This is a genomic window from Streptomyces durhamensis (assembly GCF_000725475.1).
GTDB classification, from domain to species: domain Bacteria; phylum Actinomycetota; class Actinomycetes; order Streptomycetales; family Streptomycetaceae; genus Streptomyces; species Streptomyces filipinensis.
On record NZ_JNXR01000005.1, the window covers coordinates 1 to 56,861 of the forward strand.

The following is a 56,861-nucleotide window of genomic DNA, read 5'->3' on the forward strand; positions in this document are numbered from 1 at the left end:
CTCGTCGTCCTCGTCGTTCCAGCCCGTGTTACCGATCTGCGGGGCCGTCGCGACCACGATCTGCCGGTCGTACGACGGATCCGTCAGGGTCTCCTGGTAGCCCGTCATCCCGGTGGAGAACACGGCCTCGCCGAAGGTCTCCCCCACGGCCCCGTAGGCACGGCCGCGGAAGAGGCGGCCGTCCTCCAGGACGAGTACGGCGGGAACCCTGGCAGCTCCCCTGGTGGAGGTCGTCATCGCGCGCCTTCCGTGTCGTTGATCATCTGGTTCAGGGTGTCGACCCACTCTGTGTGCTCGGCCGCGTGCTCGGAGCGGAAGCCGGAGTCGATCAGCTTGTCGCCGAGCGCCCAGGTCACCACCAGCAGGCCGCCCTCGGTGAGGACCTTGCCGGCGATGCCCTTGTCCAGCCGGGCCCCGCGCAGTGCGGCGGTGGGGACGAAGAAGTCGGTCGCTCCGGGGCGTTCGACCTCCAGACCCGCGTCCGTCAGCGTGAGCTCGGCCCGGCTGCGGGTGCCCAGGCCGTGGGCCACGATGCGGTCCAGCCACTGCCCCGCGGTGGTGGAACCGTGGTAGCGGCCGCTCATGCTCAGTTTCGCCGGGCCGGTCTCCTCCGGCGCGCTGGGCGGTGCGGGCAGGTCGCTCTGGAGCGTGCCACGCCACTTCCAGCCCTCGCGCATCAGCCAGTAGACGAGCGCGATGAAGAGCAGGAGTCCGACGAGCCAGCCGATGCGGGCCGGCCAGTCGGTGACCTCGGCCGACCTCTTGGCCTCGGCCAGCAGGATTACAGGTGTCACGTGAGCTTCCCGTCGACGAGCGTGGCCTTGCCCCGCAGCCACGTGTGCGTCACACGGCCCGGCAGCTCGCGACCCTCGTACGGGGTGTTGCGGCTGCGCGAGGCGAAGCCCGCGGGGTCCACCTGGCCACGGTATTCCGTGTCGACGAGGGTGAGGTTGGCGGGCTCACCAGCCGAGACGGGACGGCCGTGCCCGGTGGCCTGTCCGATCTGCGCGGGCTTGGAGGACATGCGGTCGGCTACGCCGGCCCAGTCCAGCAGGCCCGTGTCGACCATGGTCTCCTGGACCACTGACAACGCGGTCTCCAGGCCCACCATGCCCATGGCGGCCGCGGCCCACTCGCAGTCCTTGTCCTCGTGCGGGTGCGGGGCGTGGTCGGTGGCGACGATGTCGATCGTGCCGTCGGCCAGGGCCGCGCGCAGGGCGTGCACATCGCGCTCGGTGCGCAGCGGCGGGTTGACCTTGTAGACGGGGTTGTACGTCCGCACCAGCTCGTCGGTGAGGAGGAGGTGGTGCGGGGTGACCTCGGCGGTGACGTCGATCCCGCGGGACTTGGCCCAGCGGACGATCTCGACGCTGCCGGCGGTCGACAGATGGCAGATGTGGACGCGGGAGCCGACGTGCTCGGCGAGCAGCACGTCCCGGGCGATGATCGACTCCTCGGCGACGGCCGGCCAGCCGCCCAGGCCCAGCTCGGCAGAGACGACACCCTCGTTCATCTGGGCGCCCTCGGTGAGGCGCGGCTCCTGGGCATGCTGGGCGACGACACCGCCGAACGCCTTCACGTACTCCAGCGCGCGGCGCATGATCACCGCGTCGTCCACGCACTTGCCGTCGTCGGAGAAGACGGTGACCCCGGCGGCCGACTCGTGCATGGCGCCCAGCTCGGCGAGCTTCCTGCCCTCCAGGCCGACGGTGACGGCGCCGATGGGCTGCACGTCGCAGTAGCCGTGCTCCTGGCCGAGCCGGTAGACCTGCTCGACGACACCGGCGGTGTCGGCGACCGGGAAGGTGTTGGCCATGGCGAAGACGGCCGTGTAGCCGCCGGTGGCCGCCGCGCGGGTGCCGGTGAGGACCGTCTCGGAGTCCTCTCGGCCGGGCTCGCGCAGATGGGTGTGCAGGTCGACCAGGCCCGGCAGCAGCACCTTGCCGGCGGCCTCGACGACCTCGGCACCCTCGGCGGACAGACCGGTTCCCACCTCGGCGATGGTCTCGCCGTCGATCAGCACGTCCTGCGCCTCGCCGCCGAGCACCTTCGCACCACGGATCAGGATCTTGCTCATGGGTCTTACTTCTCCTCGGAGCCGGTGGGGCGGGTGTGGGTGACGGCGGGCTCGTTGCCGCCGAGCAGCAGGTACAGGACGGCCATCCGGATGGAGACGCCGTTGGCGACCTGCTCCACGGCGGTGCAGCGGTCGGAGTCGGCGACCTCGGCGGTGATCTCCATGCCGCGGACCATCGGGCCGGGGTGCATCACGATGGCGTGCTCGGGCAGCCTGGCCATGCGGTCGCCGTCGAGGCCGTAGCGGCGGGAGTACTCGCGCTCGGTCGGGAAGAAGGCGGCGTTCATCCGCTCGCGCTGGACGCGGAGCATCATCACCGCGTCGCACTTGGGCAGGGTGCCGTCGAGGTCGTACGCCACCTCGCACGGCCACGTCTCGACGCCGACCGGCACCAGGGTGGGCGGGGCGACCAGGGTGACCTCGGCGCCCAGGGTGTGCAGCAGGTCCACGTTCGAGCGGGCGACCCGGCTGTGCAGGACGTCGCCGACGATGGTGATCCGCCTGCCGGCCAGGTCCTGGCCGAGCCCGGCGTCCCGGCCGATCAGGCGGCGGCGCATGGTGAAGGCGTCCAGCAGGGCCTGGGTGGGGTGCTGGTGGGTCCCGTCGCCGGCGTTGATGACGGCCGCGTCGATCCAGCCGGAGTTGGCGAGGCGGTAGGGGGCTCCGGAGGCGCCGTGCCGGATGACGACGGCGTCGACGCCCATGGCCTCCAGGGTCTGCGCGGTGTCCTTCAGGGACTCGCCCTTGGAGACGCTGGAGCCCTTGGCGGAGAAGTTGATGACGTCGGCGGACAGGCGCTTCTCGGCGGCCTCGAAGGAGATCCGCGTGCGGGTGGAGTCCTCGAAGAAGAGGTTGACGATCGTGCGGCCGCGCAGGGTCGGCAGCTTCTTGATCGGCCGGTCGGCGACCCGGGCCATCTCCTCGGCGGTGTCGAGGATCAGGACGGCGTCGTCGCGGGTGAGGTCGGCGGCCGAGATGAGATGACGCTGCATCTGTCAGGCTCCGTTAGCAGTTCATTCAGGAGATTTGGGGCAAATCGGCGCATGTGCGGGCATGTGCGAGCAGCCCGGCGCCCGAGTTGCTACTGGCCGGCCTTCACACCGAGCAGCACGGTGTCGCGACCGTCCTCCTCGGCGAGCTGGACCTTGACCGTCTCCCGCAGCGACGTGGGGAGGTTCTTGCCGACGTAGTCGGCGCGGATCGGCAGTTCGCGGTGGCCGCGGTCGACCAGGACCGCGAGCTGGACCGCGCGGGGGCGCCCGATGTCGTTCAGGGCGTCGAGGGCGGCGCGGATGGTGCGGCCGGAGAAGAGCACGTCGTCGACGAGGACGACCAGCTTGCCGTCGATTCCGTCACCGGGGATCTCGGTGCGGGCCAGCGCTCGCGGCGGATGCATGCGCAGGTCGTCGCGGTACATCGTGATGTCCAGCGAGCCGACCGGCACCTTGCGGTCGGTGATCTGCTCCAGCTTGACGGCGAGCCGCTGGGCGAGGAAGACGCCCCGGGTGGGAATGCCGAGGAGGACCACGTCGTCGGCGCCCTTGGCGCGCTCGACGATCTCGTGGGCGATACGGGTCAACACCCGCGCGATGTCCGGGCCTTCGAGGACGGGCCTCGCGTCGGACGCTTGCGCGTGAGCAGAAGAGTCGTGCTTGTCCATACGAAACGGACCCCCTTCTCCGCCTCACGGGACGGATCTTAAAGGACGTCGGATTTGCGCCATCCACCGTATCAGGTCATGGAGACGGCTCGGATCACCCCCTTGGCCTAATGGGCTGCCACTACCACGGAAGAGTCGGGGTGGACCATTCGGCTTGACGCGCAAGAGTCACGCTGCGTAACCTCACAGTGAGTTACCAGCCGCGCGGCGGGAACACCCTCCGGCCGCGTCGACACAGTGTCCGGGGAGCTATATGTCCAGCGAATACGCCAAACAGCTCGGGGCCAAACTCCGGGCCATCCGCACCCAGCAGGGCCTTTCCCTCCACGGTGTCGAGGAGAAGTCCCAGGGGCGCTGGAAGGCCGTGGTGGTCGGTTCCTACGAGCGTGGCGACCGTGCGGTGACCGTCCAGCGGCTCGCCGAGCTGGCCGATTTCTATGGCGTTCCCGTGCAGGAGCTCCTGCCGGGCACCACGCCGGGCGGCGCGGCCGAGCCGCCGCCGAAGCTGGTCCTCGACCTGGAGCGGCTGGCCACCGTCCCGGCCGAGAAGGCAGGCCCGCTGCAGCGCTACGCGGCGACGATCCAGTCCCAGCGCGGTGACTACAACGGCAAGGTGCTCTCGATCCGCCAGGACGACCTGCGCACCCTCGCCGTCATCTACGACCAGTCGCCCTCGGTCCTGACCGAGCAGCTGATCAGCTGGGGCGTCCTGGACGCCGACGCGCGCCGCGCGGTGGCCACGCACGAAGACGCGTGACCGCCTGCAGCGCCTGAGCAGAAACGTGCCGCCGGGGTGGCCGGACCATCATGGTCCGGCCACCCCGGCGGCGTTTTCGCGACCGTTTTGGCGCCGTCCCGACGCCGGGCGGCGTGACATGCCAAAGGGGCGCGGGGAACTGCGCGTCCGGCCGCGGATGACCCGCGGCCGCCGTGTCGCAGTTGCCCGGCGCCCCTCTTGCGGCTGTTCCCTGCTAATCCCGGCGGAGCGAAGGCTTGAGCTCCTTCAGCCGGCCCAGCAGACCGTTCACGAACGAGGGCGACTCGTCCGTGGAGAACTCCTTGGCCAGCTGCACCATCTCGTCCAGGACGACGGCGTCCGGGGTCTCGTCGACCCAGATCAGCTCGTACGCGCCCAGCCGCAGGATGTTGCGGTCCACGACCGGCATGCGGTCGAGCGTCCAGCCGACCGCGTACTGGGCGATCAGCTCGTCGATCCGCTTCGCGTATTGCGCGTAGCCCTCGACCAGCTGCATCGTGTACTCGCTGACCGGCGGCTGCCGGGTGTCGGACCGGGAGAGCCGGATCCAGTCGGCGAGGACCGTCAGTACGTCGGCGCCGCGCTGGTCGCCCTCGAAGAGGATCTGGAAGGCGCGCTTGCGGGCCGTGTTGCGGGCAGCCACGGTTAGCTGTTCACCCGGCCGAGGTAGTCGCTCGTACGGGTGTCGACCTTGATCTTCTCACCGGTGGTGATGAAGAGCGGGACCTGGATCTGGTGGCCGGTCTCCAGGGTGGCGGGCTTGGTGCCACCGGTGGAGCGGTCGCCCTGGACGCCCGGCTCCGTCTCGGAGATGACCAGCTCGACGGCGGCGGGCAGCTCGACGAAGAGCACCTCGCCCTCGTGCTGGGCCACGACGGCGGTGAAGCCCTCGATCAGGAAGTTGGCGGCGTCACCGACAGCCTTCGGGTCGATGTGCAGCTGGTCGTACGTCTCCATGTCCATGAAGACGAAGTACTCGCCGTCCTTGTACGAGTACTGCATGTCGCGCTTGTCGACGGTGGCCGTCTCGACCTTGACGCCGGCGTTGAAGGTCTTGTCGACCACCTTGCCGGACAGCACGTTCTTCAGCTTGGTGCGCACGAAGGCCGGGCCCTTGCCGGGCTTGACGTGCTGGAACTCGACGACGGACCAGAGCTGGCCGCCTTCGAGCTTGAGCACCATGCCGTTCTTGAGGTCGTTCGTGGAAGCCACGGTTGCGGAATCTCCTGGACTGACGTACGACCCCGGGGTCACGCGCTACAGCGCGAGCAGCTCCTTGGTCGTGATGGTGAGTAGCTCGGGTCCGCCGTCCGCCTCGGGGCGTACGACGAGCGTGTCATCGATCCGGACACCGCCCCGGCCCGGGAGGTGGACCCCCGGTTCGACGGTGACCGGCACGCAAGCGTCCAGTTTACCCATGGCCGCGGGCGCCAACTGCGGGTCCTCGTCGATTTCGAGTCCGACGCCGTGTCCGGTCAGCGGTGGCAGGGCCTCCGCATAGCCGGCCGAGTCCAGGACCTGGCGTGCCGCACGATCCACGTCACGGTAACCGGCGCCTGGTGCCAGGGACTCGCGTCCGGCGCGCTGAGCGGCGAAGACGACGTCGTACAGCTCGATCTGCCAGTCGGCGGGCGAGGTGCCGATCACGAAGGTACGGCCGATCTCGCAGCGGTAGCCGCGGTAGGTCGCGCCCAGGCACACGGTGAGGAAGTCGCCCTCCTCCACGCGCCGGTCGGTGGGCCGGTGGCCGCGGCGGCCGGAGTTCGGCCCGGTGGCGACCGAGGTGGGGAAGGCGGGGCCGTCGGCGCCGTGGTCGACCAGGCGGCGCTCCAGCTCCAGCGCGAGGTGCCGTTCGGTGCGGCCGACGAGGATGGACTCCAGCAGCTCACCGAGGGCCTGGTCGGCGATCTCGGCGCCGATGCGCAGGCAGGAGATCTCCTCCTCGTCCTTGACCACCCTGAGCTGCTCGACGGCTCCGCCGAGGTCGCTGAGGCGGAGATCCGGCGCCGCCGAGGCCAGGGCTCTGTGCCGGGCCACGGTGAGGTGGTGTTCCTCCACCGCCAGCGAATCGGCGCTCTGGGCCGCGGCGAGGTCGGCCGCCGCCACGGCGGCGTCGCCGCCGGTGGGCAGGACGTGCAGGCGCAGGTTCTCGTCCGGCCGTCCGTCGTAGGGGCGGTCGTCCGGGGGGCCGGCGCACACGAGGAGGTCCTCGCGTCTGCCGAGCAGCAGGGCGGAGCCCTGCGGGGCTGCGGCGGCGAGGTAGCGCACGTTGGCCGGGCGGGTGACGAGCGCTGCCGCGGTGCCGGCCGCGGTCACATGGTCTCTCAGCCGGGATCGGCGGGTCGCGTACACCTCTGACATGAGATGAGCGTAGGAGGTTTGCGCCGGTTGTGCCGATTTGTGGGGGCCGAGTGAGGCTGCGGGGCAGGTGGGGAGTGGTACGGACGTGCGCCGGGTGCGGGTCCGTCGTGGCTTGTCGCGCCCACGCGGCGGAGCCGCACACCGATGCGGCCCCGCGCCCCCTCTCAGGGGACCGCTCGCCCTCTGATCACCAGCTCGGTGGGCTTGCTATGGCCCTCGCCAGCACCTCGTCCAGGACCCTCGCCGTGCCCGGGATGTCGAGCTGGGAGTTGTCGATGATCGGGAGGCCCGAGCCGTACCAGCCGGCCATGCGGCCGTGGATGCGGGCGACCTCCTCGTCGGTGAGGCGGCGGTTGCCCGTGCGCTCGGCGTTGCGCTCCAGGACGATGTCCAGGCCCGGCAGGAGGACGACCGGGAGCAGCCCGGGACCGACGTGCCGCTTCCAGCCGCCGAGGCCGACGACCGGGCGGTCCGGGAAGACGGCGTCGTCGAGGATGCAGGAGATGCCGTTGGCGAGGAAGTTACGGGCGGCGAAACCGCAGGTGCGGCGGGCCAGGCGGTACTGCGCCTCGGAGTTGTCGTTCCAGCCGGACTGGGGGTCGGCGAAGCCCGAGCGGACCCATTCGCGCACGTCGTCCAGGCTGATGTGAGCGGTCGGCACGCGGCGGTGGTCGGCCCAGTACTTGGCGACGCTGGTCTTGCCCGCGCCGGCCGGACCGATCAGCAGGACGGCCATCGTGGTGCCCGTGGGGTCGGGGACCGCGGCGGGGGCCGGGGGCGCCGTGGGCACGCCGACGGGACCGCCGGGCGGCAACGGGACATGACCGGTGGTGTCGGGGACCGGCGGTGCCGCGGGCTGCGGGGCCGGGGGGTGTGCGGCCGGCGGCTGGGGGGCGGGAGGCTGCGGGGGCGTCGGCGGGACCGCGCCGGCCGGGGCCGGGAAGCCCGGCGGCGGGGGCACGGGGCCGGATCCCTGGGAGGCCGCCGGGTGGGGGCCCGGCTGGTGTGCGGCCGGCGACCAGCCGGCGTGCGGCCCGTGCCCCGGCTGGTGGGGCGGCGGCAGCGGAGATCCCACTGCGTGCTGCATCCGTTGCCACTCCGTCTCGTACAGGCTGTTGGCGCTGGCAGCGGGCTTGCACCCCGCTCCCTACCGAACGGTACCGTCCCGCGCCGTCGTTTGGTGAACGGCCGGGGGCGGCCCGAAGTGCCCGCTCCGCCAGGGGAATCGGACGGAAGGAACAGCGGGGGAGGTACCGGGCCGCTCCCCCGCCGGCGGCCTACTGGCCGACTTCTCCGTAGGCCGCGAGCAGGACGGCCGGGTCCGGGCCCTCCAGGACGGTCGGCTTGGCCAGGCCGTCCAGGACGATGAAGCGCAGCAGGTCACCGCGGGACTTCTTGTCGACCTTCATCGTCTCCAGCAGCCTGGGCCACTGGTCGTAGCGGTAGTGCAGCGGCAGGCCCACCGCTTCGAGGACCGCACGGTGCCGGTCCGCCGTCGCGTCGTCCAACCGGCCAGCCAGGCGGCCCAGTTCGGCGGCGAAGTGCATGCCGACCGCGACCGCGGCGCCGTGCCGCCACTGGTAGCGCTCGTTCTTCTCGATGGCGTGGCCCAGCGTGTGGCCGTAGTTGAGGATCTCCCGCAGACCCGATTCCTTCAAGTCGCTCGACACGACCTCGGCCTTCACCCTGATCGAACGCTCGATCAGCTCGGCCGTGTGCGGGCCGGCCGGGGTCCGGGCGGCCTCCGGGTCGGACTCGATCAGGTCCAGGATCACCGGGTCGGCGATGAAACCGGCCTTGATGACCTCCGCGAGCCCGGAGACGTAGTCGTTGACCGGCAGGGAGTCCAGCGCGGCCAGGTCGCACAGCACACCGGCCGGCGGGTGGAAGGCACCGACCAGGTTCTTGCCCTCGGCGGTGTTGATGCCGGTCTTGCCGCCGACCGCCGCGTCCACCATGGCGAGGACGGTCGTCGGGATGGCGATCCAGCGGACACCACGCAGCCAGGTCGCCGCCACGAACCCGGCCAGGTCCGTCGTCGCGCCGCCGCCCACGCCCACGATCACGTCGGTGCGGGTGAAGTTCGACTGGCCCAGCGCCTTCCAGCAGTACGCGGCGACCTCGGCGGTCTTGGCCTCCTCCGCGTTCGGCACCTGGATGGCGATCGCCTCGTAGCCCTGACCGGCCAGGTCCGCGCGGAGCGCGTCACCGGTCTCGGCCAGCGCCTCCGGGTGGATCACCGCGACCCGCTTGGCCTTCGGTCCGACCAACCCGCCCAGTTCCCCGAGGAGCTGACGGCCGACCAGCACCTCGTAGGGGTCCGTGCCCGCGGTGCCGGCGACCTGGATCCGGGTGACTGACTCGCTCATGCTTCCTTCAACTCCAGTGCGTCGAGCGCCGCTTGGGTGACCTCTTCGGGTGTGCGGCCGTCCGTCGGTACGACGACGGTGGCGACCTCCTCGTACAGGTGCCGCCGGGCCTCCATCAGCTCCCGCCACTGCTTGCGCGGGTTGACCGCGAGCAGCGGCCGGGCCACGTTCAGGCCCGTGCGCCTGACGGCCTCCTCCACGTCCATCGAGAGGTAGACCACGCGGTGCCCGGCGAGCAGCGCGCGGGTGTCGGCGTCCAGGACGGCGCCGCCGCCGAGCGCGAGGACGCCCTCGTGCCCGGCGAGCGCGGCGTGCACCGCCCGCTTCTCGATCGCCCGGAACGCGGGCTCGCCCTCGTCCACGAAGATCTCGGCGATGGTGCGGCCCTCGGCGGCCACGATGTCCTCGTCGGTGTCCCGGTAACCGAGGCCGAGGCGCTCGGCCAGCAGCCGGCCGACGGTGGACTTGCCGACACCCATCGGTCCGACGAGTACGACCGCAGGCACGGCGCTCACCGGATCTGCAGGTTGTCGAGGTAGGACCGCACGTTGCGGCGGGTCTCGGGGACGGAGTCGCCGCCGAACTTCTCGGCGACCGCGTCCGCGAGCACGAGCGCGACCATGGCCTCGGCGACGATACCGGCGGCGGGCACCGCGGAGACGTCGGAGCGCTGGTGGTGGGCCTGGGTCGCCTCGCCGGTCGTGACGTCCACCGTCTGCAGGGCGCGCGGCACGGTCGCGATCGGCTTCATCGCGGCCCGCACCCGCAGCAGCTCTCCGGTGCTCAGACCGCCCTCGGTGCCACCGGCGCGGCCGGAGACACGCCGGATGCCCTCGGGCGTGTTGACGATCTCGTCGTGGGCCTTGGAGCCGGGCACCCGGGCCAGCTCGAAGCCGTCACCGATCTCGACGCCCTTGATCGCCTGGATGCCCATCAGGGCGCCGGCGAGACGGGCGTCCAGCTTGCGGTCCCAGTGGACGTGCGAACCGAGCCCGACCGGGACGCCGTACGCCAGCACCTCGACCACACCGCCGAGGGTGTCGCCGTCCTTGTGGGCCTGGTCGATCTCCGCGACCATCGCCTTCGAGGCGTCCGCGTCCAGGCAGCGCAACGGGTCGGCGTCCAGCTTCTCGACGTCGGCCGGGGTGGGGTACACGCCCTGCGGCGCCTTCACGGAGCACAGCTCGACGACGTGCGAGACGATCTCGATGCCGGCCGTCTCCTTCAGGTACGACCGGGCCACCGCGCCGAGCGCCACCCGGGCGGCGGTCTCGCGGGCGGAGGCGCGCTCCAGGATCGGGCGGGCCTCGTCGAAGCCGTACTTCTGCATGCCGGCCAGGTCGGCGTGGCCGGGGCGCGGCCGGGTCAGCGGGGCGTTGCGGGCCAGGCCGTCCAGGATCTCGCGGTCGACCGGGTCGGCCGCCATGACCTGCTCCCACTTGGGCCACTCGGTGTTGCCCACCATGATCGCGACCGGGGAGCCCAGGGTCAGGCCGTGCCGGACGCCGCCCAGGAAGGTCACCTCGTCCCGCTCGAACTTCATCCGCGCACCGCGGCCATAGCCGAGCCGCCGCCGCGCCAGGTGGTCCGCCACCATCTCCGTGGTGATCGGCACGCCGGCGGGAAGGCCCTCCAGCGTCGCGACAAGTGCCGGACCGTGGGACTCCCCCGCGGTCAGCCAACGCAGCCTGCTCAACGGTGCTCCTCAGTGTTCGCGCCCGGTACTGCCCTGGGTACGCGCGTGCTCGCGTACGGCGACGGCGCGACCGGGTGCGCGACCCCGGTCCGCCACCTCCGATCCTCCCACGACCTGGCCGTTGTCCGGCCGCCGGTCCAGCAAGCGGACGTGCCGGTGGGCGCTCAGTGGGCGGCGAGCGCCTTCTCACCGGCGTGGCGCATGGCCTCCAGGGGCGCCGGGGAGCGGCCGGTCATCCGCTCGACCTGGAGGACAGCCTGGTGGACCAGCAGGTCGAGGCCGCTGACGACGGCGCCGCCGAACATGGACCAGCGGGCCGCCAGCTCGGTGGGCCAGGGGTCGTAGAGCACGTCGAAGAGGGTGGTGGGGCGCTCGGGTACGGCGGTGGCGAGGGCGTCGGTGGTGCCGGCGGGCGTGGTGGCGACGACCAGCGGGGCGCGCAGCGCCTGCGCGGCGTCCGCCCAGTCCGCCGTACGCACCTCGACGTCGAGCCGTTCGCCCCACCGGCGCATCTCGGCGGCGCGGGCCTCGCTGCGGACGTAGGCGACGACCTCGCCGGTGCAGATCCGGGCCAGGGCGGCGAGCGCGGAGGAGGCGGTGGCGCCGGCGCCGAGAATCGCGGCGGAGTCGACCTGCTCGACGCCGTGCTCGCGCAGGGCGGCCACCATGCCCGGGATGTCGGTGTTGTCGCCGAGCCTGCGGCCGTCCTCGGTGAAGACGACCGTGTTGACGGCGTCGACGGAGGCGGCCGTCTCGCTGATCTCGTCCAGCAGCGGGATGACCGCGCGCTTCAGCGGCATGGTCAGCGACAGCCCCGCCCACTGGGGCCCGAGCTCCTCGAAGAAGCCGGGCAGGCCGGCCTCGTCCAACTCGAAGCGGTCGTACGACCAGTCCGTGAGCCCCAGCTCGGCGTACGCGGCCCGGTGCAGCACCGGGGACAGGGAGTGGGCGATGGGCTTACCGAGCACGGCGGCCCGGCGGGCGTCAGTTGCCCGAGCTGGCATTGAACTTTTCCTTGAGTTGCTGGAATTCGGCATAGGTCCGGGCGAATTCGGTATTGGTCGTCCCGTCGGTCGCCACGAAATAGATCCAGCCGTCGTGCGTCGGATTCAGGGCCGCCTTCAGCGCGTCCTCGCCGGGGTTTCCGATAGGACCGGGCGGGAGTCCCTTGTGGGTGTACGTGTTGTACGGGTTCTGGTTGCTGTTGATCTCCTTTTCGGAGATATGGATGTTGCTCGCGCCCTTGAGGTAGTTGTACGTCGAGTCGAACTGCAGCAGCCGATTGGTCTCGGTGTTCGTGGGCTTGAGGCGGTTGTAGACCACTTCGGCCATCTTGCGGAAGTCGTCGTGCGTCTTGCCCTCCGCCTGCACCAGGCTCGCGACCGTGACGAGCTGGAACGCGTTGGCCAGGCCCAGCGCACGGGCCTTCGCGGTGAGGCCGTAGGCGTCGTACTTGGACCTCGCCTGGGTGACCATCTGTTTCAGGATGGCCTCTGGCTTCATGCCCTTGGCGGCCGGATAGGTGGCCGGCAGGAGGAAGCCCTCCAGGGGGTCCTTGATGTCGCTGGTGTTCTGCGCCCAGGCCGGCACACCGAGGTTCTTGTACTGCTGCTGGGCCACCTTCTTGGTGGTGCCGTCGGCGAGTTCGAGTTTCTTGTCGATCGCCTCGTAGACGTTCGCGTTGCGCTCGCCGGGAGTCACCACGACATTGTTCTGGCTCCGTGGGTCCAGCATCAGTTTCACGCAGCTGGTGGCGGACATCTCCTTGTGCAGGACATAGGCGCCGGCCTGGATGCTGTCGCCCTCGGGATTCTGCGACAGGGCGTGCACGAACGCGTTGACCGACTTGACGACACCGGCTTCCTCCAGCCGTCGGCCCATCTCATAGCCGCCGACGCCCTTCGGGATCTCGACGGTCACCGTCTCGCCGGTGCCGTTGCCCGCGTAGTCCGGAGCCGGGGCGAAACGATTTTGGTAGAACTTGTAGCCGAAGTAACCGACCCCGCCGAGTCCCCCACCGAAGACCAGGCAGACCACCAGGCAGGCGCAGCCGGTGCGCCGCTTCTGGCCTTTTTTGACAGGTTTCTTCCCTTTGCCGCGCCGTTCGCGGCGGCTCTGGAGCTCGTGCTCCTCGCCGTCGTCGTCATCACCGCCACCGGCGAAGAAGGGGTGCTCCTCCTCGGCGGGCGCGGCCTCCGGTTCCGCGCCGGGTTCCGGGTCGGGCTGCCTGCGGCCGGGCGGCTGCGGCGGCGGGTAGGCGTCCTCGGTGCCGTAGAAGTCGGGCTGCTCACCGCCGTAGGCGACGGGCTGTTGGCCGTACGGGTCGCCGGGGTCGGCGGCGTACGGTACCTGGCCGTGGGTGCCGGTCGCGTCCCAGCTGCTCTGCTGCGGGTAGGACTGCTGGCCCGTGAACTGCTGATGCCCCTGTTCGCCGTAGAACTGGTACTGCTCGTTGCCGTACCCGGACTCCTGTCCCTGACGCCAGTCGCCGTAGTGCTGCTCCTGCGGATGGTGCTGCGGCTGGCCGCCGTAGACAGACTGCTGACCCGCGTGGGTCTGCTGCCCTTCCCATCCGCCGTCCCCGTACAACGGGTCCTGCGGATGCCACGGTTCGGAGCCTGGGCCCCGGCCATACTCAGTCATCGATCCCCTAGAGCCGCGAGGCCGACCGGTCACGCGACCGGTGGGCCCCGCTTCCGTTCCGCCTCTTGTTGTGCGCCGGCTGTTCGAACACCGGCGCATCGCGCGGAACGTTACCGTATCGCGATCAGATGACCACTTCGACGCCCTCGCCGGGTGCTTTACCTGACACCCGTTCGGATTCCAGGGCCTGCTGCAGGATGATGACGGCGGCGGCCTGGTCGATGACCGAGCGGCCCTTCTTCGACTTCACACCCGAGGCGCGGAGCCCCTGACTGGCCGTCACGGTCGTCATCCGCTCGTCCACCAGGCGCACCGGCACCGGCTTGATGCCCTTGGCCAGTTCCTGGGCGAAGGCGCGGACCTTGACGGCGGCCGGGCCCTCGCCCCCCTTGAGGGAGCGAGGGAGACCGACGACGACCTCGATCGGTTCGTACTCCTCCACCAGTTGCCGCAAGCGGCGGTGGGCTGCCGGGATGTCCCGGCCGGGGACGGTTTCCACCGGGGTGGCGAGGATGCCGTCGGGGTCGCACGACGCGACCCCGATCCGGGCGTCCCCGACGTCGATCGCTAGCCGACGCCCTCTGCGCATTTCCGACCGTTTCCTTACTGGACCGTTACTTGGCGGTCTCGGTGACGAGCCGCTCGACGGCCTCGACGGCCTCGCCGACGGCGGCCGCGTTCTGGCCGCCGCCCTGGGCGACGTCCGGCTTGCCGCCACCGCCGCCGCCGAGGGTCTTGGCGGCGGTGCGGACCAGGTCACCGGCCTTGAGGCCGCGCTCGCGGGCCGCCTCGTTGGTGGCGATGACCGTGAGCGGCTTGCCGTTGTTGACCGTGAACAGGGCGACCACGGCGGCCCGGCCGCCCTGGATGCGGCCGCGCACGTCGAGGACCAGCTTGCGCAGGTCGTCCGGGGTGGTGCCGTCCGGGACCTGACCGGTGACCAAGGCCACACCGCGCACGTCCTTGGCCGACTCGGCGAGACCTCCGGCGGCCTGCAGCACCTTCTCGGCGCGGAACTTCTCGATCTCCTTCTCGGCGTCTTTCAGCTTGCCGAGCATGGCGGAGACCTTCTCCGGCAGCTCCTCCGGGCGGCCCTTGATCAGTTCCTGGAGCTGGGCCACGACCGTGTGTTCGCGGGCGAGGAAGTGGTAGGCGTCCACGCCGACGAGGGCCTCGATACGGCGGACACCCGAGCCGATGGAGGACTCGCCGAGCAGCTTCACCAGGCCCAGCTGGGCGGTGTTGTGCACGTGCGTGCCGCCGCACAGCTCCTTGGAGAAGTCGCCGATGGTCACCACGCGGACCCGCTCGCCGTACTTCTCGCCGAACTCGGCGATGGCCCCCTGCTTCTTGGCCTCGTCGATGCCCATGACCTCGGCGTGCACGTCAAGGTCGCGGGCGAGGACCTCGTTGATCTTCTGTTCGACGTCGGTCATCACGGCCGTCGGGACGGCGGACGGGGAACCGAAGTCGAAGCGGAAGCGACCGGGCTGGTTCTCGGAACCGGCCTGGGCGGCCGTCGGGCCGAGGGCGTCGCGCAGGGCCTGGTGGGTCAGGTGCGTGGCCGAGTGGGCGCGGGCGATGGCGTGGCGGCGACGGGAGTCGATCGAGGCGTGGGCCTTGGCACCGACGGTCACCTCACCGACCTGGACGACGCCCTTGTGGACGTAGACGCCCGGGACCGGCTTCTGGCAGTCGCGGATCTCGATGACGGCACCGGTGTCGACCCTGATCCGGCCGGTGTCGCCGATCTGGCCGCCGCCCTCGGCGTAGAACGGGGTGCGGTCGAGGACGATCTCGACCTCGTCGCCCTCGGTGGCGGCCGGCGAGGAGGCGCCGTCGACGAGGATGCCGACGATCGTCGACTCGCCCTCGGTGTCGGAGTAGCCGATGAAGTCCGTCTCACCGACCTTGTCGGCGATCTCACGGTAGGCACCGGCGCCGGCGTGACCGGTCTTCTTGGCCTGGGCGTCGGCCTTGGCCCGCTCCCGCTGCTCCTTCATCAGGCGGCGGAAGCCGTCCTCGTCCACGGAGAGGCCCTGCTCGGCGGCCATCTCCAGGGTGAGGTCGATCGGGAAGCCCCAGGTGTCGTGGAGCAGGAAGGCCTTGTCGCCGGACAGGACCGTGCCGCCGGACTGCTTGGTCTCGGTGACGGCGGTGTCGAGGATGTTGGTGCCGGCCTTCAGCGTCTTGAGGAAGGCGTTCTCCTCGGCGAGGGCGACCTTCTCGATGCGCTCGCGGTCGGTGATCAGCTCGGGGTACTGCTGGCCCATCATGCCGATCACGGTGTCGATCAGGTCCTTGACGACCGGACCGGTGGCGCCGAGCAGGCGCATGTTGCGGATGGCGCGGCGCATGATGCGGCGCAGGACGTAGCCGCGGCCCTCGTTGCCGGGGGTGACGCCGTCGCCGATGAGCATCACGGACGTGCGCATGTGGTCGGTGACCACGCGGAGGGACACGTCCGAGTCGTGGGCGTCGCCGTAGCGGACGCCGGTCAGCTCGGTGGCCTTGTTGATGACGGCCATGGAGGTGTCGATCTCGTACATGTTCTGCACGCCCTGCAGAATCATCGCGAGACGCTCCAGGCCGAGGCCCGTGTCGATGTTCTTGCTGGGCAGTTCGCCGAGGATCTCGAAGTTGTCCTTGCCGATGCCCTCGCCCCGCTCGTACTGCATGAAGACGAGGTTCCAGATCTCCACGTACCGCTCGTCGTTGACGGCGGGGCCGCCCTCGACGCCGAACTCGGGGCCGCGGTCGTAGTTGATCTCGGAACAGGGGCCGCAGGGGCCGGGGACGCCCATGGACCAGTAGTTGTCCTTCATGCCGAGGCGCTGGATGCGCTCCTTCGGCACACCGACGACCTCGTGCCAGATGCGCTCGGCCTCGTCGTCGTCCTTGTAGACGGTGATCCACAGGCGCTCCGGCTCCAGGCCGTAACCACCCTTGTCCTGGGGCGTGGTGAGCAGCTCCCAGGCGTACTTGATGGCGCCTTCCTTGAAGTAGTCGCCGAAGGAGAAGTTGCCGCACATCTGGAAGAACGTGCCGTGCCGCGTGGTCTTGCCGACCTCTTCGATGTCGGGCGTGCGCACGCACTTCTGCACGCTGGTGGCGCGCTGGAACGGCGGCTTGACCTCACCCAGGAAGTAGGGCTTGAAGGGCACCATGCCGGCGGGGACGAGGAGCAGAGTCGGGTCGTCCGCGATGAGCGACGCCGAAGGGACGACGGTGTGCCCGCGCTCCTCGTAGAAGCTCAGCCAGCGGCGGCGAATCTCGGCCGACTCCATCAGTGGTCCTCATTCCGGTTGTACGAACGCTTCGCTTGCGAAGAAAACAACGTTTCGATGTGCTTCGGTGTGCTGCTGTCGCCGCGGTCGGCCTCGATGGCGGCGTACCGCCGGGGAGCGGGGAGTTCGGGGTTCTCGTGGATCCCCAGAGCGTCCTCCAGCTCGGCCTCCCGCTGGGCCATGTTGTCGCGGACGTCGAGCGCGAAGCCCACCGCGCGGTCCTTGAGCCGCTGACCGGTCTCCAGGGCCTTGTTGGCCGCAGTCGCGGCGAGGCTCTCCGGGGTCAGCTGCCTCAGCTTGCGGTTGACCTTGGTGGTGGCCCACACACCGGCGGCGACACCGGTGCTGAACCAGAACGTACGGCGGAACATCGCTCGGTCTCAGTCCTTACTTCCGCTTGCGGCGTGCGGCGGGGACCGTGCGGCCCACGATCACGGTACGCCGGGGCGCCTTCGCGGGCACGTCCTCCTTGCGGCCGCCCAGCGCCCGGCGGACGCCGTAGCCGAAGGCCGCGACCTTGACCAGCGGGCCGCCGAAGGTGGAGGCGACGGTGGTCGACAGCGCGGAGGCGTTCGACGTGACCTCCTGGACGTCGGAGGCGATCGCGTCGACGCGGTCGATCTGGGTCTGCGCGGAACGCACCGCCTGGGAGGCGTCGGCGAGCAGCGGGACGGCCTGGTCGGTCACGTCCGCCACGAGCTTGGTCGTCGCCTTGAGCGTCTGGGCCAGCCTCGCGAGGGCCACCGCGAGGAAGGAGACCAGGATCGCCCAGAAGACGGCCACCAGGATCCCGGCCACCTCTCCACCGGACACTGTGCGCACCCGCTCCCTGAAACGTGCCTCACCATCGAAAAGTCGTGTCCGAGCCTATCGCGCCGGGGCCGTGGCTCCGTACCGGATTACCGGGGCGGGGAGACGGAGTCGCGGAAGCGATTGTACGCAATGAACACACTTCAGTACGCTCCGTGTCCTATGCGAGGTCCTCAGCGCCCAGATCCCTTCGCCGACGGCGATCCGCCCCTGGAACTGACCACGTTCGTCGGGCGCTCGGCCGAACTCGCCGAGCTGACCCGCGCCCTCGGCCGGGCCCGGCTGGTGACCGTCACGGGGATCGGCGGGGTCGGCAAGTCCCGGCTGGCCGCGCGGGCCGCCGCCGACTGGGAGCCGGGTTCCGGGCGGGTGGAACTGGCACCGGTGCGCGATCCGCAGTTCGTCGAGTACGCGGTCGCGGAGGCGCTGGGGCTGACCGACCACACCGTCCGCTCCCCCCGCGAGACCTTGCTGCAGCATCTCTCCGGCCGTCCGGTCCTGTTGGTCCTGGACGGGTTCGAGCATCTGGTGGACGCCTGTGCCGAGCTGACGGCCGAGCTGCTGCGGAGGCTGCCGCGACTGCGGGTGCTGGCCGTGGGCCGGCGGCCGCTGGGGCTGGCCGGCGAGCGGTTGTTCCCGCTGGCGCCGCTCGACGAGGACGAGGCGGTGGAGCTGTTCACCGACCGGGCCCGGGAGCAGGGGCTGGAGGTGTCCGGGGGCCCCGAGGTACGCGAGCTGTGCCGGCGCCTGGAGGGGATTCCGCTGGCGCTGGAGCTGGCGGCCGGACGGCTGCGGGCGCTGTCCCCCGCACAGCTGCTGCAGCGGCTGGACGACCGGTTCCGGCTGCTGACCGCGGGCGGCCGGGACGGTGCCGTGCGCGCGGTCCCGGGCGGTCCCCCGGCCCGGCACCAGACGCTGCGCACGGCGATCGGCTGGAGCCATGAGCTGTGCACGCCCGCCGAGCGGCTGCTGTGGGCGCGGCTGTCGGCGTTCGCCCAGACCTTCGACCTGGAGGCTGCCGAGTACGTGTGCAGCGGGGACGCGCTGGCCGCCGAGGACGTCCTTGACGGGCTGTCGGAGTTAGTGGCCCAGTCGGTCGTCACCCGCGAGGAGACGCCGGCCGGCCCCCGCTACCGGATGCTGGACACCGTGCGGGCCTACGGCGCCGACTGGCTGGAGGGGACCGGGGACGCGGGGCGGCTGCGCCGGCGGCACCGGGACTGGTACCTGGGCCTGGCGACCTGGTGCGAGCTGGACTGGTTCTCGCCCCGGCAGGGCGAGGTCGCCGCGCGGGTCGAGGCGGAGCTGCCCAACCTGCGGGCGGCCCTGGAGTGCTGTCTGACGGAGCCGGAGGAGGCCCATCTCGGGCAGTACCTCGCCGGGTCCCTCTGGTTCTGCTGGGTCGGCTGCGGGCGGCTCGCGGAGGGCCGCCGCTGGCTGGCGCGCTGTGTGGAGCTGGAGTCGGGATACGAGCAGTCGCGGCTGAAGGCGCTGTGGGTGCTGGGCTACGTAGCGGTCCTCCAGGGCGACGCCGTGCCGGCCCTGCAGGCGCTGCAGGAGTGCCGGGAGCAGGCCGAGCGGGCCGCGGATCCGGTGGCGCTGGCGTACGCGGAGCACCGCACCGGTTGTCTGGCCCTGGTCACCGATGACATGGCCCGTGCAGAAACGCTGCTGCGGTCGGCGCTGCACCGCTATCAGGAGATCGGCGAACTCAACAGCAACGTGCTCATGGGCCAGGTCGAACTGGCGATGGCGCGGGCCTTCCAGGGGGACCTGCCGGACGCGGTGCGGCTGTGCGAGGACGTGCGCCGGGTGTGCGAGGACCACGGGGAGCGCTGGGCACGCTCGTACGCGCTGTACGTGCTGGCGTACGCGGCATGGCAGGAGGACGCCCAGGACAGGGCGCGGGAGCTGCTCGCGGACTGTCTGCGCAACGCCCACGCCTTCCACGATCTGCTCGGCTCGGTGCTGTCCCTGGAGCTGCTGGCGCTGGTGACCGCGACCGAGGGCGAGACGGCCGAGGCGGCGCTGCTCCAGGGCGCCGCGGGCCGGATCTGGCCGTCGGTGGGGCTGCCGCTGTTCGGCTCGGCGTACTACAACGCCCCGCACGAGCGCTGCGAGGCGATGGCACGGCAGGCGCTGGGGGACGTGCGGTACGAGGAGTGCGTGCGGGAGGGGGCCGGGCTGGACCGTGCGGCGGCCGTGGCCCGGGCGCTGGAGCGGGGCGGGGTACGACCGCTCGGCGCACTGCCCGCTCCACGCGGGCCGGCGCCACGGGGCGGCCCCGGCGAGGGCGGAGAAGGCGGTGATCCGGCCTCCGGTTCCGCGCGAGACGCTGCCACAGGGCGGCCGGGGAGTCGCCCCGGGCGCGGATGACGCGCGACGCGGCGCGGCCGTAGCGGGCCGAAGGGCCACGGAAGGGCCGGCCCCGGCGGTCGGTGACGCGTCCCGGGACGGGCGCGGGGCCGTACCGCGAAAATGCAGACCGCGACGGTCGGTGACGCGTCGCAAGAAAGGGCGCGGGACCTACCACGGAAGTGCAGGCCGCAGCGGTCGGTGACACGTCCCGAGACGGGCCCGGGACCGCACCGCGAAAATGCAGACCGCGACGGTCGGTGACGCGTCGCAAGAAAGGGCGCGGGATCTACCACGGAAGTGCAGGCCGCAGCGGTCGGTGACGCGTCCCGGGACGGGCCCGGGGCCGTACCGCGAAAATGCAGACCGCGACGGTCGGCACCGCGAAAGTGCAGACCGCGACGGTCGGTGACACGTCCCGAGAGGGGCACGGGGCCGGGCCGCCGGGCGGCTCCACCGCGGGGCGCGACCCGCCCACCGCCGGGAAACGCAAAACCCGCCGCCTCGCCCGCCCGGCAGGGCCAGGCGGGGAGACGGCGGGCCGGAGGCCTACGCCGTGACCGGGGTCAGCGGGCGTAGTACTCGACGACGAGCTGCTCGTCGCAGATCACCGGGATCTCCTTGCGGTTCGGCTCGCGGTCCAGGCGGAACGCCAGGGCCTTGAGGTTCACCTGGAGGTAGCGCGGGGTCTCACCCTCGGGGGCGAAGCCACCCTCACGGGCGATCGTGAAGAGCGTCTTCTCCTTGGAGCGGTCGCGGACCTGCACGACGTCGTCCGGGCGGACACGGAAGGACGGCTTGTCGACCTTCTGGCCGTTGACCTGGATGTGGCCGTGGACGACCATCTGACGGGCCTGGTAGATGGTGCGGGCGATGCCCGAACGCAGGACCAGGGCGTCGAGACGGCGCTCGAGCTCCACGATCAGGGCCTCACCGGTCTTGCCCTGGACCTTGGACGCGCGCTCGTAGGCGCGGACCAGCTGGCGCTCGGAGATGTCGTACTGCGCGCGCAGACGCTGCTTCTCCAGCAGACGGACCTTGTAGTCCGAGTTCTGCTTGCGGCCACGGCCGTGCTCACCCGGCGGGTAGGGGCGGGCCTCGAAGTACTTGACGGCCTTCGGGGTCAGCGCGATGCCGAGGGCACGCGACTTCTTGACCTTGGGGCGGGACTGGTTCGCCACTGTCTCAATCTCTTTCGTAGTGTTCGGCTCGTCAGGGTTAGGGAGGTCGCATCCGCAGCCGGGAAAACCCGCCGGGTCCCGAGGGGACCTGCCGGGCAGCCGCTTCCCTGGTCTGGGCACATACGTGCAGCACGCGAGTGGCCCACCGACCGCTCCCGGAGCTCCGGGTGATGGTGGGCTGCCCGCGACACCGTTCGACGGTGCGCGACGCTCCTGGAGTCCATCCGCGGAGGATGGCGCTCCGGCTGGTTGTCCCGCTCTGACGGCACGGGACTCAGCACTCCGGGGGATTCTACAGGGCGCTCAGGACCGCCTGCGACCGACGTGCTTCCTGGTCCACTCCACCGCGTCCGCGTAGCGTGCCTCGGCACCGTGCCGGCCCGGGGTGTAGTACTCGCGGTCCTTGAGGGCGTCCGGGGCGTACTGCTGCTGGGCGATGCCCTCGGGCAGGTCGTGCGGGTAGACGTATCCCTGGGCGTGGCCGAGCTTGGCGGCGCCCTTGTAGTGCCCGTCGCGCAGGTGCGGCGGGACCGGCCCGGCCAGGCCCTTGCGTACGTCCTCCATGGCGGCGCCGATCGCGGTGGTGGCCGAGTTGGACTTGGGGGCGAGCGCGAGGGCGATGGTGGCGTGGCTGAGGGTGAGGGCGGCCTCGGGGAAGCCGATCATCGCGACGGCCTGGGCCGCGGCGACCGCGATGGGCAGGGCGTTGGGATCGGCCAGGCCGATGTCCTCGCTGGCGGAGATCATCAGGCGCCGGGCGATGAACCGCGGGTCCTCACCGGCCTCGATCATGCGGGCCAGGTAGTGCAGGGCCGCGTCGACGTCGGAGCCCCGGATGGACTTGATGAGGGCGCTGGCGACGTCGTAGTGCTGGTCGCCGTCGCGGTCGTACTTCACCGCGGCACGGTCGACGGTCTGCTCCAGCGTTTCGAGACCGATCACGCTCTCACCCTGGTCCAGGGCCGCTCCGGCGGCGGCCTCCAGGGCGGTCAGGGCCCGGCGGGCGTCTCCGCCGGCGATGCGGAGCAGGTGCTCCTCGGTGTCCTCGGGGAGGGTGACGGCGTCCTTCAAGCCGCGCTCGTCGCTCAGGGCCCGCTTGAGGAGGCCTCGGATGTCGTCGTCGGTGAGGGGTTCGAGGGTGAGCAGCAGGGAGCGGGAGAGCAGCGGGGAGATCACCGAGAAGTACGGGTTCTCCGTCGTCGCCGCGATCAGGGTCACCCAGCGGTTCTCGACCGCCGGCAGCAGGGAGTCCTGCTGGGCCTTGCTGAAGCGGTGGATCTCGTCCAGGAAGAGGACGGTCTCCTTGCCGAAGCCGCCGGCGGCGCGGCGGGCGCCGTCGATGACCGCGCGGACCTCCTTGACGCCGGCGGTGATCGCGGACAGCTCCACGAACCGCTTGTCGGTCGCCTTGGAGACCACGTACGCGAGGGTGGTCTTGCCGGTGCCGGGCGGGCCCCACAGGATCACGGAGGAGGGTCCGGCGGGCCCGCCGGAGCCCTCGCCGACCAGCCGGCGCAGCGGGGAGCCGGACTTCAGCAGGTGCTGCTGGCCCACGACCTCGTCGAGGGTACGCGGGCGCATCCGCACCGCCAGGGGGCTCGCTGCCGGGTCCTTCTCCTGGCGTTCTTCCGCCGCGGCGGTGAACAGGTCGGGTTCCACGCTGAAACCCTAGAACACGGCACTGACAACGCGGCGGCTCCGGGTCAGGCCCAGAGCTGGCTGCCCCAGCGGGTCAGGACCAGCATGGCGATGATTCCGCAGTGGGTGAGCGGGACGACCCAGGCGAACTCGGCGAGGAACCGCTTCAGCCAGCCCGGCGCGGGCAGGAAGCCGTTGCGGACGTTGAACGAGGTCACGTACCAGAACATGGTGATCGTGGCGACCCAGGCCAGCGAGCACCACAGGCACAGCGCGTTGATCCGGTACAGGGACTGGAACTGCAGCCAGGTGACGAAGGCGACACCGAAGAGCGTGCCGAAGTTGAAGGTCAGCCAGTACCAGCGCGGGAAGCGGGCGCGGGCCAGCAGGCTCATGCCGACGCAGATCACGATGCCGTAGCAGACCAGGCCCAGCCAGGGGTTCGGGAAGCCGAAGGCCGCCGCCTGCTTGCTCTCCATGACGCTGCCGCAGGACACGATCGGGTTGACGCTGCACCCGGGCGTGAACGTCTTCCCGGCGATCTTCGCCTCAAGGATCTTGTTCTTGTCCAGCGTGATGACCCAGGCGGCCAGCAGTCCGGCCGCGCCGGTGATCACCAGCAGCAGGGCGAAGGCCCGGCCGCTGCCCACCACGCGCGGGCCGTCGGCGGCGCGCTCGGGACCGGACTCCGTGGAGACGTCGTTGACTGTCGTCTTGCTCATCACGCCGATTCCGTCATGTGAGAGTTGGACCATCTTCGGGCACGGCTCATTGTGCCGCACCCATGTGTCTGTCCACCGTTCGAAGGACATAAGGAGGTACGCACGGTGGGCACGGATCGTTCGGTTCCCGTCGATGCTCGGGGGCATGACAGCACACGCGAACGAATTCGCGGTCGACGTCCGGGGGCTGCGCAAGCGGTACGGGGGCGTCAGCGCGGTGGACGGTCTCGATCTCGGTATCCGGCGCGGTGAGGTGTTCGGCCTGCTCGGGCCCAACGGCGCGGGCAAGAGCACGACGGTCGAGATCCTTCAGGGCAACCGGTCACGGGACGGGGGCGAGGTGTCCGTCCTCGGGGCGGACCCGGCGACGGGCACGCGCGCGTGGAGGTCCCGTGTGGGAATCGTCTGGCAGGACGAATCGGCGCCCGCGGAGTTGACGGTCGGCGAGACGGTACGGCACTTCGCCCGCTACTACCCGCACCCGCGCGACCCGCGGGAGGTCATCCGGCTGGTCGGCCTCGAAGCGAAGGCGGACAGCCGGGTCAAGTCCCTCTCCGGCGGCCAGCGGCGGCGCCTCGACGTGGCGCTCGGTGTGATCGGCGATCCGGAACTGCTGCTCCTCGACGAGCCGACCACCGGCTTCGACCCGGCCGCCCGGCGCCAGTTCTGGGACCTGATCCGGCTGCTCGCCGACGACGGCACGACCATCCTGCTCACCACGCACTATCTGGAAGAGGCCGAGACCCTCGCCGACCGGCTCGCGGTCGTCGCCCGGGGCCGGGTCGTCGCCGAGGGCACACCCGCCGGCCTGCGCCGCCGGTACGGCGGTGAGGTCACCGTCACCTGGACGGAACCCGACGGCTCCCCGCGCGCGGAGCACACCGCCACGCCGACCCGGACCGTCGCCGCGCTCATGCGCCGCTTCGACGGCGAGATACCCGCGCTGACCGTGACCCGCCCCACCCTGGAGGACGTCTACCTCCGGCTGACCGGACAGGAGGCCGTGCGATGACCACCACCGGCGTACGTGCCACCGCCCGCGAGTCCGCCGGGATCATGCCCGGTGCCTGGCGGATCGGCCTGCTGCGCGGCGCGCTGGAGATCAAGCAGTTCTTCCGGCTGCGCGAGCAGGTGGTGTTCACCTTCTCCTTCCCGGTGGTGTTCCTGTTCTTGTTCGCGTCGATCTTCCGCGACCGCGTCGGGCACACCGGGGTCACCGCCTCCCAGCTGTACGTACCCGCGATGATGGCCTCCGGGATCATGGCGACGAGCTTCCAGTCGCTCGGCATCTCCATCGCGGTCGAGCGGGACGAGAAGGTGCTGCGGCGGCTGCGCGGCACGCCGATGCCGCCCGCCGCCTACTTCCTGGGCAAGATCTGGCTGGTTCTGTTCACGGCCGTCCTGGAGACCGCGATCCTGCTGGCCGTCGGCACCGCGTTCTACGGCGTCCACCTGCCGTCGGACGCCGGACGCTGGCTGGACTTCGGCTGGATCTTCGTGCTCGGGCTGACCGGTTGCGCGCTGCTCGGCATCGCCATCAGCTCGGTGCCCAGGTCGGCCAAGAGCGCCAGCTCGGTCGTGGTCCTGCCCTTCCTGGTGATCCAGTTCATCTCCGGGGTCTACATCTCCGTCGACACCATCCCCGGCTGGATGCTCGACATCGGCGCCCTGTTCCCGCTGAAGTGGCTGTGCCAGGGACTCAGGGGTGTGTTCCTGCCCGACTCGGCCAAGGTGCTGGAGCAGGCGGGGAGCTGGGAGTTCGGGCGGATCGCGCTGGTGCTGGCCGCCTGGTGCGCCGGAGGATTGGCGCTGTGCTTGCTGACCTTCCGGTGGAAGAACCGGCGCGACGGGTGAGGGGTGACAGGGCCCGCGGGGTCCACGCCTGGGACCGTTCGATGCTGCTCTGGGACGTGTACTTCGCGGTGGCCTGGGTGGCCACGCAGATCATGCTGCTGGGCGCCGGACACCCGGCGTGGCCGGTCCGTGCGGTCGCGGCCGGGCTCATCGTGCCGCTGGTTCCCTGGTACGTGGGGGTGGGGCGTCGGCTGCTCGGGGAGGATCCACCGGACGAGCGCCGCGCCCGCGCCTACCTGGCCGGGGCGACGGCCCTGTTCCTGCCGTCCGCCGTACTGGCCGGCGAGACGCGGATCCTGGCCTTCGCGCTGATCCCCCAGTGCTTCATGACCCTGCGCATGCGCGGAGCGCTGACCGCCGTGACGGTGATCAACGTGGTCCCGGTCGCGGGCTGGGCGGTGCTGTGGCGGCCGGGCGCCGAGGATCTGCTCGTCAACGCGCTGTCCGCCCTGGTGACCCTGGTGTTCTCGGCGGTCGTCGGGGGCTGGATCATCCGGATCATCGAGCAGAGCCTGGAGCGGGCCGAACTGATCGCCGAACTGGACGCGAGCCGGCACGAGATCTCCCGGCTGTCGGCCGCGCACGGCGCCCTGGCCGAACGCGAACGCCTCGCCCGGGAGATCCACGACACCCTCGCCCAGGGCTTCACCAGCCTGCTGATGCTGGTCCAGGCCGTGGACGCGGAACTCGACTCCGACCCGGGCGAGGCCCGCCGCCACCTCGCCCTCATGGACGAGACGGCCCGCCAAAACCTCGCCGAGGCCCGTGCCCTGGTGGCCGGCGGCGCACCCGCCGACCTGGCGGGCGCCAGCCTCCCGGACGCGCTGCACCGGCTGACCGCCCGCCAGGACGCGACGCTGGAAGTCACCGGCCCGGTGCGGGCGTTGCCGGCCGGCGTGGAGGTGGTGGTCCTGCGCGCCTGCCAGGAGGCCCTGACCAACGCCCGCAGACATGCCGGGAGTTCGTCCCGGGTCGAGGTCCGCCTCGACTACGCCGACGACACGCTGGCCCTGTCCGTCCGGGACGACGGCTGCGGCTTCGACCCGGCCATCGCACCGAGCGGATACGGTTTGGCAGGGCTGCGCGCCCGTGCCGCCGAGGTGGGCGGCACGGCGGCCGTCCGCAGCGTGCCCGGCGACGGCACGACGGTGACCGTGCGCCTGCCCGTCCCCGCCGCCCTGAGGAGTGAGACCCCGTGATCCGGATCGTCCTGGCCGACGACCACCCCGTCGTGCGGGAGGGACTGCGCGCGATGCTGAGCGCCGAGCCGGACCTGGACGTGGTCGGCGACGCGTCCAGCGGGCCGCGGGCGGAGGCGCTGGCGGCCGAACTGCGGCCGGACATCGTGCTGATGGACCTGCGGATGCCGGGTGGCTCGGGCGTGGACTCGATCGCGCGGATGACCGCGGCCGGACTGCCGTGCCGGGTGATCGTCCTGACGACGTACGAGACCGACCGGGACATCCTGCGGGCCGTGGAGGCGGGTGCCGCGGGCTATCTGCTGAAGGACCTGCCCCGGCGTGAACTGGCCGACGCGGTACGGGCGGCGGCGCGGGGCGAGACCGTGCTGGCCCCGTCGGTGGCGGCCCGCCTGGTGGACCAGCTGCGGAGCAGGCCGGAACGCCCCCGGCTGTCCGCCCGCGAGACGGCCGTGCTCCGCCTGGTGGCCGAGGGCTGCACCAACGCGGAGATCGGACGCAGGCTGTACATCGGCGAGTCGACCGTGAAGACCCATCTGCTGCGGACCTTCGGGAAACTGGGAGTGGACGACCGTACGGCCGCGGTGACCAGCGCGATGCGGTACGGCCTGCTGGAACAGTGAGAGGGCGCCGGGGATCGTCCCCGGCGCCCTCTCGTCGGCCGTGACTAGCCGAGCCGGGACTCCAGCTCCGCCACGATCTCGTTCACGCCGATCGCCGTCTGCTCGCCGGACTCCATGTCCTTGAGCTGGACGACGCCGTCGGCGAGGTCGCGTTCGCCGGCCACGATCGCGTAGCGGGCCCCGCTGCGGTTGGCGTTCTTCATGGCGCCCTTCAGGCCCTTGCCGCCGTACGAGAAGTCCGCCGTGATGCCGACCTTGCGCAGCTCGGTGACCTTCGCGAACAGCACGCGGCGGGCCTCCTCGCCGAGCGGGACGGCGTAGACGGACGTGGTGGACGGGAGGTCCAGCTGCACGCCCTCCGCCTCCAGGGCGAGGACCGTGCGGTCGACGCCGAGGGCCCAGCCCACCGAGGGCAGCGCCGGGCCGCCGATCATCTCGGACAGGCCGTCGTAGCGGCCGCCGCCGCCCACCGCGGACTGGGAGCCCAGGCCGTCGTGGACGAACTCGAAGGTGGTACGGGTGTAGTAGTCCAGGCCGCGCACCAGCTTCGGGTCGTCCTCGAAGGACACGCCCGCCGCCGTGATCAGCTCGCGGACCTCCTCGTGGTACGCCTTGCACGCGTCGCACAGGTAGTCGCGCAGCAGCGGGACGCCGGTGAGCTGTTTCTGGACCGACTCTCGCTTGTCGTCGAGGACCCGGAGCGGGTTGATGTCGACGCGCTGCCGCGTGTCCTCGTCCAGGTCCAGGCCGCGCAGGAAGTCCTGCAGCGCGGCCCGGTACACCGGCCGGCACTCCTTGTCGCCCAGGCTGTTCAGCAGGATGCGGAAGTCGCTGAGGCCCAGCGAGCGGTACGCCTGGTCGGCAAGGATGATCAGCTCGGCGTCCAGGGCCGGGTCCTCCGCGCCGATCGCCTCGGCGCCCACCTGGGAGAAGTGCCTGTACCGGCCCTTCTGCGGGCGCTCGTAGCGGTACTGCGAGCCCGAGTACCAGACCTTCACCGGGAGGTTGCCCGTCTTGTGCAGGTTGGCCTCCAGCACCGCGCGCAGCACGGGCGCGGTCGTCTCGGGACGCAGGGCCAGCCTGTCGCCGCCCTTCGTCTCGAAGACGTACATCTCCTTCGTCACGATGTCGGTGGACTCACCGACGCCGCGCGCGAACAGCTCCACGTTCTCGAAACCGGGCGTCTCGATGTAGCCGTAGCCGGAGCTCCTGAGGGGCGCGGCGATCGCCTCGCGGACGGCCAGGAACCTGGCGCTGTCCGGCGGCAGCAGGTCGTACGTGCCCTTGGGTGCCTTGAAAGTGCTCACGGAAATCTCTCGTCACATTCCTCGTCGTGGAGCCGGGGAGGCTTCCTGGCCGGCGGCCACCTGCCGCAGATACGGGTTGGTGGCGCGCTCCTGGCCGATGGTCGTCTGGGGGCCGTGTCCGGACAGCACCACGGTGGAGTCGTCGAGCGGCAGGCACACGCGGGCCAGCGACTCGAACATGTCCTCCATGGATCCGCCCGGCAGGTCGGTGCGTCCGATGGAGCCGGCGAACAGCAGATCCCCGGAGAAGAACACCGACGGGATGTCGGCGGTCTCGGGCATCCGGAAGGTCACCGACCCCTTGGTATGGCCCGGCGCGTGTGCGACGGAGAACTGGAGGCCCGCCAGGTCGAGGGTGGTGCCGTTCGTCAGCTCGCGGACGTCGTCCGGCTCCCCCACGGTCAGCTCGCCCATCAGCGGCATTCCGATGGACCGGCCGAGCGCCTTCTCGGGATCGCTCATCATGTACCGGTCCTCGGGGTGGATCCAGGCCGGTACGTCGTGTGCGCCGCAGACGGGGACGACCGAGGCCACGTGGTCGATGTGCCCGTGGGTGAGGACGACCGCGACGGGCTTGAGCCGATGCTTCTTCAGTGCTTCCTCGACGCCGTCGGCGGCCTGGTGGCCGGGGTCGATGATCACGCACTCCTCACCGGCGGCGGGGGCGACGAGATAACAGTTCGTCCCCCAGGCCCCGGCGGGGAACCCGGCAATGAGCACGATCGTCCTTCGTTGTGTCGGTACGGGTGGCTGCTGGCTGTGGTCCTGAGCCTACCGGCGCTGCCGTTTCCTCAGCGAACCCATATACGGTACGGGGCTACACGCAGTGGTCGGCTCACGACGACGTACGCGTACCGGTCGGCACACGACAGGCATGAGGAGAGAACCCGGTGGTCAGCCAGGAGCAGCGGCGGCGTCAGCTCGCCCGGGAGAAGTTCTTGCGGCAGCAGCAGCGGCGCACCAGCGCGCGACGCAAGGCGCGCGTGCGCAACTCCGTGATCGCGTCGGTACTGGGCGTGATCGTGATCGGCAGCGTCGCGTTGTACACGACCGGTGTGCTGAAGGGCGGCGACGACGACAAGAGCAACGCCGCCGACCACGTCACGCCCAGCGCCTCGCCGACCAGCAAGGCCCCGGACCCGTGCGCGAAGCCCGCGGCCGGCTCGGCGAAGAAGCTGAGCTGGAAGAAGGAGCCGGCGACCACGATCGACACGTCGGCGAAGTACACGATGAAGCTCGCGACGACGTGTGGCGACATCGACGTCGCGCTGAAGACGGCGGCGGCCCCCCACACGGTGAACTCGTTCAACTTCCTGGCGGGCAAGGGCTACTTCGACCACACCAAGTGCCACCGCCTGACCACCACCGGCATCTACGTGCTGCAGTGCGGTGACCCGCAGGGCACCGGGATGGGCGGGCCGGGCTACACGCTGCCGGACGAGAACCTGAAGGACAAGAGCCTGAAGGGCAACACGTACCCGGCGGGCACGGTGGCGATGGCCAACACCGGTCAGAAGCACACCGGCGGCAGCCAGTTCTTCCTGGTCTACAAGGACAGCCCGTTGCCGCCGCAGTACAGCCCGTTCGGGACGGTCTCGGACGCGGGCATGAAGGTGCTGCAGAAGATCGCCGCCGCCGGTGCCCAGGCGGCCGACCCGTCGACGGGCAACACCGCCCCGAACGCGACCGTGGTGATCAACAAGGCGACGGTGACGAAGTCCTGACGGCAATGACGGTCAACTGTGGAATTTCGGTCGCGCTGGATGCGGACAGGCAACCCGCTGGTCGCCTATGTTGGCCGTGACGAAACTGTGGACGATACCGGGGGTGCCGAGGCCCCCCGCAGGCATCATGTGGAGGAGGCGCTGTGAGCAGCGACCCGTGGGGCCGCGTCGACGAGACGGGGACCGTGTACGTGCGTACGGCCGACGGCGAGCAGGTCGTCGGCTCCTGGGCGGCCGGCTCCCCTGAGGAGGCGCTTGCCTACTTCGAGCGCAAGTACGAGGGCCTGGTTGTCGAGATCGGCCTCCTCGAGAAGCGAGTGCAGACCACCGACCTGTCGGCGAAGGACGCCCAGACCGCCATCGACCACCTGCGCGAGCAGGTGGAGGCACATCACGCGGTGGGCGACCTGGACGCCCTGCGGGGACGGCTGGACAAGCTCGTGGAGACGGTCGAGGCGCGCCGCGAGGAGCGCAAGGCGCAGCGGGCCAGGCAGTCCGACGAGGCCCGCAAGGCCAAGGAGGACCTGGTCATCGAGGCGGAGCAGCTGGTGCAGTCCGACCAGTGGCGGGCCGCCGGTGAACGGCTGCGGGCGCTGGTGGACACCTGGAAGGGGCTGCCGCGGCTGGACCGCAAGTCCGACGACGAACTGTGGCACCGCTTCTCGCACGCCCGGTCGGCGTTCTCCAAGCGGCGCAAGGCGCACTTCGCGCAGCTGGACGCGCAGCGCGAGGAGGCCCGCCGCACCAAGGAGCGGCTGGTCGCCGAGGCCGAGGGGCTGTCGGATTCGCAGGACTGGGGTCCCACGGCGGCCCGCTACCGTGAGCTGATGGCCCAGTGGAAGGCCGCGGGCCGCGCCCAGCGCGAGCACGAGGACGACCTGTGGAACCGCTTCCGCGGCGCTCAGGACGTGTTCTTCGCCGCCCGCAGCTCGGTGTTCGCCGAGCGGGACGCGGAGCAGTCGGAGAACCTCAAGCTGAAGGAGGAGCTCGCCGAGGAGGCCGAGAAGCTGCTGCCGATCGGTGACCTGAAGTCGGCGCGGGCCGCCTTCCGCTCGATCAACGAGCGCTGGGAGGCCATCGGGCACGTCCCGCGGGACGCGCGTCCGAAGGTCGAGGGCCGGATGCACGCGGTCGAGCGGGCGATCCAGGAGGCCGAGGAGGCCGAGTGGCGCCGGACGAACCCGGAGGCACGCGCGCGTGCCGAGGGCCTGACCGGTCAGCTGCAGGCCGCCGTGGACAAGCTCGGGACGCAGATCGAGCAGGCCCGCGCCCAGGGCAACAACGCCAGGGCCGACAAGCTGCAGCGCGAGCTGGAGGGCCGCCAGGCGCTCCTGGACCAGGCTCTGAAGGGCCTGCAGGAGTTCGGCGGCTGATCCCCTCACCCGCATGCGAAAGGGCCCCGTACGCGCGTACGGGGCCCTTTCGCATGCGGCTCTTACGACCGGCTGCGTCCCGAGGTCACGCGGTAGACGTCGTACACGCCCTCCACGCCCCGTACGGCCTTCAGGACGTGGCCGAGGTGCTTGGGGTCGCCCATCTCGAAGGTGAACCGGGAGGTGGCCACCCGGTCGCGGGAGGTCTGGACGGCCGCGGACAGGATGTTGACGTGCTGGTCGGACAGGACGCGGGTGACGTCGGACAGCAGACGGGAGCGGTCCAGCGCCTCGACCTGGATGGCGACCAGGAACACCGAGGACTGGGTGGGCGCCCACTCGACGTCGAGGATGCGCTCCGGCTCGCGGGACAGCGAGTCGACGTTCACGCAGTCGCTGCGGTGAACCGATACGCCGCTGCCGCGCGTGACGAAGCCGATGATCGGGTCGCCCGGTACGGGCGTACAGCAGCGGGCCAGCTTGACCCACACGTCGTCCACACCCTTGACGACGACGCCCGGATCGGCGCTGGAGCGGCGCTTGCGGCCCCGGCTGCGCGTCGGCGGTACCGACTCGTCGATCTCCTCGGTGGCGGCCTCCTCACCGCCGAGGGCCTGGACCAGCTTCTGCACGATGTTCTGCGCGGAGACATGGCCCTCGCCGATCGCCGCGTACAGCGCGGAGATGTCCGAGTAGCGCATCTCGTGCGCGAGCGTGACGAGAGAGTCGCCGGTGAGGATGCGCTGGATCGGCAGGTTCTGCTTGCGCATCGCCCGGACGATCGCGTCCTTGCCCTGCTCGATCGCCTCGTCCCGGCGCTCCTTGGAGAACCAGGCCCGGATCTTGTTGCGGGCGCGCGGCGACTTGACGAAGCCGAGCCAGTCACGGGACGGCCCGGCGCCGGGTGCCTTGGAGGTGAAGACCTCCACCAGGTCCCCGTTGTCCAGGGTGGATTCGAGCGGTACGAGCCTGCCGTTGACCCGCGCTCCTATGGTGCGGTGGCCGACCTCGGTGTGGACGGCGTACGCGAAGTCCACCGGGGTGGCGCCGGCCGGCAGCGCGATGACATCGCCCTTGGGAGTGAAGACGAAGACCTCGTTGCGGGAGAGGTCGAAGCGCAGGGACTCCAGGAACTCGCCGGGGTCCTCGGTCTCCTTCTGCCAGTCGAGCAACTGCCGCAGCCACGCCATGTCGTTGAGGTGGTCGTCCTTGCCCTTGGCGGCCTTCGGTACGTCGGTGCGCACCTTGGAGGCGCCGGCGACGGCCTCCTGCTTGTACTTCCAGTGCGCGGCGATGCCGTACTCGGCGCGGCGGTGCATGTCGAAGGTGCGGATCTGCAGTTCGACCGGCTTGCCGTTGGGGCCGATGACCGTCGTGTGCAGCGACTGGTACATGTTGAACTTGGGCATCGCGATGTAGTCCTTGAACCGGCCGGGGACCGGGTTCCATCGCGCGTGCACGGTGCCGAGGGCGGCGTAGCAGTCGCGGACCGTGTCGACGAGGACACGGATGCCCACCAGGTCGTAGATCTCCGCGAAGTCGCGACCGCGGACGATCATCTTCTGGTAGACGCTGTAGTAGTGCTTCGGGCGGCCGGTGACGGTCGCCTTGATACGGGCGGCGCGCAGGTCGGCCTGGACCTCGTCGGTCACTATGGCCAGGTACTCGTCACGCTTCGGCGCCCTTTCGGCCACCAGCCGTACGATCTCGTCGTACATCTTGGGGTAGAGGATCGCGAACGCGAGGTCCTCCAGCTCCCACTTGATGGTGTTCATGCCGAGGCGGTGGGCGAGCGGCGCGTAGATCTCCAGGGTCTCGCGCGCCTTCTTCTCCTGCTTCTCGCGCTTGAGGTAACGCATCGTGCGCATGTTGTGCAGGCGGTCGGCGAGCTTGATGACCAGGACGCGCGGGTCCTTGGCCATGGCGACGACCATCTTGCGCACGGTCTCGGCCTGCGCGGCCTCGCCGAACTTGACCTTGTCCAGCTTGGTGACGCCGTCGACGAGCAGGGCGACGGTGTCACCGAAGTCGCGGCGCAGCTGGTCGAGGCCGTACTCGGTGTCCTCGACGGTGTCGTGCAGCAGTCCCGCCATCAGGGTGGCCGGGTCCATGCCCAGCTCGGCGAGGATGGTGGTGACGGCGAGGGGGTGCGTGATGTACGGGTCGCCGCTCTTGCGCTTCTGGCCGCGGTGCCAGCGCTCGGCGACCTGGTAGGCCCGCTCGATCTGCCGGAGCGTGGCGTTCTCGGTCTTGGGGTCGTTGCTGCGCACTATCCGCAGCAGGGGCTCCAGGACCGGGTTGTAGGGGTTCGCGCGCTGGACGCCCAGGCGGGCCAGGCGGGCGCGGACGCGGTTGGAGGAGCCCGTGCGGGTGGGCGGGGTGGCCGGCTGGCGCACCACGGGCGGCTGCGCCGGGCGCTCGGGTGGGGCGGGCTTGGGACGGGTGGTCTCGGCAGCCTTTTCGACGGGCGCGGCCTGGGCGTGCTCGATCGGCCCGCGGGTGTCGTTCTTCGCGTCGGACGCGTGCGAAGCGGGCTTCGCCGCGGCTGCCGAGGCGGACTCGGGCTTGGCGGCGGTCAGGTGCTGGGCCTCGTCTGGCAAGAGGGCTCCTCGTGCGCGATCCGGGTCCCCCGGTCAGGCTCCGGAGACCCCATGGTAGCGATCCTGCGGCTGGTCATCGCCTTCAGGCGGAAGTGAGGACCGTCTACCCGTGCAACAGCTGAGGCTTCCGCCGGATTCCGGGGGGATGGATTCAAGGTGTTCGGCGGGCGTGCGGGGAGTGTCCGGCGGGTGCGGCGGGAAACACGAAGCGGCCCCGGCAGAGCCGAGGCCGCTTGTGCGTCAAGCCGCTCAGACCTGGAGCAGCGCCTCCAGCGGGGCCCCGCCCAGCGCCGGCTCCAGCCGGGTCCGGCCGCCGAGGAAGCCCAGCTCCATCAGCACCGCCAGGCCCGAGACCTCGGCGCCGGCACGCTGGATGAGGTGGATCGCGGCCTCGGCCGTACCACCCGTGGCCAGCACGTCGTCCACGATCAGGACGCGGTCACCGGGGGCCAGGTCCTCCGCGTGCACCTCGATCTCCGCCGAGCCGTACTCCAGGTCGTACGCCTGGCGCAGCGTCGCCCCGGGCAGCTTGCCCGCCTTGCGGACCGGGATGAAGCCGAGGCCCGCGCGGACGGCGACCGGTGCGCCGAGGATGAAGCCCCGGGCCTCCAGGCCTACGACCTTGGTCGCGCCGGTGTTCGCCGCGATCCCGGCCAGCTTGTCGGTGAGGGCGGTGAACGCGGCCGGGTCCGCGAGCAGCGGGGTGATGTCCTTGAACATCACGCCCGGCTCGGGGTAGTCGGCGACGTCACGGATCCGGCTGAGCAACAGCCCCGTGAGGTCTGCGATCTCGGTCATCGGCGCTTCCCGGAGGGTCGGCCGCGGCCCCGGCCGCGGGACGCGGGCTGGTTGCGGGGGCCCACGACGGCGGGGGCGGTGTCGTCGGAGTCGCCGTCCTCCGCGCGGTCCGCGGCGAGGTCTTCCTCGACGGCGGCCTGGGCGCGCTTGGCCAGGACCCGCTTGGTGAGGGCCTTCATGGCGGGCTCGCGCTCCTTGAGGTCGGCGACGAGCGGCGTGGCGATGAAGATCGACGAGTAGGCACCGGCCGCGAGGCCGACGAACAGCGACAGCGAGATGTCGTTCAGCGTACCGGCGCCGAGGAAGCCGCCACCGATGAACAGCAGGCCCGCCACCGGCAGCAGGGCGACCACGGTGGTGTTGATGGAGCGCACCAGCGTGCCGTTGATCGACTGGTTGGCGATGTCGCTGTAGGTGAAGCGGGTCTGCTTGGTGATGTCCTTCGTCTGCTCCTTGAGGCTGTCGAAGACGACGACCGTGTCGTAGAGCGAGTAACCGAGGATCGTCAGCAGACCGATGACCGTACCGGGTGTGACCTCGAAGCCGACCAGGGCGTAGATACCGGTCGTGATGGTGATGTCGTGGATCAGCGCGACCAGGGCCGCGACGGCCATGCGCCACTCGAAGGCGATGGCGAGGTAGATCACGACGAGCACCATGAAGATGCCCAGGCCCTCCCAGGCCTTGTTCGCGATCTGCTCACCCCAGCTGGGGCCGACCAGGTCGGCGGCGAGCTTCTCGGGGTTGAGGTTCAGGTCCTTGGCCAGCTCCTGCTTGATCTTGTCGGACTCGCCGGTGTCGATGCCGGCGATCTGGATCCGCAGGCTGCCGTTGCCGAGCTTCTGCACGATCGCCTCGTGGCCGGAGGCGTCCTTGGCATAGGTCTCCGCCTGGGCCACCGAGGTGCTCATCTTGGTCGGCGTGGTGAAGACCGCGCCGCCCTTGAACTCGATGCCCATGTTCAGCCCGCGCACCGCCAGGCCGACGATGGCCGTGATGGTGATCAGGATGGAGACGCCGTACCAGATCTTGCGCTTGCCGACGAAGTCGTACGAGATCTCGCCGCGGTGCAGTCGAGCGCCGAGGTTGCCGAGTTTCGACATCGCTCAGGCCTCCTTCGGGTCGACAGAGCCGGCGGCAGGACCGGCGGGACGGCGGGTGCGGCGCAGTGGCGGCTTGGCACCCAGGCTCTTCGGATCGAGGCCGGACCACTTGTGGCCGGTCGCGAAGAACTTACGGCGGGCGAGGAGCGTCATCAGCGGCTTGGTGAAGAAGAAGACGACGACGACGTCGAGCACGGTGGTCAGGCCGAGCGTGAACGCGAAGCCCTGGACCTTGCCGACGGTCACGATGAACAGGACGGCGGCGGCGAGGAACGACACGAAGTCGGAGACCAGGATGGTGCGCCGGGCGCGCGGCCAGGCCCGCTCGACGGCGGGTCGCAGCGAGCGGCCCTCGCGGATCTCGTCCCGGATGCGTTCGAAGTACACGATGAACGAGTCCGCGGTGATACCGATGGCGACGATGGCGCCGCAGACGGCCGGCAGGTTCAGCGCGAAGTGGATGGCCGGGCCGAGCAGCGACATGATCACGTACGTGAGGATCGCCGAGACCAGCAGCGAGGCCATCGCGACGACCGAGAGACCGCGGTAGTAGACGACCAGGTAGATCACGACCAGGGCGAGGCCGATCGCGCCGGCGAGCAGACCGGCGTGCAGCTGCTCACCGCCGAGCGCGGCGGTGACGGTGGTGACGGACTGCTCCTGGAAGGAGAGCGGCAGGGCGCCGTACGACAGCATGTTGGCGAGGCTCTGGGCCTCCTGCTGCGTGAAGCTGCCGGAGATCTCCGCCTGGCCGCCGGTGATCGCGTTCTGCACGAACGGGCTGGAGACGACCTCGCCGTCGAGGACGATGCCGAACTCGTTCTGGGGGGGCTGGTTCTTCGCCAGCTGCCCGGTGATGTCCGCGAACTTCTTGGAACCGCTGGAGGTGAAGGTCATCTGGACCTGCCAGCCGGCGGCGCCCTGGGTGTCGAAGACGGCCTGCGCCTTCTTCACCTCGGTGCCGTCGACGGCGGCCGGGCCGAGCACGTACTTGTACCAGACCTTCTTGATCTGGCCGCAGGCGATCGCGGGGTCGCCGGGCTTGGCGGCGCCGCCCACCTTGGCCCGCTGGGCGGGGTCCGTGCAGTCCAGGGCGGCGTACTGGGCCTGGAGCTTGGCGGCGGCGGCGTTGCCGGCGGCGGACCCGGACGGCGTGGCCGACGGCTTGGCGCCGCCGCTGGGGGTCGCGCTCGGCGAGGGAGTGGAGCCGGCCTTCAGCGCGTCGGTGACGGCGCGGCCCTGGGAGGTCGCCGAGGCCGTCGGGGACGGGGACCCCGAGGAGGACGAGGACGCCTTCTCCTTGGAGGAGGAAGAGGCGGAGGGGCTCGTGCTCGGGTTCGGCGAGGAGCTGCCGCTGGAGGAGGCGCTCGGCGACGGGCTCTTGGAGGCGGGGACGCTGGGCCCGCTGGCCAGGACCGGGCGGAAGTACAGCTTGGCGGTGGTGCCGACCTGCTGCTGGGCTTCCTTGGAGTTGGTGCCCTTGGGGATGTTGACGATGATGTTGTCGTTCCCCTGGGTCTGCACCTCCGACTCGGAGACGCCGAGGCCGTTGACGCGACGGTTCATGATGTCGACCGCGGTGTCCATGTTGGCCTTGTTGATCGCGGACCCCTGGTCGGCCTTCGCCTTGAGCGTGATGCTCGTACCACCGGCGAGGTCGATGCCGAGACGCGGAGTGGTGTTCTTGGAAAGGAACATGCCTCCGGTGAGCGCCACGATGGCGATCAGGATGAGGGCCAGCGAGCGCCCTGGCTTGCTCTGGGCACTCGCGCTCCGGCCCCTCTTAGGTGCTGCCACCTTCTCGTACTCCCTCTCGGGCCGCCCCGTGCCCGGTCGGGCGTGGTCGGCCATGACATGGTGTCGGGCTGTTCCGTGCGGGAAACAGACGCCCGGTGGTGCGCGGGGCGTGATTATGCCGCGTCGCGCACCACCGGGACGTGACTACTTCGCGTCGGAGTCGCCGTCGGTCTTCTTCGGCTCGTCCTCCGCCTTGGCCTCGGCGGCCTCGGCCGCGTCGGTGTCGTCCTCGGCAGCGTCCTTCTTACCGAGGTCGACGGCCTTGTCGTCGGAGGCGGCGGCAGCGGGCGAGTCGGACTCGTCGGTCTCGGTGAGGGAGGACGCGTCGTCCGGGACGATGTCGGCGTCGGACTTCAGGTCGTGCTCGATGCCGTGCACGATGCGGTTGTACTCGTCGTCGGTGAGGACGGCGCCGATCGCGTTCTTGGCGAAGAGGAGGTCGACACCGGGAGCGGCGTCGAGGAGGACGGTGTCCTCGTTGACCTCCTTGACCGTCGCGTACATCCCCCCGATCGTGCGGACACCGGAGCCGGGCTGCATCTCGTTCCGCATATTGGCGGCCTGCTGCTGCTTCTTCTTGGCCGAACGTGTCATCAGGAACATGGCCGCGATGAGCACGATGAAGGGGAGAAGGGTAAAGGCATTCACGGGACGGAATTTCCTTCGCGCGACCGCGACGGAGAGCGGCCTGTTGACGGGGGTGTGGTCGGCGCCGCCCGCAAGGGCGGCATCGGCGGAGTCTAAGCGAGTCCGCGTGCATGGAACAACGCTCAGCATGGCACCTGGGTTCCTGCTGGTGCCAATGCCTTCGCCGTCCCGCTTCCATCATGGCGCGGTCAGGTCCCGAACAGGTCCTGTTGTGCGTTCCCCCCGGTCGCCGGGCGGGGCGGGGTGAGGCCGAGGTGCGCCCAGGCGGCCGGCGTGGCGACCCGGCCGCGCGGCGTGCGGGCCAGCAGTCCCTCCCGGACGAGGAAGGGTTCGGCGACCTCCTCGACGGTCTCCCGCTCCTCCCCCACCGCGACCGCGAGCGTGGACAGGCCGACCGGGCCGCCGCCGAAGAGCTTCAGCAGGGCCTGCAGGACGGCGCGGTCGAGGCGGTCGAGGCCGCGCGCGTCGACCTCGTAGACGGCGAGGGCCGCCGCGGCGATCTCGCGGGTGATCAGGCCGTCGGCCTTGACCTGGGCGTAGTCGCGGACGCGGCGCAGCAGGCGGTTGGCGATGCGGGGCGTGCCACGGGAGCGGCCGGCGATCTCGGCGGCGCCGTCCGGCTCGATCTCGACGTCCAGCAGGTTCGCCGAGCGGTGCACGACCCGCTCCAGTTCGTGCGGCTCGTAGAACTCCATGTGCGCGGTGAAGCCGAAGCGGTCGCGCAGCGGGGGCGGCAGCAGGCCCGCGCGCGTGGTCGCGCCGACGAGGGTGAACGGCGGCAGCTCCAGCGGGATCGCGGTGGCACCGGGGCCCTTGCCGACGATGACGTCGACGCGGAAGTCCTCCATCGCCATGTACAGCATCTCCTCGGCGGGCCGGGACATGCGGTGGATCTCGTCGAGGAAGAGGACTTCGCCCTCCTGCAGGGAGGAGAGGATCGCGGCGAGGTCGCCGGCGTGCTGGATGGCGGGGCCGGAGGTGATGCGGATGGGCGCGCCCATCTCGGCCGCGATGATCATCGACAGCGTCGTCTTGCCCAGGCCGGGCGCGCCGGAGAGCAGCACGTGGTCGGCGGTGGCACCCCGCGCACGTGCGGCCCGCAGGACGAGGTCGAGCTGTTCGCGGACCTTCTCCTGGCCGATGAACTCACCGAGGTCCTTCGGGCGCAGGGCGGCCTCGACGGCCTGGTCCTCCCGGTCGGCGGACGCACCGACGAGCCGCTCGGGGGCGGGGGTGTCGGTCGTGTCGTCCCAGTTCATGGAAGTGTGCCTCGATCGTCGTGGGGTCAGCGGGCGCGGTTCAGGGTCTGCAGGGCGGCCTTCAGCAGCACGCCGACCTGGGGCGTGCCGCCGGCCGCCTCCGCCTGGGGTGCCACCGCGGTGACGGCCTCGTCGGCCTCGCGGGTGGCGTAGCCGAGGCCGATCAGGGCCGCGTGCAGCTGGTCGCGCCAGCTCTGGGTGACCGGGGCGCCGATCGCGGGGGCGCCGACGGGTTCGCCGAGCCGGTCCTTCAGTTCCAGGAGCAGCTTCTGGGCGCCCTTCTTGCCGATGCCGGGGACGGCGGTGAGGGCCTTCTCGTCACCGGTGGCGACGGCGCGGCGCAGCGCGTCCGGGGTGTGCACGGCGAGCATGGCCTGGGCGAGGCGCGGGCCGACGCCGCTCGCGGTCTGGAGCAGCTCGAAGACCTGGCGCTCGTCGTCGGCGGCGAAGCCGTACAGGGTGAGGGAGTCCTCGCGGACGACCAGGGAGGTGTGCAGCTTGGCGGGCTGGCCCATGCGGAGCGTGGACAGCGTGTTCGGCGTGCACTGGACGGCCATGCCGACGCCGCCGACCTCGACGACCGCGGCGTCGGGGGCGAGCGCGGCGACCGTGCCGCTGACGAAGGCGATCATGCCGTACGGCCTTTCGTTGCGTTGACGGTGTGGCGGGCGACCGCCTGCTGGAGCCGGTTCTGGGCGGGGGCGCGCCAGATGTGGCAGATGGCGAGCGCGAGGGCGTCGGCGGCGTCGGCCGGCTTGGGCGGCGCCGACAGCCGGAGCAGCCGGGTCACCATGGCGCCGACCTGTGCCTTCTCGGCCCGGCCGCTGCCGGTGACGGCGGCCTTGACCTCGCTGGGCGTGTGCAGGGCGACGGGGATGCCGCGCCGGGCGGCGCACAGCATGGCGACGGCGCTGGCCTGGGCGGTGCCCATCACCGTGCGCACGTTGTGCTGGCTGAAGACGCGCTCGACGGCGACGAACTCGGGCCGGTGCTCGTCCAGCCACTGCTCCAGGCCCTGCTCGACGGCGAGGAGGCGGTGACTGAGGTCGGCGTCCACGGGGGTGCGGACGACACCGACGCCGAGCATGGTGAGCGGCCGGCCCGCGACCCCTTCGACGACGCCCACACCGCACCGGGTCAGCCCGGGATCCACCCCCAGTACGCGCACCGCGCCCCTCCCTCCGCCGACTCGCTCAGCTGTTTGTGCAGGCTATCGGTTGCCACTGACAACGCCGCGCACCGGCGCCCGGCACGGCGACGGGCCGACGGGTTGTCCCGTCGGCCCGTGAGATCTGCGTGGCGGCGACGTCAGGCGTCGACCTTCTCCATGATCTCGTCGCTCACGTCGAAGTTGGCGAAGACGTTCTGGACGTCGTCGCTGTCCTCGAGCGCGTCGATCAGCTTGAAGATCTTCTTGGCGCCCTCCTCGTCCAGTTCGACCTGGACGGACGGCACGAAGCTGGAATCGGCGGAGTCGTAGTCGATGCCGGCCGCCTGGAGGGCGGTGCGGACCGCGACCAGGTCGGTGGCCTCGCTGATGACCTCGAAGGTCTCGCCGAGGTCGTTGACCTCCTCGGCGCCCGCGTCCAGGACGGCACCGAGGACGTCGTCCTCGGTCAGCTCGCCCTTGGGGACGATGACGACGCCCTTGCGGCTGAACATGTACGACACGGAGCCCGGGTCGGCCATGTTGCCGCCGTTGCGGGTCATGGCGACGCGGACGTCCGAGGCGGCGCGGTTGCGGTTGTCGGTGAGGCACTCGATGAGCACCGCGACACCGTTGGGGCCGTAACCCTCGTACATGATCGTCTCGTAGTCGGCGCCACCGGCCTCGAGACCGCCGCCGCGCTTGATGGCGGAGTCGATGTTCTTGTTCGGGACCGACTGCTTCTTGGCCTTCTGGACAGCGTCGTAGAGCGTCGGGTTGCCCTCAAGGTCGACACCGCCCATACGCGCGGCGACCTCGATGTTCTTGATCAGCTTCGCGAAGAGCTTGCCGAGCTTGGCGTCGATCACGGCCTTCTTGTGCTTCGTCGTAGCCCATTTAGAGTGGCCGGACATCTGCCTGTCTCCTTCGCGTAACCCATCTCTGCAACGAACTCCAGAGATCCTACAAGGACTCCGGTGTCCGGTTGGCGCGCACCATGTCCACGAACAGGGAGTGCACGCGGTGGTCGCCGGTCAGTTCCGGATGGAACGACGTGGCGAGCGCGTTGCCCTGGCGGACGGCGACGATGTGGCCGTCGTGCTCGGCGAGCACCTCGGCCCCGGCGCCCACGGACTCCACCCAGGGAGCGCGGATGAAGACGCCCTCCACAGGATCTCCCGGGACGCCCCGCACGTCGACCGCGGCCTCGAAGGACTCGTTCTGCCGGCCGAAGGCGTTGCGCCGCACGATCATGTCGATGCCACCGATGGTCTCCTGGCCCGAGCGCGGGTCGAGGATCTTGTCGGCGAGCATGATCATGCCGGCGCAGGTGCCGTAGACCGGCATACCCGCGCGCACGCGCGCGCGGAGGGGCTCCATCACGCCGAACAGGACGGCCAGCTTGGAGATGGTGGTGGACTCGCCGCCGGGCAGCACGAGGCCGTCGACCTCGGCGAGTTCCTCGGGGCGCCGCACCGGCCTGGCCACGGCGTCGGCCGCGGCCAGGGCGATGAGGTGCTCCCGTACGTCGCCCTGGAGAGCCAGGACGCCTATGACAGGAGTGTTCATGGGGTTCAGTACCTGAGGTCCGTGAGGTCCGTACCGGTGGGCTTACCAGCCGCGGTTGGCGTAGCGCTCGGTCTCGGGGAGGGTGTCGCAGTTGATGCCGACCATGGCCTCGCCGAGGTTGCGGGACGCGTCCGCGATGATCTTCGGGTCGTCGTAGAAGGTGGTGGCCTTCACGATGGCGGCGGCGCGCTTGGCCGGGTCGCCGGACTTGAAGATGCCGGAGCCGACGAACACGCCCTCGGCGCCGAGCTGACGCATCAGGGCCGCGTCGGCCGGGGTGGCCACGCCGCCGGCGGAGAACAGCACCACGGGGAGCTTGCCGAGCTCGGCGACCTCCTTGACCAGCTCGTACGGGGCGCGCAGCTCCTTGGCGGCGGCGTACAGCTCGTGGTTGTCGAAGCCGCGCAGCTTGGCGATCTCGTTCTTGATCTGGCGCAGGTGGCGGACGGCCTCGACGACGTTGCCGGTGCCGGCCTCGCCCTTGGAGCGGATCATCGCGGCACCCTCGGCGATGCGGCGCAGGGCCTCGCCCAGGTTGGTGGCGCCACACACGAACGGGGTGGTGAAGGACCACTTGTCGGAGTGGTTGACCTCGTCGGCCGGGGTGAGGACCTCGGACTCGTCGATGTAGTCGACGCCGAGGGACTGCAGCACCTGGGCCTCGACGAAGTGGCCGATGCGGGACTTGGCCATCACCGGGATGGAGACGGCGTCGATGATGCCCTCGATCATGTCCGGGTCGGACATGCGGGCCACGCCACCGTCCTTGCGGATGTCGGCCGGGACCCGCTCCAGCGCCATGACGGCGACGGCGCCGGCGTCCTCGGCGATCTTCGCCTGCTCCGGCGTGACGACGTCCATGATCACGCCGCCCTTGAGCTGCTCGGCCATGCCGCGCTTCACGCGGGCGGTGCCGGTCTCGGGAGCCTGGTTCTCGGTGGTGGACACGGGTGACCTCACTGATGGGAAAGAGGATTTCTGCACCGATGAGGAAACGCGAGTGGACCAGGCCACAGCAAGGGCCAATGGCAAGCCGGTGGATCCTTTTCGTCCGGCGCGGGTTCTCCCGGGGTTCAGGAAGCCCGCTCCACCAGGGCCGCGGGGGGCTCGTCGTCCATCTCGAAGGCCAGCGGGAACGGGGCATGGCCGGCCAGCCGGAACCAGCGCACCTTGCGGTGCTCGCGGAGCCTGCGCGCGGCTCCCACGGCGTCGTTGTGGAAGCGGCGGGCCATCGGGACCCGGCGGACGGCCTCGGCCAGCTCACGGGCCGCCTCCTCACCGCCCGGGGCCTCCCGTACGGCCTCCACCTGGGCGGGGTCCTCGAAGACCGCGCGCAGCGCCTGGGTCAGCTCGCTCTCGGCGACCTCCCGCTGCTCCTCCTCGGCCTGCCGGGCCGCGTGGGCGGCCTCGTACAGCACGATCGAGGCGGCCGGGTCCAGCACCCCCGAGGTGGCGAGCTCCTGTGCGACGGAGGCCCGGCGCAGCAGCTGCGCGTCGAGCGCGGCCCGCGCGGCGTCCATCCGCACATGCAGCCGGTCCAGCCGCCCGGCCGTCCAGCTCAGGTACACGCCGATCGCGACGAGTACGACGAGGATCCAGATGAGGGTTGCGGTCACGGCGGAAGGCTATCGGCTGCCGGGTCGCGTCCCGGCGCCGGTCACGGGCCGTTGCTGACCGCTCGCGGCCTCAGTCGCGGGCCAGCCCGAACCGCGCCCGCAGCCCCGTCGTCCGCTCGTCCGCCGCGACCGCCGCCGCGCCGGCCGTCACCGTCTCGTAGACGGACAGGATGTCCGCGCCGACCGTCGACCAGTCGAACCGCCGCACGTGCGTGCTCCCGCGCTCGCGCAGCTCGGCCCGCCGAGCCGGGTCCTCCAGCAGGCGTACGGCCGCCTCGGCGAGCGCGTCGGCGTCCTCGTTGGCGAAGACCGCGCCGGCCTCCCCCTGGTCCAGGACCTGCACGAAGGCGTCCAGGTCGGAGGCGAGCACCGGCGCGCCCGCCGACATCGCCTCGACCAGGATGATGCCGAAGCTCTCGCCGCCGGTGTTGGGCGCGATGTACAGGTCGACGCTGCGCAGGAAGCGGGCCTTGTCCTCGTCGCTGATCATGCCGAGGAACTCGACGCGCGAGCGGAGCTCCCGGGGCAGCTCCTCGACGGCGGCATCCTCGTCCCCGCGCCCCGCGACCAGCAGGCGGGTCTGCGGGCGGGCGGCGAGGATCTTCGGCAGGGCCTGCATCAGCACCGGCAGGCCCTTGCGGGGCTCGTCGATGCGGCCGATGAACCCGAGGGTGTCCCCCTGCCACTCGGGCTTGGGCTCGGCCTTGGCGAAGAAGTCGACGTCCACGCCGTTGGGGATGACCACCGCGTCCCCGCCGAGGTGCTCGACCAGGGTGCGGCGGGCGTACTCGCTGACCGCGATCCGCGCGCTGATCTTCTCCAGGGCGGCCTGCAGGATCGAGTATGCGGCGATCATCGCCCGGGAGCGCGGGTTGGAGGTGTGGAAGGTGGCCACGATGGGCCCAGAGGCGGCCCAGCAGGTGAGCAGGCCCAGCGAGGGCGAGGTCGGCTCGTGGATGTGGACCACGTCGAAGCCGCCCTCGTGCAGCCAGCGCCGCACCCGTGCCGCCGACAGGAAGCCGAAGTTCAGGCGGGCGACCGATCCGTTGTAGGGCACCGGGACCGCCCGGCCGGCCGAGACGACGTACGCCGGCAGCGGGGTGTCGTCGTCGGCCGGGGCGAGCACGGAGACGTCGTGGCCGAGGCGGAGGAAGTACTCGGCGAGGTCGCGGATGTGGAACTGGACGCCCCCGGGCACGTCCCAGGAGTACGGGCAGACGATCCCGATTCTCACGCGGGTCCCTTCGCGGGGTCGAGGTCGGCGAGCCACAGCCGCTGGAGCATGTGCCAGTCCTCCGGATGGTCGGCGATGCCGCCGGCGAAGGCGTCGGCCAGCGCCTGTGTCATGACAGACGTCTTCTCGGCCCGGTTACCTGACCCGGGGACCTCGATCGGCGAATGGACCTGGCCCTGCATGATCGGCGAGTCGTCGTACCACAGCGTGACCGGGAGCAGCAGCGCGCCGGTCTGCTGGGCGAGCAGCGCCGGGCCCGCGGGCATCCGGGTGGTCTCGCCGAAGAAGTCGACCTCGACGCCGGAGGCGGACAGATCCCGGTCGGCGACCAGGCAGACCAGGCCGCCGTCGCGCAGCCGACGGGCGAGGGTGCCGAAGGCGGAGCCGCCGCTGTGCGGCAGGACCTCCATGCCGAGGCCCTCGCGGTAGGCGACGAAGCGGTCGTACAGCGTCTCGGGCTTCAGCCGCTCGGCGACGGTCGTGAACGGCGTTTCCAGCTTGGTGGTGACCCAGGCGCCGGCCAGGTCGTAGTTGGCCATGTGCGGCAGGGCCAGGATCACGCCGTTGCCGGCGGCCAGCCCGTCGGTCAGGAAATGTATGTCCTTCGGGTCGAAGCCCGCCCGCACGCGCTCCCGGCTCCAGGCCGGGAGCCGGAAGGACTCCATCCAGTAGCGCAGGTACGAGCGCATGCCCGCGCGGGACAGCTCGCGCAGGCGCTCCGGGCCCGCGCCGGGCACCACGCGCGCGTAGTTCGACTCCAGGCGCTGTACGCCCTTGCCGCGCTGCTTCCAGGCGAGGTCGGCGATGCTCCGCCCGAGGCGGACCGCGACCGGTTCCGGGAGCTTCTTGACGGTGCTCCAGCCGGCGCCGTACAGCGCGTCGCTGAGACGTTCGGCGGCGCTCACTGCGCGGCCTCGCTGGGGCTCTGCCGGGCTGCCGCCTCGGCCTCGGCCGACTCGCGGCGGACGGTGACGACGCGCTGGATGAGCGTGACGAGGCTGCCGACGGCGACGATCCACAGGGCGATCGGCAGCAGCCACTGGATGCCCGGGACACCGAACTTGTGCAGACCTGCGAAACCGGCCGCGACCAGCGAGATCACCAACCGCTCGGCGCGTTCGACGAGGCCGTTGACGGCGACCGGCAGCCCGATGGACTCGCCGCGCGCCTTGGTGTACGACACCACCTGGCCGCTGGCCAGGCAGAAGATCGAGACCGCGCACAGGACGTTGTCGTTCCCGTGGCCCGCGTACCAGAGGGCGAAGCCGCCGAAGATGGCGCCGTCCGCGACCCGGTCGAGGGTGGAGTCCAGGAAGGCCCCCCAGCGGCTGGAGCGGCCCAGCTGACGGGCCATGTTGCCGTCGACCAGGTCGGAGAAGACGAACAGGGTGATCACGACCGTGCCCCAGAAGAACTCACCCCGGGGGTAGAAGACCAGCGCTCCCGCGACCACACCGGCCGTGCCGATGAGCGTGACCGTGTCGGGGCTCACGCCCCGGCGGATGAGAAACGCGGCGAACGGCGTGAGGACACGCGTGAAGAATGCACGCGCGTACTTGTTCAGCATGGCCTTCCCGACGGTCGGTGTCGCCGCGGCCCTGGTGGCCTCCGGCTGGCCCATCGTAGCCACGCGCGCGCGTGCGTGACGGGCGGGCACCCGCACCCCGTGGAGCGAACCGGTGCTCGCCGCCGCGCGCGGGCGCGCGTGACGCGATCGGCGACCGCCGCTGTCGTTCGTATGGACGCAGCGTGACGGGAGTGGAAAGCTCGAATAACCGCGGGCGACGCCGGAGCCGCCAGAGCACGCGGGTCCCGCGTGTCCGCGCCCACAGTGACCTCACCGTGCACGGGAGGCAGGATCATGGGCGACAAAGCACAGACTCACCACCCCGGGGCCGCCGGCAGGGCTCTGGAGGCCGACCAGCCCGCGTCCGTACGGAACGTGGTACTGGTCGGCCACTCCGGTTCGGGCAAGACGACTCTGGTGGAGGCCCTCGCGCTGACTGCGGGAGCGCTGAACCGGGCGGGCCGCGTCGAGGACGGCGCCACCGTCTCGGACTACGACGACATCGAGCACCGGCAGCAGCGCTCCGTACAGCTCTCCCTGGTGCCGGTCGAATGGGACGGCATCAAGATCAACCTCCTCGACACCCCCGGATACGCGGACTTCGTCGGGGAGCTCAGGGCCGGTCTGCGCGCCGCGGACGCGGCCCTGTTCGTCATCTCGGCCTCGGACGGCGTGGACGGCTCGACCCGGATCGTCTGGGAGGAGTGCGCGGCCGTCGGCATGCCGCGCGCGATCGTGATCACCCACCTGGAGGCCGCGCGCGCGGACTTCGAGGAGATGACGCGGATCTGCGCGCAGGCCTTCGGCGGCGACGACCCCGACGCCGTACTCCCGCTGTACCTGCCGCTGCGCGGACCCGAGGGTCCCGACGGACACGCGCCCGTGACCGGGCTGACCGGGCTGCTGTCGCAGAAGCTGTTCGACTACTCGACCGGGGAGCGCAAGGAGTCCGAGCCCGGCGAGGACCAGCTGCCGGACATCGAGGAGGCCCGCAACCGGCTCATCGAGGGGATCATCGCCGAGAGCGAGGACGAGACCCTCATGGACCGCTATCTCGGCGGTGAGCAGGTCGACGTCAGGACACTGATCCAGGACCTGGAGCGGGCCGTCGCCCGGGGCGCGTTCTTCCCCGTGCTGGCCGCCGCCCCGGCCGCCGAGGGCGCCAAACAGGGGCTCGGCACGGTGGAACTGCTGGAGCTGGTCACCCGCGGGTTCCCGACCCCGTTCGAGCACCCGCTGCCCGAAGTCACGACCGTCGACGGCAAGCCGCGCGAGCTGAAGCCGTGCGACACCGACGGCCCGCTGGTCGCCGAGGTCGTCAAGACCGCGTCCGACCCCTACGTGGGCCGCGTCTCCCTGGTCCGCGTGTTCTCCGGCACCCTGCGCCCCGACCAGACGGTGCACGTCTCGGGCCACGGCCTGGCCGACCGCGGGCACGAGGACCACGACGTCGACGAGAAGGTCGGCGCCCTGTCCATGCCGTTCGGCAAACAGCAGCGCCCGGTGACGCACGCCGTCGCCGGCGACCTGGTGTGCGTGGCCAAGCTCGGGCGGGCCGAGACCGGGGACACGCTCTCCGCCAAGGACGACCCCCTGCTGATCGAGCCCTGGCGGATGCCCGACCCGCTGCTCCCGCTCGCCATCCAGGCGCACAGCAAGGCCGACGAGGACAAGCTCTCGCAGGGCCTGTCCCGGCTGGTGGCCGAGGACCCGACGATGCGGCTGGAGCAGAACCAGGACACCCACCAGGTGGTCCTGTGGTGTCTGGGCGAGGCGCACGCGGACGTCGCCCTGGAACGGCTGCGCAGCCGCTACGGCGTCCAGGTCGACGTCGTCCCGCACAGGGTCTCGCTGCGGGAGACGTTCGCGAACAGGGCCGCCGGGCGCGGCCGGCATGTGAAGCAGTCCGGCGGGCACGGGCAGTACGCCATCTGCGAGATCGAGGTGGAGCCGCTGCCGGCCGGCTCGGGCATCGAGTTCGTGGACAAGGTGGTCGGCGGCGCCGTACCGCGCCAGTTCATCCCGTCCGTGGAGAAGGGCGTGCGGGCCCAGGCCGCCAAGGGGGTCGCCGCCGGCTATCCGCTCGTGGACGTACGGGTCACGCTGGTCGACGGCAAGGCGCACTCGGTGGACTCCTCCGACGCCGCCTTCCAGACGGCGGGCGCGCTGGCGCTGCGCGAGGCCGCGGCGGACGCGAGGATCCATCTGCTGGAGCCGGTCGCCGAGGTGTCCGTGCTCGTCGGCGACGACTACGTGGGCGCCGTGATGAGCGACCTGTCCAGCCGGCGCGGCCGGGTGCTCGGCACCGAACAGGTGGGCTCGGGGCGGACCGTGATCCGGGCCGAGGTGCCCGAGTTCGAGATCGGCCGGTACGCCGTCGACCTGCGTTCGCTGTCGCACGGCACGGCCCGCTTCGACCGCTCCTACGCCCGGCACGAGCCGATGCCGCCGCAGATCGCCGAGCGGGTCCGCGAACAGGCGGGTGACAACGCCTAGCTGACGGGGGGCATCGGGCGCACAACCCGGCGCACGGGCGGGCGGCTTCGGCCGTCCGCCCGCGGGCTGTCGGTGGCGGCGGATACGCTGATCACCACGAGGGCCTGTTCAACAGGTGTGCGGACCGGGGAAGTCGGGAAGGCCGCAGAAGCAAGGCCGGCGGCGATGGGGGCGGGAATGTCGTTGGGAACGGAGTGGGACGGGCCCCAGGTGCCCGTCTCGGGCGACGAGGGGCAGGCGGCGACCTCCGCGCTGGCTTCCGCGGCGTACCGGGACAGCCCGATCGAGGAGATCAAGAAGGCCGACAACGAATGGCATCAGTCGGCCGTCACGGCCGGCAAGATCGCGCTGCTGAGGCCCAATCTGGGAGAGGCTTTCTCGCGGGCCGTGGTCGCCCGCATGCTCGCTCCCGGCCGCAAACCGCTCATCCAGTCCTTCGGCTCCGAGCCGCAGTTCGTGGTCGAGCACTGCCTCGCGGCGAACAACATCCGCCGGGAGCGCGACAACCGGCTGACCGCGGTGACGGTCCTGTGCGGAGTGCTCTTCCTGCCCGGGCTGATCACCTGGCTGATCGTCTTCCAGCTGCGCACGTTCGTCGCCAAGCGTGACGACAGGCGGGCCGGGACGCTCGCCACCGTGCTGCTCCTCGGTGTCGGCGTGCTCGCCGCGCTGTTCCTGCTCAAGATGCCGTTCAGCGGTTTCTGGGCGTGGTACGCCCGGGCGTGCGTCGTGCTGCCCGTGCTCGGCTGGCTCTGGGCCAAGCAGATCTGCGAGCGCACGGCCAGGGATCTGCGGGCCCGCTGGGGCGGCCTGCTCTCGGGCACCAGCGTCGGCGCCAAGGTCCCCGAAGCCGTGCCGCGCGGCCCCAACCAGACGGCGGCCGAGGAACTGCGCCAGTCGCTGGCCCGGCTCACCGCCGAACAGCAGTCGAACTCGGTCTTCTACGCCGGCCCCAAGGGCATACTCGGCATGGGCACCCGCTGGGGTTCCTGGCAGCTCGCCGAGGACCTGGTGCCCGCCGACCCGACCCGGGAGATCCACCCGTTCCGCAGCTGGGACGTGATACGCGCGATCCACGACCAGCTCGCCCTGCTGGAGCGCGGCCCGCTGAACACCGGCGGCTTCCCCAAGCCGTCGATACGGCACTGGATCGTCACGCCGATCGGCGAGAAGGCCGGGGAGGTGGCCCGGCCCGAGGGCACCGACGTCGAGGCCTTCCAGGTCAAGCCGCACGCCATACAGGAGATCTGCAACAAGCAGCAGTTCGGCAGCGGCGACCGGCACTATCTGGGCGTGCAGTGGACGCTGTGGGACGGTCAGCTGGTCCTCACCATGCTGATCACGGTGACGGTGCTGCACGAGACACTGCGCATCGAGGTCACCGGGCATGCGCTGGGACCGGTGAACCCGCTGTTCACCGCCAAGCCGGAGCCGCCGAGCAAGGAGGTCGCCAAGTCCCTCAAGCCCTGGGAGACCCGCAAGGTCATGCTGCCGCTGGTGACCACGGACGAGGTGGTGCGGCTCGCCGCGCGCGCCCCGCTGACCTGGTATCCGCCGCTGCTCAACTGGCTCGGCGGCTCGCTGGGTCTGCCCGAGCCGTTCGGTCTGCGCCACGCCTGGGCCGACCAGCCGTGGCGGCACCGCTTCATGGCCGACGACGCGCTGCGCGCGGCCACCCCGGTGCTGCGGGTGGTGCACTCGGCGGCGATCAGGGTGCTGAGGGAGAACGGCGTGGACACGGAGAAGTTCGGTATGCGTTCGGGCATCCTCAGCGGGTTGGTGCAGGACCCGACGCCGAGGAAGGCCGACCTGTACGACGCGTGAGCGGTGCCCTCGGCAGAGGGCACCTGTCGCCTACGCCGGCCACGCCTCCGCCAGCATCTTGCGGGTGTCGGCCAGCAGCTGGGGCAGCACCTTGGTGTGGCCGACGACCGGCATGAAGTTCGTGTCGCCGCCCCAGCGCGGGACGATGTGCTGGTGGAGGTGGGCGGCGATGCCGGCACCGGCGACCGTGCCCTGGTTCATGCCGATGTTGAAGCCGTGCGCGCCGGACGCGTTGCGCAGGGCGGTCATCGCCTGCTTGGTCAGCTCGGCCAGCTCGGCGGTCTCCGGCCCGGTCAGCTCGGTGTAGTCGGCGACGTGCCGGTAGGGCACGGTCATCAGATGACCGCCGTTGTACGGGTAGAGGTTGAGGACGGCGTACACGTGCTCGCCGCGCCGGACGATCAGTCCGTCCTCGTCGGACTTGGCCGGGATCGAGCAGAAGGGACAGCCGTCGTCGGCCCCCGGACCGCTCGGCTTGTTCTCGCCCTGGATGTACGCCATCCGGTGGGGCGTCCACAGGCGCTGGAACGCGTCCTGCGTCCCCACTCCGATCTGCTGCTCCGGCTCACTCGTCATGCTGTGCAGCATATGGCGTCGCCGATGACGACGGGAAAGGCCCCCGGAAAGACGATCCCGGGGGCCTTGTGGAGCGGGTGGGTCAGACCTGGACCCGGTCCTCCACGACCTTCGCGATCTTCGCGATGGCCTCGTCGAACGGGATGCCGTTCTCCTGGGAGCCGTCGCGGTAGCGGAAGGAGACCGAGCCGTTCGACATGTCCTCGTCGCCCGCGATGACCATGAAGGGCACCTTCTGCTTCTGGGCGTTGCGGATCTTCTTCTGCATACGGTCGGAGGAGGAGTCGACCTCGACGCGCAGGCCCTTCTTCCGGGCCGCCGCCGCGAACTTCTCCAGGTACTCCACGTGCCCGTCGCCGATCGGGATGCCGAGCGCCTGGACGGGGGCCAGCCAGGCCGGGAACGCGCCCGCGTAGTGCTCCAGCAGGACGGCGAAGAAACGCTCGATGGAGCCGAAGAGGGCGCGGTGGATCATCACCGGGCGCTGCTTGGAGCCGTCGGGGCCGGTGTACTCCAGGTTGAACCGCTCGGGCAGGTTGAAGTCGAGCTGGATGGTCGACATCTGCCAGGTCCGGCCGATCGCGTCCTTGGCCTGGACGGAGATCTTCGGTCCGTAGAAGGCGGCGCCGCCCGGGTCGGGCACGAGGGGCAGGCCCTGCTTCTCGGCGACCTGGCGCAGCGTCTCGGTCGCCTCCTCCCAGACCTCGTCGGAGCCGACGAACTTCTCCGGGTCCTTGGTGGACAGCTCCAGGTAGAAGTCGGTCAGGCCGTAGTCGCGCAGCAGGCCGAGGACGAAGGTGAGCGTCTTGTCCAGTTCCTCGGACATCTGCTCACGGGTGCAGTAGATGTGCGCGTCGTCCTGCGTGAAGCCCCGGGCGCGGGTCAGGCCGTGCACGACACCCGACTTCTCGTACCGGTACACGGTCCCGAACTCGAAGAGACGCAGGGGCAGTTCGCGGTAGGAACGGCCACGCGCGTCGAAGATCAGGTTGTGCATCGGGCAGTTCATGGGCTTGAGGTAGTAGTCCACGCCCTCGTCGAGCTGCATGGGCGGGTACATGCCCTCGGCGTACCAGTCCAGGTGCCCGGACGTCTCGAAGAGCTTCCCCTTCGTGGCGTGCGGGGTGTAGACGAACTCGTAGCCCTCTTCCTCGTGCCGGCGGCGCGAGTAGTCCTCCATCACGCGGCGGACGATGCCGCCCTTGGGGTGGAAGACGGCGAGGCCGGAGCCGATCTGCTCCGGGATGGAGAAGAGGTCCAGCTCGGTGCCGAGCTTGCGGTGGTCGCGCTTCTCGGCCTCGGCGAGGAAGTCCAGGTACCCCTTCAGCTCGTCCTTGGACGGCCAGGCGGTGCCGTAGATGCGCTGCAGCATCGGGTTCTTCTCGCTGCCGCGCCAGTAGGCGGCCGCGTTGCGCATCAGCTTGAACGCCGGGATGAGCCGGGTCGAGGGCAGGTGGGGACCGCGGCAGAGGTCCTTCCAGCACAGCTCGCCGGTCTTGGCGTCCAGGTTGTCGTAGATCGTCAGCTCGCCGGCGCCGACCTCGACGTCCGCGCCGTCGTCGTGCGACGCCGAGCCCTTGAGGCCGATCAGCTCCAGCTTGTACGGCTCGGAAGCCAGCTCCTCACGTGCCGCCTCGTCGGTGACGACGCGCCGGGAGAAGCGCTGACCGCGCTTCTGGATCTCCTGCATCTTCTTCTCGACGGCCTTGAGATCCTCGGGCGTGAACGGCTTCTCGACGTCGAAGTCGTAGTAGAAGCCGTCCTTGACGGGCGGGCCGATGCCGAGCTTGGCCTCGGGGAACAGCTCCTGCACGGCCTGCGCCATGACGTGCGCGGTGGAGTGACGCAGGATGTTCAGGCCATCCTCGGACGAGATCTCGACGCCCTCGACCTCGTCACCGTCGGCAAGTTCGTACGCGAGGTCCTTCAGCTCGCCGGCCACCCGCGCGGCGATGATCGAGCGCTCGCCCGCGAAGAGGTCGGCGGCCGTAGTGCCCGTCGTCACCACGCGTTCTTCCCGCTCGGAATCGCGTTGGATGATCACACGGACGTCTGACACCGGTCTCTCCTGACTGAAGGGGGGTGCGGCGCCATACCAGGAGCGCGCGCACAGGCGATCGTACCGACCCGACGGCACCGACCGCGAAACGGTCACCCTCGGTCCCCCTTCCCTTACTCCTTCAGTCCCCCTCCCCGTAGGACTCCCCGCACGCCTCCTCGAAGAAGTCGAGGTTCTCCTGGAGGGCTTTCATCAGCCGGTCCCGCTCGGCCTCGTCCACCTGCACGGGGACGACCCCGGAGGCGCCGGTGAGCCGGCGGAAGCCGCCGCGGCGCTCCAGCCGGCCGTGCACGCGCACCGGGAGTCCGACGAGGTGGGCGTGGCCGGCGATGCGGTAGTCCTCCTCGTCCAGGGTGACGCGGACGTGCGGCACCTCGGCGCCCGCGAGGACGCGCAGCCGTACGGTGCCCTCGCCGCCGGGCCCGGAGCGGCGCATGCGGACGACGGCACCGGTGACACGGACCGGGACGGACGGTTCCTCGCGCACATAGCGGGCGGCGGCCTCGCGCAGGGCGGGCAGGTCACCGGTCGAGAACTCGACGGGTTCGGCCAGGGCCGCGCAGCCCTCGGGGACGCCGGCGCCGGGGGCCCAGGCGACGGCGATGCGGGCACCCTCGGTACCCCGGACGAGTGTGGCCAGCGCCTCGGCCAGCTCACGGCTGGCCCCGGCCTCGACCGCGCCGTCGAAGGCGTCCATGCCTCCGGTGGCCCGCTGGTAGTCGATGGCCTCGCGGACCGCGTACAGGGCGTGGTGGAGGCGGACGGCGAGGGGACGGCCGGTGGGCACGGGCACGAACGCGGTGAGGTGGCGGCCCTCGGCGGCGGGGCCGACGAGGACGTCCTCCAGGAGTGCGGTGGCGGCGCGGCGGTGGCGGGCGCCGTAGTAGCCGGCACGCGCGCGTGTGGCGAGCGCGGCGGCGAGCAGCATCTGCCGGGCGGCGGCGCGCAGTTGCTCGTCCGCCGTCCAGGGGGCGGCACCGGCGGGCCCGCTCGGCCTGTCCCGCCACCAGCGGATCTCGTCGCTGGGCACGGCGAGCGAGATCAGCACCTCGCGGGCGGCGGGGGTGTCGCTGCGGGCGAGGGCGTCGAGGGCCTCGCCGAGCAGGTCGTCGCTGTCGGGGAAGGCCCGGCTCTCCGGCACCAGCAGGCTGGTCCCGCCGCCGCCCGGGCCGGGCGGGGTCCAGCGGCCGTACCGGCCCGCCGCTCCTCCGCGCCGCTGCCAGCCGTGCCGGTGCAGCAGGGCACCGAGCACGGCGGGGTCGACCTGGGCGGGGTCGGGGGGCCGGTGCCAGGCGAGGTCGTCGGGATGCGGCCGGACCTGGCGCGGCAGCTCCTCGTACGGACGGCTCCTCATGGCCTGCCTCCCGTCCCGACGCGCGTCATGATCTCGCAGAGCGCGCGGTCGTCGAAGATGCGCGAGGTCGGGATCCGCACGGTGGTCCGGTGCCGGCCGGTGATGGCGTGACCGGCGAGGTTGACCCAGTAGCAGCAGTGCCTCAGGTCGAGCCGGTCGTGGCTGGCGCGCAGCCAGTCGTCCTGCGAGCGCGGGACGAGCATGACGACCAGGATCTTGTGCACCGAGACGGGTGTGCGGGCGAGCTTGCGCAGGTGGTCGTTGTCGAGGGTGAAGGAGAAGTAGCGCCCCGGGGGGTTCGGTGCGACCTGGTACGTGGCCTTCAGCTGGACCTTGATGGTGACCTCGTCGTCGACGGTGTGTCCGGGCGCGCTGTGGCTGACGTGCCAGTCGATGCCGTTGTCCGGGAAGGGCTGGGACAGCGAGCAGCCGGCCGCGGCGGCGACCGCGTGCAGATAGCCGACCTGCAGTGTCTCCATGCAGGCGGTGGTGGCGAGCGTGCCGCGAAGGGGGCCCGTGCGATCGGGCAGCAGCCCGCCCCGCTCAGGCTGCGCTATGGCCATGACCAACAGCCTTCCAAGCCAAGTGTTTCCCCGCTGTGGGCCGCTGAACAGCAAAGACCCGTACTCCTGTTGTCTCCTCGCGGCGTACGGCGCAAACGGCCCGGGTATCACCAAACGGGCAGAAGACGGAACGTCACCTGCCCTGGGTGAACGAGGAGTTGGGTTGGGATGACGTACTGGTACGAGGGGCCGCTGGCCGCCTTCGACACGGAGACGACGGGCGTGGACGTCGAGACCGACCGGATCGTGTCGGCCGCCGTCGTCGTCCAGGACGCGCCGGGGACCCGGCCCCGGATTTCCCGCTGGCTGGTGAATCCGGGAGTGCCGGTGCCCGAGGGGGCGACGGCGGTGCACGGGCTGACGGAGGAGCACCTGCAGCACAACGGCCGCTGGCCGGCGCCGGTGATGTACGAGATAGCCGAGCAGCTGGCGGAGCACGCGGCGATGGGCCGCCCGCTGGTGGTGATGAACGCGCCGTTCGATCTGACGTTGCTGGACCGGGAGTTGCGCCGGCACCGCGCGTCCTCGCTGGACCGCTGGTTCGAGGCGTCCCCGCTGCGGGTGCTGGACCCGCGGGTGCTGGACAAGCACCTGGACCGCTACCGCAAGGGCCGTCGCACGCTGACCGACCTGTGCGCGCACTACGGCGTGCCGCTGCAGGACGCGCACGACGCGGCGGCGGACGCGCTGGCCGCCCTGGACGTCGTACGGGCCCTGGGCCGCCGTTTCGCGACCCGGCTGGAGCGTCTCTCCCCCGCCGAACTGCACACGCTCCAGGCCAACTGGCACGCAGCACAGGCGCGTGGCCTTCAGGCGTGGTTCGCGCGCAGCGGCTCGGACGAGATCGTCAGCACGGACTGGCCGCTGCGGCCGGAGCTGCCGGCGGCGGCATGAGACCGCTCGGCACGCAGAAGGCCGGTCCGCTGCTGCGGACCGGCCTTTCCCGGTGGGCGATACTGGGTTCGAACCAGTGACCTCTTCGGTGTGAACGAAGCGCTCTCCCACTGAGCTAATC

General features: G+C 70.9%; 53 protein-coding genes and 1 tRNA gene (1 of these 54 running past the window's edge). 11 read left to right on the forward strand and 43 right to left on the reverse strand.

Annotated features, from left to right (window positions below):
- From IO33_RS0107685 to pyrR, 5 genes are all read right to left on the reverse strand, one after another.
- Window positions 1-237 (reverse strand): carbamoyl-phosphate synthase domain-containing protein (locus tag IO33_RS0107685; RefSeq protein ID WP_031161735.1); only part of this gene is annotated, 237 nt, incomplete at its 3' end.
- A complete protein-coding gene (locus IO33_RS0107690; RefSeq protein WP_031161737.1) occupies window positions 234-794 on the reverse strand; it encodes a PH-like domain-containing protein in 561 nt (186 codons plus the stop codon). The genes IO33_RS0107690 and IO33_RS0107685, both read right to left, overlap by 4 nt.
- A complete protein-coding gene (locus IO33_RS0107695) occupies window positions 791-2,077 on the reverse strand; it encodes a dihydroorotase (protein WP_031161739.1) in 1,287 nt (428 codons plus the stop codon). The genes IO33_RS0107690 and IO33_RS0107695 overlap by 4 nt, the downstream gene beginning before the upstream one ends.
- A gap of 5 nt (window positions 2,078-2,082) precedes the next feature.
- Entirely contained in the window at window positions 2,083-3,069 is a 987-nt protein-coding gene (locus IO33_RS0107700) for an aspartate carbamoyltransferase catalytic subunit (protein WP_031161741.1), read from the reverse strand.
- An 89-nt stretch (window positions 3,070-3,158) separates the two neighbouring features.
- Window positions 3,159-3,737, reverse strand: coding sequence for a bifunctional pyr operon transcriptional regulator/uracil phosphoribosyltransferase PyrR (gene pyrR, locus IO33_RS0107705; protein WP_031161742.1), 579 nt, complete (start codon window positions 3,735-3,737; stop codon window positions 3,159-3,161).
- 253 nt (window positions 3,738-3,990) lie between these two features.
- On the opposite strand from pyrR, the gene bldD reads away from it, so the two are divergent.
- Entirely contained in the window at window positions 3,991-4,494 is a 504-nt protein-coding gene (bldD, locus tag IO33_RS0107710) for a transcriptional regulator BldD (RefSeq protein ID WP_020938842.1), read from the forward strand.
- 214 nt (window positions 4,495-4,708) lie between these two features.
- Here bldD and nusB read toward each other — a convergent pair whose 3' ends face one another.
- The 13 genes from nusB to IO33_RS0107775 form a co-directional block, all read right to left on the reverse strand.
- On the reverse strand, window positions 4,709-5,137 hold the full coding sequence (nusB, locus tag IO33_RS0107715) for a transcription antitermination factor NusB (protein ID WP_031161747.1): 429 nt from the start codon (window positions 5,135-5,137) through the stop codon (window positions 4,709-4,711).
- A 2-nt stretch (window positions 5,138-5,139) separates the two neighbouring features.
- A complete protein-coding gene (efp, locus tag IO33_RS0107720; protein ID WP_031161749.1) occupies window positions 5,140-5,706 on the reverse strand; it encodes an elongation factor P in 567 nt (188 codons plus the stop codon).
- Window positions 5,707-5,751: 45 nt separating this feature from the next.
- Complete coding sequence (locus IO33_RS0107725) at window positions 5,752-6,855, reverse strand: aminopeptidase P family protein (protein WP_031161752.1); 1,104 nt, start codon at window positions 6,853-6,855, stop codon at window positions 5,752-5,754.
- Window positions 6,856-7,042: 187 nt separating this feature from the next.
- Window positions 7,043-7,942, reverse strand: coding sequence for a Pro-rich N-terminal domain-containing protein (locus tag IO33_RS0107730; RefSeq protein ID WP_031161755.1), 900 nt, complete (start codon window positions 7,940-7,942; stop codon window positions 7,043-7,045).
- Between the two features lie 190 nt (window positions 7,943-8,132).
- Entirely contained in the window at window positions 8,133-9,224 is a 1,092-nt protein-coding gene (aroB, locus tag IO33_RS0107735) for a 3-dehydroquinate synthase (RefSeq protein WP_031161756.1), read from the reverse strand.
- Complete coding sequence (locus tag IO33_RS0107740) at window positions 9,221-9,739, reverse strand: shikimate kinase (RefSeq protein WP_031161758.1); 519 nt, start codon at window positions 9,737-9,739, stop codon at window positions 9,221-9,223. Before IO33_RS0107740 ends, aroB begins: the two co-directional genes overlap by 4 nt.
- Window positions 9,736-10,920 (reverse strand): chorismate synthase, encoded by a 1,185-nt coding sequence (aroC, locus tag IO33_RS0107745; protein WP_031161759.1) that lies wholly within the window; start codon window positions 10,918-10,920, stop codon window positions 9,736-9,738. Before aroC ends, IO33_RS0107740 begins: the two co-directional genes overlap by 4 nt.
- Window positions 10,921-11,084: 164 nt before the next feature.
- Complete coding sequence (locus tag IO33_RS0107750; RefSeq protein WP_031161761.1) at window positions 11,085-11,924, reverse strand: shikimate dehydrogenase; 840 nt, start codon at window positions 11,922-11,924, stop codon at window positions 11,085-11,087.
- Window positions 11,905-13,563, reverse strand: coding sequence for an endolytic transglycosylase MltG (gene mltG, locus IO33_RS0107755; protein WP_245235732.1), 1,659 nt, complete (start codon window positions 13,561-13,563; stop codon window positions 11,905-11,907). Before mltG ends, IO33_RS0107750 begins: the two co-directional genes overlap by 20 nt.
- 124 nt (window positions 13,564-13,687) lie before the next feature.
- On the reverse strand, window positions 13,688-14,152 hold the full coding sequence (gene ruvX / locus IO33_RS0107760) for a Holliday junction resolvase RuvX (protein WP_031161763.1): 465 nt from the start codon (window positions 14,150-14,152) through the stop codon (window positions 13,688-13,690).
- 25 nt (window positions 14,153-14,177) lie between these two features.
- Window positions 14,178-16,850 carry an alanine--tRNA ligase gene (gene alaS, locus IO33_RS0107765; protein WP_031161766.1) on the reverse strand — a complete coding sequence of 891 codons (2,673 nt, stop codon included), beginning with the start codon at window positions 16,848-16,850 and terminating at the stop codon, window positions 14,178-14,180.
- Window positions 16,850-17,221 (reverse strand): hypothetical protein, encoded by a 372-nt coding sequence (locus IO33_RS0107770; protein ID WP_031161767.1) that lies wholly within the window; start codon window positions 17,219-17,221, stop codon window positions 16,850-16,852. The genes alaS and IO33_RS0107770 overlap by 1 nt, the downstream gene beginning before the upstream one ends.
- Window positions 17,222-17,237: 16 nt before the next feature.
- Window positions 17,238-17,672: a DUF948 domain-containing protein gene (locus IO33_RS0107775; RefSeq protein ID WP_209438828.1), complete on the reverse strand. Its 435-nt coding sequence runs from the start codon at window positions 17,670-17,672 to the stop codon at window positions 17,238-17,240.
- 150 nt (window positions 17,673-17,822) lie between these two features.
- Here IO33_RS0107775 and IO33_RS0107780 point away from each other — a divergent pair, with 150 nt between their 5' ends.
- Complete coding sequence (locus IO33_RS0107780; protein WP_245235733.1) at window positions 17,823-20,036, forward strand: ATP-binding protein; 2,214 nt, start codon at window positions 17,823-17,825, stop codon at window positions 20,034-20,036.
- Window positions 20,037-20,581: 545 nt separating this feature from the next.
- Here IO33_RS0107780 and rpsD read toward each other — a convergent pair.
- The 3 genes from rpsD to IO33_RS0107795 all read right to left on the reverse strand — a co-directional run bounded on the left by rpsD (window position 20,582) and on the right by IO33_RS0107795 (window position 23,556).
- Window positions 20,582-21,196, reverse strand: a complete 615-nt coding sequence (gene rpsD / locus IO33_RS0107785) for a 30S ribosomal protein S4 (RefSeq protein WP_031161776.1) — start codon at window positions 21,194-21,196, stop codon at window positions 20,582-20,584.
- Window positions 21,197-21,499: 303 nt separating this feature from the next.
- Window positions 21,500-22,855, reverse strand: coding sequence for a replication-associated recombination protein A (locus IO33_RS0107790; protein WP_031161782.1), 1,356 nt, complete (start codon window positions 22,853-22,855; stop codon window positions 21,500-21,502).
- 44 nt (window positions 22,856-22,899) lie between these two features.
- The gene (locus tag IO33_RS0107795) at window positions 22,900-23,556 is read right to left on the reverse strand and encodes a vitamin K epoxide reductase family protein (RefSeq protein WP_031161784.1); all 657 of its coding nucleotides are present in this window, start codon (window positions 23,554-23,556) and stop codon (window positions 22,900-22,902) included.
- 145 nt (window positions 23,557-23,701) lie between these two features.
- Here IO33_RS0107795 and IO33_RS0107800 point away from each other — a divergent pair, with 145 nt between their 5' ends.
- From IO33_RS0107800 to IO33_RS0107815, 4 genes are read left to right on the forward strand one after another with little or no spacing between them, the layout of a single operon-like run.
- Window positions 23,702-24,568 carry an ABC transporter ATP-binding protein gene (locus IO33_RS0107800; protein ID WP_031161786.1) on the forward strand — a complete coding sequence of 289 codons (867 nt, stop codon included), beginning with the start codon at window positions 23,702-23,704 and terminating at the stop codon, window positions 24,566-24,568.
- Window positions 24,565-25,410 carry an ABC transporter permease gene (locus IO33_RS0107805; RefSeq protein ID WP_031161788.1) on the forward strand — a complete coding sequence of 282 codons (846 nt, stop codon included), beginning with the start codon at window positions 24,565-24,567 and terminating at the stop codon, window positions 25,408-25,410. The genes IO33_RS0107800 and IO33_RS0107805 overlap by 4 nt, the downstream gene beginning before the upstream one ends.
- Before the next feature lie 41 nt (window positions 25,411-25,451).
- The gene (locus IO33_RS0107810) at window positions 25,452-26,609 is read left to right on the forward strand and encodes a sensor histidine kinase (RefSeq protein ID WP_078963421.1); all 1,158 of its coding nucleotides are present in this window, start codon (window positions 25,452-25,454) and stop codon (window positions 26,607-26,609) included.
- Complete coding sequence (locus IO33_RS0107815; protein WP_031161793.1) at window positions 26,606-27,232, forward strand: response regulator; 627 nt, start codon at window positions 26,606-26,608, stop codon at window positions 27,230-27,232. The genes IO33_RS0107810 and IO33_RS0107815 overlap by 4 nt, the downstream gene beginning before the upstream one ends.
- A 44-nt stretch (window positions 27,233-27,276) precedes the next feature.
- On the opposite strand, the gene hisS is transcribed toward IO33_RS0107815, so the two are convergent.
- Both hisS and IO33_RS0107825 read right to left on the reverse strand, forming a co-directional pair.
- Window positions 27,277-28,539 (reverse strand): histidine--tRNA ligase, encoded by a 1,263-nt coding sequence (gene hisS / locus IO33_RS0107820; RefSeq protein WP_031161796.1) that lies wholly within the window; start codon window positions 28,537-28,539, stop codon window positions 27,277-27,279.
- Between the two features lie 12 nt (window positions 28,540-28,551).
- Window positions 28,552-29,259, reverse strand: a complete 708-nt coding sequence (locus tag IO33_RS0107825) for an MBL fold metallo-hydrolase (RefSeq protein ID WP_031161799.1) — start codon at window positions 29,257-29,259, stop codon at window positions 28,552-28,554.
- A gap of 170 nt (window positions 29,260-29,429) precedes the next feature.
- Between IO33_RS0107825 and IO33_RS0107830 the strand changes: the two genes are divergently transcribed.
- Together IO33_RS0107830 and IO33_RS0107835 are read left to right on the forward strand one after the other, a co-directional pair.
- Window positions 29,430-30,263 (forward strand): peptidylprolyl isomerase, encoded by an 834-nt coding sequence (locus IO33_RS0107830; RefSeq protein ID WP_031161801.1) that lies wholly within the window; start codon window positions 29,430-29,432, stop codon window positions 30,261-30,263.
- 143 nt (window positions 30,264-30,406) lie between these two features.
- Window positions 30,407-31,636, forward strand: coding sequence for a DUF349 domain-containing protein (locus IO33_RS0107835; protein WP_031161803.1), 1,230 nt, complete (start codon window positions 30,407-30,409; stop codon window positions 31,634-31,636).
- 62 nt (window positions 31,637-31,698) lie between these two features.
- On the opposite strand, the gene IO33_RS0107840 is transcribed toward IO33_RS0107835, so the two are convergent.
- From IO33_RS0107840 to pgsA, 15 genes are all read right to left on the reverse strand, one after another.
- Window positions 31,699-34,236, reverse strand: coding sequence for a RelA/SpoT family protein (locus IO33_RS0107840; protein WP_031161806.1), 2,538 nt, complete (start codon window positions 34,234-34,236; stop codon window positions 31,699-31,701).
- A gap of 249 nt (window positions 34,237-34,485) precedes the next feature.
- Window positions 34,486-35,034 (reverse strand): adenine phosphoribosyltransferase, encoded by a 549-nt coding sequence (locus IO33_RS0107845; RefSeq protein ID WP_031161808.1) that lies wholly within the window; start codon window positions 35,032-35,034, stop codon window positions 34,486-34,488.
- The gene (gene secF, locus IO33_RS0107850; protein WP_031161810.1) at window positions 35,031-36,137 is read right to left on the reverse strand and encodes a protein translocase subunit SecF; all 1,107 of its coding nucleotides are present in this window, start codon (window positions 36,135-36,137) and stop codon (window positions 35,031-35,033) included. Before secF ends, IO33_RS0107845 begins: the two co-directional genes overlap by 4 nt.
- 3 nt (window positions 36,138-36,140) lie before the next feature.
- Entirely contained in the window at window positions 36,141-37,934 is a 1,794-nt protein-coding gene (secD, locus tag IO33_RS0107855) for a protein translocase subunit SecD (protein ID WP_031161812.1), read from the reverse strand.
- Window positions 37,935-38,078: 144 nt separating this feature from the next.
- Window positions 38,079-38,582, reverse strand: a complete 504-nt coding sequence (gene yajC / locus IO33_RS0107860; protein ID WP_031161814.1) for a preprotein translocase subunit YajC — start codon at window positions 38,580-38,582, stop codon at window positions 38,079-38,081.
- Window positions 38,583-38,770: 188 nt separating this feature from the next.
- The gene (ruvB, locus tag IO33_RS0107865) at window positions 38,771-39,841 is read right to left on the reverse strand and encodes a Holliday junction branch migration DNA helicase RuvB (protein WP_031161816.1); all 1,071 of its coding nucleotides are present in this window, start codon (window positions 39,839-39,841) and stop codon (window positions 38,771-38,773) included.
- 26 nt (window positions 39,842-39,867) lie between these two features.
- Window positions 39,868-40,473 (reverse strand): Holliday junction branch migration protein RuvA, encoded by a 606-nt coding sequence (gene ruvA, locus IO33_RS0107870; RefSeq protein WP_031161818.1) that lies wholly within the window; start codon window positions 40,471-40,473, stop codon window positions 39,868-39,870.
- Window positions 40,470-41,009, reverse strand: a complete 540-nt coding sequence (gene ruvC / locus IO33_RS0107875; RefSeq protein WP_031161820.1) for a crossover junction endodeoxyribonuclease RuvC — start codon at window positions 41,007-41,009, stop codon at window positions 40,470-40,472. Before ruvC ends, ruvA begins: the two co-directional genes overlap by 4 nt.
- Before the next feature lie 140 nt (window positions 41,010-41,149).
- Complete coding sequence (locus IO33_RS0107880) at window positions 41,150-41,902, reverse strand: YebC/PmpR family DNA-binding transcriptional regulator (protein WP_031161823.1); 753 nt, start codon at window positions 41,900-41,902, stop codon at window positions 41,150-41,152.
- Window positions 41,903-41,951: 49 nt separating this feature from the next.
- Entirely contained in the window at window positions 41,952-42,557 is a 606-nt protein-coding gene (gene pdxT, locus IO33_RS0107885; protein WP_031161825.1) for a pyridoxal 5'-phosphate synthase glutaminase subunit PdxT, read from the reverse strand.
- A 42-nt stretch (window positions 42,558-42,599) separates the two neighbouring features.
- Window positions 42,600-43,505 carry a pyridoxal 5'-phosphate synthase lyase subunit PdxS gene (gene pdxS / locus IO33_RS0107890; RefSeq protein WP_031161827.1) on the reverse strand — a complete coding sequence of 302 codons (906 nt, stop codon included), beginning with the start codon at window positions 43,503-43,505 and terminating at the stop codon, window positions 42,600-42,602.
- A gap of 125 nt (window positions 43,506-43,630) precedes the next feature.
- A complete protein-coding gene (locus IO33_RS0107895; protein WP_031161829.1) occupies window positions 43,631-44,173 on the reverse strand; it encodes a LemA family protein in 543 nt (180 codons plus the stop codon).
- Window positions 44,174-44,243: 70 nt separating this feature from the next.
- Entirely contained in the window at window positions 44,244-45,407 is a 1,164-nt protein-coding gene (locus IO33_RS0107900) for a glycosyltransferase family 4 protein (RefSeq protein WP_031161832.1), read from the reverse strand.
- Window positions 45,404-46,312, reverse strand: a complete 909-nt coding sequence (locus IO33_RS0107905; RefSeq protein ID WP_031161835.1) for a phosphatidylinositol mannoside acyltransferase — start codon at window positions 46,310-46,312, stop codon at window positions 45,404-45,406. Before IO33_RS0107905 ends, IO33_RS0107900 begins: the two co-directional genes overlap by 4 nt.
- Window positions 46,309-47,028 (reverse strand): phosphatidylinositol phosphate synthase, encoded by a 720-nt coding sequence (pgsA, locus tag IO33_RS0107910; protein WP_031161837.1) that lies wholly within the window; start codon window positions 47,026-47,028, stop codon window positions 46,309-46,311. The genes IO33_RS0107905 and pgsA overlap by 4 nt, the downstream gene beginning before the upstream one ends.
- 240 nt (window positions 47,029-47,268) lie before the next feature.
- On the opposite strand from pgsA, the gene IO33_RS0107915 reads away from it, so the two are divergent.
- Both IO33_RS0107915 and IO33_RS0107920 read left to right on the forward strand, forming a co-directional pair.
- The gene (locus IO33_RS0107915; protein ID WP_031161839.1) at window positions 47,269-49,470 is read left to right on the forward strand and encodes an elongation factor G-like protein EF-G2; all 2,202 of its coding nucleotides are present in this window, start codon (window positions 47,269-47,271) and stop codon (window positions 49,468-49,470) included.
- Window positions 49,471-49,647: 177 nt separating this feature from the next.
- Window positions 49,648-51,294 carry a DUF412 family protein gene (locus IO33_RS0107920; RefSeq protein ID WP_031161842.1) on the forward strand — a complete coding sequence of 549 codons (1,647 nt, stop codon included), beginning with the start codon at window positions 49,648-49,650 and terminating at the stop codon, window positions 51,292-51,294.
- Between the two features lie 30 nt (window positions 51,295-51,324).
- Here the strand turns inward: IO33_RS0107920 and IO33_RS0107925 are convergent, their stop codons facing one another.
- From IO33_RS0107925 to IO33_RS0107940, 4 genes are all read right to left on the reverse strand, one after another.
- Window positions 51,325-51,882 carry an HIT family protein gene (locus IO33_RS0107925; protein WP_031161844.1) on the reverse strand — a complete coding sequence of 186 codons (558 nt, stop codon included), beginning with the start codon at window positions 51,880-51,882 and terminating at the stop codon, window positions 51,325-51,327.
- Between the two features lie 70 nt (window positions 51,883-51,952).
- Window positions 51,953-53,929, reverse strand: coding sequence for a threonine--tRNA ligase (gene thrS, locus IO33_RS0107930; RefSeq protein ID WP_031161847.1), 1,977 nt, complete (start codon window positions 53,927-53,929; stop codon window positions 51,953-51,955).
- Between the two features lie 121 nt (window positions 53,930-54,050).
- Window positions 54,051-55,283: a hypothetical protein gene (locus tag IO33_RS0107935; protein ID WP_031161849.1), complete on the reverse strand. Its 1,233-nt coding sequence runs from the start codon at window positions 55,281-55,283 to the stop codon at window positions 54,051-54,053.
- A complete protein-coding gene (locus IO33_RS0107940) occupies window positions 55,280-55,846 on the reverse strand; it encodes a DUF4365 domain-containing protein (RefSeq protein WP_031161851.1) in 567 nt (188 codons plus the stop codon). Before IO33_RS0107940 ends, IO33_RS0107935 begins: the two co-directional genes overlap by 4 nt.
- Window positions 55,847-56,014: 168 nt before the next feature.
- Between IO33_RS0107940 and IO33_RS0107945 the strand changes: the two genes are divergently transcribed.
- Window positions 56,015-56,740 carry a 3'-5' exonuclease gene (locus tag IO33_RS0107945; RefSeq protein WP_031161853.1) on the forward strand — a complete coding sequence of 242 codons (726 nt, stop codon included), beginning with the start codon at window positions 56,015-56,017 and terminating at the stop codon, window positions 56,738-56,740.
- 53 nt (window positions 56,741-56,793) lie between these two features.
- Here the strand turns inward: IO33_RS0107945 and IO33_RS0107950 are convergent.
- Window positions 56,794-56,861 (reverse strand) — tRNA-Val (locus tag IO33_RS0107950) (it continues 4 nt past the right edge of the window).

Coding starts and splice junctions, on each gene's coding strand:
- IO33_RS0107695 (WP_031161739.1), bottom strand. CDS start 2,077: ATGAGCAAGATCCTGATCCGTGGTGCGAAGGTGCTCGGCGGCGAGGCG.
- ruvX (WP_031161763.1), bottom strand. CDS start 14,152: ATGCGCAGAGGGCGTCGGCTAGCGATCGACGTCGGGGACGCCCGGATC.
- IO33_RS0107805 (WP_031161788.1), top strand. CDS start 24,565: ATGACCACCACCGGCGTACGTGCCACCGCCCGCGAGTCCGCCGGGATC.
- IO33_RS0107725 (WP_031161752.1), bottom strand. CDS start 6,855: ATGTCAGAGGTGTACGCGACCCGCCGATCCCGGCTGAGAGACCATGTG.
- IO33_RS0107770 (WP_031161767.1), bottom strand. CDS start 17,221: ATGTTCCGCCGTACGTTCTGGTTCAGCACCGGTGTCGCCGCCGGTGTG.
- IO33_RS0107800 (WP_031161786.1), top strand. CDS start 23,702: ATGACAGCACACGCGAACGAATTCGCGGTCGACGTCCGGGGGCTGCGC.
- pyrR (WP_031161742.1), bottom strand. CDS start 3,737: ATGGACAAGCACGACTCTTCTGCTCACGCGCAAGCGTCCGACGCGAGG.
- ruvA (WP_031161818.1), bottom strand. CDS start 40,473: ATGATCGCCTTCGTCAGCGGCACGGTCGCCGCGCTCGCCCCCGACGCC.
- pdxT (WP_031161825.1), bottom strand. CDS start 42,557: ATGAACACTCCTGTCATAGGCGTCCTGGCTCTCCAGGGCGACGTACGG.
- IO33_RS0107730 (WP_031161755.1), bottom strand. CDS start 7,942: ATGCAGCACGCAGTGGGATCTCCGCTGCCGCCGCCCCACCAGCCGGGG.
- alaS (WP_031161766.1), bottom strand. CDS start 16,850: ATGGAGTCGGCCGAGATTCGCCGCCGCTGGCTGAGCTTCTACGAGGAG.
- IO33_RS0107920 (WP_031161842.1), top strand. CDS start 49,648: ATGTCGTTGGGAACGGAGTGGGACGGGCCCCAGGTGCCCGTCTCGGGC.
- pgsA (WP_031161837.1), bottom strand. CDS start 47,028: ATGGGCCAGCCGGAGGCCACCAGGGCCGCGGCGACACCGACCGTCGGG.
- IO33_RS0107940 (WP_031161851.1), bottom strand. CDS start 55,846: ATGGCCATAGCGCAGCCTGAGCGGGGCGGGCTGCTGCCCGATCGCACG.
- IO33_RS0107780 (WP_245235733.1), top strand. CDS start 17,823: ATGCGAGGTCCTCAGCGCCCAGATCCCTTCGCCGACGGCGATCCGCCC.
- IO33_RS0107810 (WP_078963421.1), top strand. CDS start 25,452: ATGCTGCTCTGGGACGTGTACTTCGCGGTGGCCTGGGTGGCCACGCAG.
- IO33_RS0107750 (WP_031161761.1), bottom strand. CDS start 11,924: ATGCCAGCTCGGGCAACTGACGCCCGCCGGGCCGCCGTGCTCGGTAAG.
- IO33_RS0107945 (WP_031161853.1), top strand. CDS start 56,015: ATGACGTACTGGTACGAGGGGCCGCTGGCCGCCTTCGACACGGAGACG.
- IO33_RS0107845 (WP_031161808.1), bottom strand. CDS start 35,034: ATGACCGAGATCGCAGACCTCACGGGGCTGTTGCTCAGCCGGATCCGT.
- bldD (WP_020938842.1), top strand. CDS start 3,991: ATGTCCAGCGAATACGCCAAACAGCTCGGGGCCAAACTCCGGGCCATC.
- IO33_RS0107925 (WP_031161844.1), bottom strand. CDS start 51,882: ATGCTGCACAGCATGACGAGTGAGCCGGAGCAGCAGATCGGAGTGGGG.
- IO33_RS0107880 (WP_031161823.1), bottom strand. CDS start 41,902: ATGTCCGGCCACTCTAAATGGGCTACGACGAAGCACAAGAAGGCCGTG.
- mltG (WP_245235732.1), bottom strand. CDS start 13,563: ATGACTGAGTATGGCCGGGGCCCAGGCTCCGAACCGTGGCATCCGCAG.
- IO33_RS0107795 (WP_031161784.1), bottom strand. CDS start 23,556: ATGAGCAAGACGACAGTCAACGACGTCTCCACGGAGTCCGGTCCCGAG.
- IO33_RS0107700 (WP_031161741.1), bottom strand. CDS start 3,069: ATGCAGCGTCATCTCATCTCGGCCGCCGACCTCACCCGCGACGACGCC.
- ruvB (WP_031161816.1), bottom strand. CDS start 39,841: ATGAACTGGGACGACACGACCGACACCCCCGCCCCCGAGCGGCTCGTC.
- IO33_RS0107915 (WP_031161839.1), top strand. CDS start 47,269: ATGGGCGACAAAGCACAGACTCACCACCCCGGGGCCGCCGGCAGGGCT.
- IO33_RS0107935 (WP_031161849.1), bottom strand. CDS start 55,283: ATGAGGAGCCGTCCGTACGAGGAGCTGCCGCGCCAGGTCCGGCCGCAT.
- secF (WP_031161810.1), bottom strand. CDS start 36,137: ATGTCGAAACTCGGCAACCTCGGCGCTCGACTGCACCGCGGCGAGATC.
- aroB (WP_031161756.1), bottom strand. CDS start 9,224: ATGAGCGAGTCAGTCACCCGGATCCAGGTCGCCGGCACCGCGGGCACG.